This is a genomic window from uncultured Marinobacter sp. (assembly GCF_947488835.1).
Taxonomy (GTDB): domain Bacteria; phylum Pseudomonadota; class Gammaproteobacteria; order Pseudomonadales; family Oleiphilaceae; genus Marinobacter.
In genome coordinates, this window is sequence record NZ_CANLBK010000002.1 from 517875 (window position 1) to 575545 (window position 57671).

Here is a 57671-nt window from a genome sequence, read left to right on the forward strand (position 1 = left end):
CTGAACAGGCTCATCGCAACGCGGATTCACAAAGCGCTGAATAAGCATCAGGGGCTCAGTTTAAAGGAAATCTCCACTGAAGAGCTCACCCGCCAACTTGAGATTCCGAGTCAACTAACATCCTTGTTTCTAGGTGATGGTAAACGCCAGGACAATATGAGTAACGTTAACCTGGCCGAGGCGTTGGATAGCCTGTCTTTCCCAATGCTGGTCAGCATCGTATTGGCAGGGTCGACTTTGGTCTCCACCCGTGTGCTTTATCAGAACCGTGACCTCCTGAACCGGTTTGCCCGGGAACTTGGTAGAAATGAGCATTCCCGGCGAGCACTGCATCTCACTGATACTCTGTTCGACAAGAACGGAGTATCGACTTCGCTGAGCGGTAAACTGCAGGAAATCAAGCGCACGAACCTCCCGATCGATTATCTGATCTGCCACCCGCTAGCAGTGCCTGAGCCGCATCTGCATGTCGTGCAGCCTATTGCTGATATTGACCTGCGCCCCTTTGGTGAGCAAACCCTGCAGGTTCCGGATGTAATGGAAATTGCTCGAATTTTCTATGAAGGGGGCTACGATCGTATTGTCTGTTCTACTGAAGGGCCGATGGCACTTGTTGGCCTGTTCCTGCAACAGATGTTCAATGTGCCCAGCTACTTTTTCATGCACACGGACTGGGTCGACTTCATTGCTCACACCACCAGCCTGAACCAATACGAACGAGACCGGATTCGTCGCCTGATGCGTGCGCTTTATAGCCGGTTTGACGGCATCTTTGTGCTTAATCGTGAACACAAGGAATGGCTGACCGGCTATGAAATGCAGATGCCGGCAGAAAAAGTGTTCCTCACCGCCCATCACACTTCCCCGCGAGACCTTACAGTTCAACCAGTGCACAAGTCGGACTTGATTCCCGGCGCGAACGATAAAACGCCTGTGCTGCTTATTGCGTGTCGGCTGAGTCGTGAGAAAGGCATCTTTGATCTGCCGGAGATTGTATCGGAAGCGCGCTTACTGGTGCCGCATCTCAAAATCGTGATTGCCGGGTCCGGTCCTGCCAGCGCAGAGCTGCAAAGAGCAATGCCTGATGCGATCTTTATGGGCTGGCAAACCCGAGAGCAACTGGCGTCGCTGTATCTGGGATTGGATCTGTTTGTATTTCCCTCACGCTTCGATACGTTCGGCAATGTTGTGCTTGAGGCTTTGGCCCATGGTATGCCAGCAGTGGCCTATAGCTGCAAAGGGCCAAAAGACGTCATTGAGCACGAACAGAGTGGATACCTGGTTGAAGATATCGACGGCATGGTTGCGGCGATCGCGGATTTCTTCAACGAGCCGGAAGTTCGGGCTGGTATGGCTGAAAATGCCCGCAAACGAGCAGGCCGATTCCAGGCGGAGCCTATCATGAGGCAGTTTCTTTCGGATCTGGGGCTTGAATATCCAGAACGGGCATACGCTCAAGCCTCGGTGGCCTAGATAAGGTGAAGCCATGACTGAACTTTGCGACCTCACCCACGTCAAGGTGGTGCCGGAACAACAGAGCCAGCGTGATGGACAGCAGCGGCAGCAGTTGCGCCGACGATTACCTGAACTTATTGAGTTGGAGCGTATCCTCGCTGAATCACCGGAGCAGTTTTCAGTTCGGGTGAGTGCGAGCATTCCGGTGGACTCGTTTGAGCTGCCAATTTACCGTGTCGATATCGGCGATGCGCCAGCGGACCGTCCTGCATTGCTGTTACTGGGTGGCGTGCACGGGTTGGAACGCATTGGCACCCAGGTGGTTATGGCCTGGCTGGAAAACCTGGCCAACAGGCTACGCTGGGATGAGCATCTGGCTGAACTTCTGCAGCAGGTACGGTTGGTGGTTGTGCCCATGCTCAATCCCGGCGGTATGTATCTGAGCCGGCGCAGCAATCCTGCCGGTGTGGATCTTATGCGTAATGCGCCCATTTCGGCCCAGAGCCCGAGTACCTTTTTGGTGGGCGGGCAGCGACTATCACCGTTGCTGCCATGGTACAGAGGCAAGCTCGACCAGGGGATGGAGCCTGAGAACCTGGCTTTGCAGAGTATTATCGAAGAGGTGTTGCCCGGCCGGCCATTCAGCGTGTCGCTCGATTGCCACTCAGGCTTCGGCTGGCGTGACCAGATCTGGTTTCCCTACGCCTACCGGCGCCGTCCAATGCGTAACATCTCGTCTGTTATGGCGCTGAAGCTGCTTTGGGAACAGGCCTACCCCCATCACGACTATCAGTTCGAGCCGCAATCGGAGCATTACGTTACCCATGGTGATTTGTGGGACTACTTTTATAAACGCCATAATCGTGAGGCTAGCGCCCCTTGGCTTCCGCTGACGCTTGAGATGGGCTCGTGGCGCTGGTTGCGTAAGCGTCCCCGCCAGTTGTTCAGTCGGGAAGGGCTATTCAATCCTCTGGTGACTCATCGTCATCACCGGGTTCTTCGTAGCCATATGCTTTTGTTTGATTTCCTGCTCAATGCTAGTGCGAGTTACGACAACTGGCTGCCCACCCCGTCTGAAGGCGAGTGGCTGCGCGCCGCTGCCAGAGCACACTGGTACAGTAAGGGCGAGAACCTGTAATGGATTGGTTGTTAATTCGAGGGTTGGCAAGGGAAAGTGGTCACTGGGGCGACTGGCCTGACCAGCTTCGACGGGCACGCCCGGAGGATAGATTCCATACAGTTGACCTACCTGGCACCGGGCTAGCTCGGGATTTTCGCTCGCCCACCTCCATTGCGGAGGCTCGCCAGTTCGCTGATCGGGCGACTCGCCGGCTGCCACGTCCGCTAGGGCTGATTGGACTGTCTCTCGGAGGTATGGTGGCACTGGATTGGGCGCTCAATCGGCCTGAAGATTGCGCGAGTCTGGTGCTGATTTCCTCCAGCTCCAGACTTTGCTCTCCTTGGCGGCGAATGCGCCCCGCTCAATGGGTGCCTGTTATGCGTATGCTGACACAAGCCGACAGTGATGCGCGGGAACGCGCCATTCTGGCCCTTACGAGTAATCGCCCCATTCGTGGTGAGGTTGCACAGCAATGGCAGGCGATTCAGCGTGAGCGCCCGTTGCGGAGGGGCGACGTAATTCGCCAACTCTATGCAGCCTCCCGTTATAAACCACCACAAAAGCTTCCAGGCATGCCAACCCTTGTGTTGGCCAGCTATCGCGATCGCCTGACAGATTGGCGTTGCAGTCGTGATCTGGCTAAGTCGCTTGGGTGCCCCTTGGAGCTGCACTCTAGTGCTGGGCATGACCTGCCACTGGATGACTCCTCGTGGCTGATCGAGCAATTGAATACTTACTTTCCAGTCGATTAATCCGTTCAGGCGGGCACTGACTGAACTGTCATCGCTTCATCGTAAATTCTTCATCTGGTTGTAAAACTCAGGCTTCAATCTCGGTGTATATCGGCCTGCTGTAGGTCAGCGGTCTGCGAATCCGCCAGAGGAAGGGGTTAGAGAATGCAAGATCAGTCCAGAGTATCCAGTAGCAGCCGAAAGCTTACCTCCGGTATAGCAACGGAGCCGGCCCAGATTGTTGCGGCCCAGCAGCTAAGGTATGAGGTATTCACCAGCGAATATGACGCAGATATAGAGACGGATACCGGCATTGACGAGGACCGCTTTGACCCTTGGTGCGAACATTTCGTGGTAATGAACCAAAAGGGCGAGGTGGTGGCAACCTCGCGGCTTCTGCACGGTGAGGTAGCCGCAAAAATTGGTGGTTTCTATTCGGAAGATGAATTCGATCTCGATCGCCTGAAACAGAATTCCGGCGTGTTTGCGGAGCTTGGCCGAACCTGTATTCGCAGTGATTTCCGCTCGGGGGCGGCGTTAAGTATGCTGTGGTCAGAGGTGGCACAGTATCTGGTTCAGCAAGGCATCGACTACCTGCTGGGCTGCGCCAGCATCAGTATGCTCGACGGCGGTCACAAGGCCTGGCGAATCACCCAGCAAGTTCAACAGGAATACCTTGCCGCAGAGGAATTTCGAGTCACGCCTAAGCGCACCTTGCCCCACCTTGCCAACCAGTACACACAAACAGACAAAGTTGTTATTCCACCGCTGATCCGCAGTTATATGCGCTTGGGTGCCGAGGTGTGTGGTGATCCGTGCTGGGACCCTGCTTTCCGCTGTGCAGATCTGCTGGTGCTGTTGAGGGTGGATAACCTGGCCGCACGTTATGCGCGGCGCTACAACCTGGAGGCCAGGATCGCTTGAGCAAACTGGGGCGGATTGTCGAGAGTATTCGGTTCTTCACCCGCCTCAGTGCGTTTTTAGTCTTTTTGTTGCTCAGTATGGCAACCCTTGTATCGGTTCGAATCTTTGAATTTTGTAGCAGGCAACGAATCGATCGAGCCATGCTGGTGAAGGGTTACTCGGTTGTTCTGTGCCGCCTGCTGGGCATACGCATCCAGACTCATGGCTTGGCGATGGAGGGCTCGGCATTGCGTGTGTGCAATCATGTTTCTTGGACCGATATCCCCATTCTGGCCGCGGGCCTTCCTTTACGATTTCTAGCCAAGCGCGAGGTGGCTTCCTGGCCTCTCATTGGCTGGATTGCACGTGAAGTCGGTACGATTTTTGTGCAGAGGGGGGCGGGGGATTCCGCGAAGGTGCGACAGGCACTGTCTGCCACTCTGGAAGGCGGTGGTTCAGTCATGGTGTTTCCAGAAGGAACCACGACTACCGGTGAGAGCGTCAAGCGGTTTCACCCGAACATGCTTGGGGCGGCAATCGAAGCTAAGTGTCCGGTGCAGGCGATAACGATTGCTTACCACCGAGATGGGCAGCCCGACTGGTTGGTGCCATTTACGGGTGATGATGATTTTGTTGCGCACTTGTGCCGCCTGTTGAAAAAGCCTGCGGTGCGAGTGGATGTTTTGCTCCACCCACCTCTGGCAGTTTCCGCCAGTGAAAGTCCCGCCGCCTTAGCCCAATTGCTTCACCAGCAAGTCAGTGAAGGGCTAGTGATAGTGCGCGAAAAAAAGGGCGCATCCGATTGCCAAAGTTCACTTCATGGCAGTAACGAAAGTGGTACCGAACTCGGTTAGGTTAAGGTGTTTTGTAGCAAAACTGTCATCATTGCGGTCTAGGCTCGTCATGAACATTTTGAGAGGCAGTTCACGTTATGAGTCTTACCGTCCGTCAGCGATTGCTGGTGTTTTCCGGATTTTGTTTGATTGCGCTTTCTGGTCTGGCATGGCTTTCGGTGTCAGTGGTGGGAGAAGCCCAGGAGGCAACAGATAGCCTCGTACGGGAGCAAATGTCGGATGTTTGGCTGCTGACGGATCTTGATCGTAGCCATCGTCAATTCAAAGACCTGGCATACAAGATAAAAGCTCAGCTTTTGTTGTGGAATGAGATCAACGAACAGTTTGAGGAAGCTTCCGCCGCAATAAAAACGCAATGGCAGTCCGCGCTTGAGAACCCCCGCTTGCAGAACTGGGCAAAGGAGAACATGGGGGCACATCAGGTGGTTTTGGATCTTCTTGTAGCGCTGAAAGAACCCATTGATCAAGCGAGCTACTATTCCGCCGGGAAAGTTGTCGATTTTCAGTTGCATCAGGCGCTTGATCCCATGCTTGCAGAAATTGATGCCCAACGCTCGGTGGGCCGTCAGCAGGCTCATGCAGGGTCAGTATCCCTGATCGCATTCCTCGAACAGAAACAATACTTGTTGCTCGCAGGCTCGCTCTTCGTATTGCTGGGTGCCTTGCTTCTGACCTATTGGCTCCGCCGGACTGTGACTACCAGGCTTCAGTTGATCGCTGAACGCCTCAGGATTATGGAGGCGACATCGGATCTTTCCACACCACTGCCGATTTCAGGACGCGATGAAGTAACGGCCGTTGCATTGGCAATCAATGGATTGATTGCCAAGTTCACTGTGTTTGTAAAAGAGGTCACCGACGCCGCTACTGCCTTGCAGCAGCGTTCTGCCAATCTGGATGCACAGGCTGACGCAGTTCAGGCTTCATCACAGCAAAACAACCGGCAGATCCATGATGTAGTTTCATCGATGGGTGCCATTACTGAAAGCGCCAGCCAGATTGAAGGGTCTGCACAGTTTTCCCGCGCGCAGGTTACTGGTGCCGTCAAAGGCAATGATGATGTTCAGATTAAGTTGCGTGAGAGTGAGCAGGCCGCTGAACATGCGGTCGAGGTAATCAATCGTGTGGCGGAAGCAATTGAGGCGCTTCGAGGATCCAGCGAAAAAATCGAACAGGTCATCAGCGTGATTGCTGACATTGCCGAACAGACGAACTTGCTGGCTTTGAACGCAGCCATCGAAGCGGCTCGCGCTGGCGAGCAGGGGAGGGGCTTCGCTGTTGTTGCAGACGAAGTGCGAAACCTGTCTTGCCGAACAGGCGAATCTACCAGCCAGGTGCGTCAGTGGGTTGGTGAGTTGGTTGCTCAGGTTGATGGCGCTCATGGGCTACTTGGTGATACCCGGGAGGCGGGCAATTCCAATCGGGAAACGCTGGCATCGCTTAAAACTCATCTTGTGGCGCTCAACAAAACCTTTGACGACCTGAATCATTTTTCAAATGAGGTCGACGAAGCGATTGATGTTCAGCGTGATGAGATTGGCCGTGTGGGGCGGCGTGCGACTGCGCTGGGAGAAAGCGCTGAGTCACTCGAGCAACATATTGGCAGCACAAAGACGGTTAGTGAGCAACTACGTGAACAGTCCGAATCACTAAGAGCCCTGATTGCTCGTTTCCAGATCCACGGAGCCTAAGCCAGCATGACTTTGCACGGTCAGACCCAAGAGTTGCAGAGAATTATTGATCAGCAGCTAATCTCCACGTTGTTCCAACCAATTGTGGACTGCCAGGAAAAAAGTGTTCTTGGTTACGAGGTGCTTAGCCGGGGCCCATCTGATAGCCCACTTCACGCAGCGCCCGCATTGTTCCAGGCAGGAGAACAGTGCGATCAGGTTATTAGTTTGGAGCGAGCTTGCTTGAAACAAGCAGGGCACACATGTAATCGATACGGCGTCAGTCGCCTGGTTTTTGTGAATGTGTCGCCAGAACTGCTGTTACCGAATTCCTTTCCGGAGGATCGTTTACATGCTCTTCTAACAATGAATGACCTTAAGCCGGATCAGATCGTTATAGAGTTGTCTGAGCGTTATCCGGTCGACGATTCAGCGGTGCTCAAAACCCGGCTCATTGCGCTGAAGAAGCGCGGATTCCGAGTTGCGATAGACGATTTGGGGACAGGCTATTCAGGGCTAAAGCGTTGGTCTGAGATTCAGCCGGACTTTGTCAAAATTGATCGGCACTTCATTCGCGACGTTGATCGGGACTTGGTAAAGAAGGAGTTTGTTCGGTCGGTAATCAACCTTTGCGAACGCTTGGGATGCCGGCTGATTGCAGAAGGCGTTGAAACTCTAGCGGAACTGACATTACTTCGATCAATGGGTATTCATCTTATCCAAGGATTCTTGTTTGGGCGCCCCAACCCCTTTCCTGCAGCTGATTTGTCTACACTGGGTGACTCAATACCCGTAAGCGGAGATCCTATCGCCGCCGGTGCTGGGTATTTGGGGCGCTATATCGCCCCCCTCTCGCCAAATACTTCGCTTGGACATGCCTGGCAAATTCTGCAGTCGTCGCCATCAATATTTGCGTTGCCCGTAGTGGAAAACGATAGGCCTCTCGGTTTGCTCCATAAGTGGCGCGTAATGGAGGTTTTTAGCTCTACCTATGGGCGCTCGCTCAATGAGGCTAAGCCGGTAGATAGTTTGACAGCTCGTGACGCGCTTGTGGTAGAGCATGATGAGCCTCTGGAGGGCGTCAGTCAGTCGCTTTTGGAGGATGATCTTTACTATCTCAAGCAAAATTTTATTGTGACCAGAAATGGTCGATACATGGGCTTGGGTTCAACGCGTTCTCTACTTCGCATGATGACCCGGCGCCGGGTTGAGCAGGCCAAGCATGCCAATCCCCTTAGCCAATTGCCTGGGAATGTTCTTATTCAACAGGAAGCCATGCGCAGGCTTCAGAAAAACGAAGCTTTTACCTGCATTTACTTCGACATTGACCACTTCAAGCCATTCAATGATGTGGTGGGGTATGGCGAGGGTGATGAGGTTATTCTCTCGCTTGCACGACAGTTATGCGCGGTTTTTGATGGAGAAACAGACTGGGTTGGTCACATCGGTGGGGATGATTTTGTGGTGTATAGCGGCAAAATTGAGCCCCAAAAGCGCTGCGAGCAAGTGCAAAATCTTTTTAGGTCGGAGGCCCTGTCGCGGTACCCAGAAGCAATGCGCAAGGCCCGCTCAATGACTGCAGAAGATCGTGATGGCCAGCTAAAACGCTTTCCGCTTGTTGCCCTCTCGGCAGGCATCGTAATAGCAGAGAGTCGGTCATTTGGATCTGCTGCAGATTTGGCTGCTAACGCAGCGGACGCCAAGGCTAAAGCAAAGAAGTCTGCCGGCGGAATTCACATTGTCAGAAGTGAGCGTGTTGCGGAAGCGGAATTCTAGATGGTTTTGCCTGGAAAAATTGTGAGCTCATAAAAAAAGCGCTATACCGCTTGGAAATCCAGTGGCATAGCGCTTTTTTTCGGCTTGTGATTCACCCAAACCACACTTAAGTCGAGTGGCTTGGGCAACATCCGGCCTTTTAGCTTCTGGAGCAAACCTTACTTAGTGAAGCTCTCAAGCTATTGGGCAATGACTTAGAATTTCAAGCGCATACCTGCAAGGAAACCCATGTCAGTGTTATCCTTGTCTGTGTCAGCAATTTCTGCGAAGACACTGGCATTTTTCTGAGCCGGTGGTGCTTGTCACATCAACGGTGGCAGCTACGTTGTACAGGGGTGTATCTTTATTTGTGTTGCTATCATCGGTAACACTATGATCTGCCCCAAGCCCGAACTTACCAAAATCATAGCTAGCCCCGGTATAAATGTTTTCTCTCGCAAAACTAAACATCAACCCAAAGCCTTCCTGAAAACGATACTGGCAAGAATTTTTACTAGTAAGGTTCTCTGTAGCAGCCAACCTGATAGCTACCTCAAGCTTTGTAGTTCCAACTGTCAAAGCACTTGTTTCAAAACAATTGGGTATTAGTGACGTTTCGAAGGCGGAAGGCTTGATCTCATACTCACTCGGACGATAGGCAATCAAAGGAGAATCAGTGCCAGGCATGGCGTGAAAGGTTAAGGGACTAAGGGTAGTTTGATGATTGTTTCAGGGGTGGCTAATGCCCCGAGGGGGAGTAAAGCGGTTCTCAAATTTCAGGTCCAATAAAATCTGGAACTATCTCCGATGCTGCTATACAGGCATTCACATCCAGACCTTTAAGCGCACCATGGGCAGTTACTAGCATTGTGCTTATCCCTGAATTGCGACCCCCGAGGATATCTGTGTGCAAGGTATCCCCCACCATCAGCAATCTGGAAGTTGGAATTGGAGACAGCCTGCTTTTGGCTGCGTCAAAGGCATTGTTGAAGGGTTTTCCGAAAAACACCGTGTCGAGGCCGGTGGCGTCCATGAGGTGGTGGGCATAGTACCCCGGTTCCAGAGACAGGCCGTTCTCACGGGGAGCCACCAGATCGGGGTTCGCCACCCAGACTGGTCGAGGCCTGCGATTAAGGCTGTCGATCAGGCCTTGCTGCAGCTCTCGGGTCCATCCCTGGGCGCTCAACATCAATATGGCATCGGCGTTATCGAGTCTTTCGCGATTGGCTTTTGCCTCTAGATCACTAATGGTAAAACCGCGGCAGGGCAGGTGGTCAGCGTGCGCCGATGCAGGTGCCATAATGGCCCATCTTCGCTCCGGTTCGGATGCCAGCGCATCGCTCACCAGCATGCGGCTGGAAATCAGTTGGTCTGGTGTAATTGGAAAGCCAAGGTTGCGGTATTTCCGCACCAGCTCCTGTTGGGGAGCAGAGGCGGCATTTGAAAGTATCAAACAGTGCTTGCCCATCGACTGCAGATTGTGGAACCGCGCGACTGCCGTAGGTAAGGCATTATTGCCCGCATTGAGCACACCGAAGGCATCGAAAATAAAGCCGTCGAAACGATCGCTAATAGCCTCCAGAGATGGCACTTGTTTTGGTGTAGCAGTTTCTGTAACCAGCTCTGGAAGCCGAAAGCGAATGCGCTGATAAGCCTCAAAAGCCCAGCGCGGTGACGGTGTCATATGCTAATCCTACTGGCGATAGTGCCTTTCAGAGCACCGCCTGCCGAACTTTCGCAGATACCCATTCAGAAACGACCACCGTCGCGAGTATAACGAGAAATATTACCGTTACCTGGTTCCAGGCTAAGGTGCTTAAGGATGACTGGAGTTGCAAACCCAGGCCACCGGCACCTACCAACCCGAGAATGGTAGATTCGCGAATGTTGATGTCCCAGCGGAACACTGAAATGCCCCAGAATGCCGGCAGAACCTGCGGGATAATTGCATAGTCAATCACCTGGGTTCCAGAGGCACCTGTTGCGCGCACAGCTTCCACCTGACTTTCATCGATCTCTTCGATGGCCTCGTACAGCAACTTGGCGACGAAGCCAATGGAACGCAGACCGATCGCGACAATGCCTGCCAACAGTCCCGGGCCGATAATTGCCACCAGCAGCAAGGCCCAGATAAGCGAGTTGATCGAGCGTGAGGTCACGATGATCAGCAAGGCCAACGGGCGCACAAAGTGGCGACTCGGGGTTGTGTTCTCAGCGGCCAGGAAGGCAACGGGTATCGCAATGATCACTCCGATCAGCGTACCAAGGGTTGCGATGTTCAGCGTATCCCAGAGCGGCTGCCAGAGTTGATTGAGATAGCCCCAGCGCGGTGGGAGCATGCGGCCACCGATATCGGAAGCCTGTCGGGGTGCGTCTGCTACAAAAGCCCAGATGGTGTCTGCAGTCATCAGGTTCCAGCAGAATACTGTCAAAGCCACCAGCCAGAACCAGCCGGCCCATCGCAGCATGTATTGTTTTGGGGTGCGGAACTGCCATAGTTTTGTGTGTGTTCTGGCTGTCATTGGACCCACCGCCGAATGTAGGATGAGGAGTATTCCACCACTAATACAATAGCGATGATGATAATCAGGATGGCGCCAGCTGAGTCGTACTCATAGCGATCAATAGCTGTATTCAAAGTGGCTCCAACACCGCCGGCACCGACGATACCGATGACGGATGATTCCCGAAAATTTATGTCCAGCCGATACAGAGAAAGGCCGATCAGCCTTGGCATCACCTGAGATTGGACTGCATAGTTAACCACCTGCCACCAACTTGCACCGGTTGCGCGAATGGCTTCTATCTGAGAACTGTCACAGCCTTCAATGTCTTCCGCCAGCAGCTTGGAAAGGAACCCGATGGAAGCAAACGTCAATGTAAGGAACCCGGCAAAGGGCCCGAATCCGAACATGGCGACCAGCAGAATCGCAATGATAATTTCCTGGAATGAGCGGGACAGCGTAATAATGCTCCGACAGATCGTATACACCGGCAACGGCGCCAGATTGCGGGCAGCGCCAAGACCGATGGGCACCGAGATCAATACACCGGCCACGGTGGAAGTCAGAGTCATGGTCAGGCTTTCGATCAGCCCGGCCTGGATGTCCCGCCAGCGGGAGTTGAAATCCGGCGATAGAAACCCTTGAATGAACTTCCAGCCGCGCTCAAGACCTTCATAAACCCGAAACCAATTGACCTCCACTGAGCTGATCGCCAGAACCAGGTAGATCGCACTCCCTAACAAAATGGTCCAGCGCCATCGAGGGTCTTTCAGTAGTACCGGAGGCCGCTTCCAGGTCCTTAAAGAGGTGATTGCGCCGATCATGTTAGCTCCAGCACTTTGGCGCTGCTGAACAGAAACTCGTCGTTTTGTGACTCACTGCTCTGTTGCACCTGGTCCCAATCCTCTGCTCCGTAGATGCGGGTCAGTGCCTCATGGGACAAGGCTGATGGTGGGCCGTCAAATACCACCTGGCCAGCCCGCAACCCGATGATCCGGTCAGCAAAATTTTGTGCCAACACCACATCGTGAATATTGATGATGGCGGGAAGGTTCATTTCCCGGCAGACGCCCTGAATCAGACGCATGATCTGGCGGGAGGTTTTCGGGTCGAGTGACGCCGTGGGCTCGTCGGCCAGCAATAGTTCCGGGTTTTGCTCTAATGCCCGGGCAATACCTACACGTTGGCGCTGACCGCCAGAGAGTTCATCTGCCCGTTTGTTGTAGTGATCATCCAGCCCGACCCGCTCCAGCAAGCTGAAGGCCTGATCTATGTCGGTCTTCGGGTACCGACGCAGGAAAGAACGCCAGCTGGAGACATAACCCAGACGGCCCGATAGCACGTTCTCCATCACTGTAAGGCGTTCAACCAGCGCATATTCCTGAAAAATCATACCGATACGCCGGCGAGCTTGGCGTAAAGCCCGGCCGCTGAGCTTGGTCAGTTCAGTGTCGCCGAGGTAAATGCTGCCGGAGCTGGGTTCAACCAGACGGTTGATACACCGGATCAGGCTCGACTTGCCGGCGCCAGAGGGGCCAATAAGGCCTACAACCTGGCCTGCAGGCACCGAGAAGCTGATGTCGGTCAGTGCCCGGTCGCCGGTTTTGTAGGTTTTTGATAAGGCTTTCAGTTCAAGCACAATTTTCTGCCATTGCTGATAATAGAAGAGTCAACGGGTTGGCCACATCTCGCGACATGTTCAACCCGCTGAAAGCGGTTTGCGGTTTGAGTCTTTAGCGGCAGTTGTAAACCACGCCGTTGGCATCATCGATCTTACGAATAACTTCCCAGTGCTCCTGAAAAGTGATCGGGATGAACTGAGCTTCACCTGACTTGGAGAACTCCTCTTCCAGGGAAGTGCCAGCCCATTCAAAGGAGAAAAACGCCTGCTGGATTTTGTCTTGTAGTTCTGGTGTCAGGTTGTGAGCAACGCCATACCCTGTAGTGGGGAAGGTCTGAGACTTGTACAGGGATACAATTTGATCTTCGTTTACAACGCCCCGGTTCAGCATCCGCGCCATAACGGAGTTAGCAACTGCGGCGGCGTCATAGTCCTTGTTGGCAACACCCAGTACAGAGTTGTCGTGCTTGCCGGAAAACACCGGCGTGAAATCTCTGTTTGGCACAAGATCATAATCGGCTTTCAGTATTGCAGAGGGCGCTTTGAAACCTGAGTTTGAGGTTTCGGAGGTAAAGGCCAGTTCACGACCTTGCAGTCCGTCTACATCGGTAATGCCAGAGTCAGGATGGGTGATGATTTCCATCTCGTAGCCGAATGAACCATCAGCGGATGCCATAATGGTGAAAGGGCGGAAGCCGCCACAGGCAACGGCTATCGGATTGGATCCGGTATTGAAACCGGCAATGTGGAGGCGACCCGCGCGCATGGCTTCAATTTGCGCTGCGTTAGATTGAACCGGGAAGAACTGGACTTTTTTGCCGGTTTTCTCAGACAGATGGTCGAGAAAATCGGACCAGGCCTCAGCGTAAACTGACGGGTCTTCTACCGGAGTGTAAGCAAAAATCAGAGTGGAGGGATCGATCTGCTCAGACTTGGCAGGAATGTCAGCAATCAGATCGCCGTCATTATCGCTGTATCGGGAGTCCAGTTTAAATGCGCCCTGCGCGAGCATAGGAGTCATCAGAGCAGCACATGTAAGAGACATCAACTTATTCATATTTACATCCTTAGGTTATGAAGCATCATCGGCCTGATACTAACGAGGGATTGTTATGGTTCTGTGACAAAGACAGGATGTTGGAAGGGTCTATAGATCAGGTGAGTAGGGGCTTTAAAGGTGAGGCCAGCGAAAAAAGCCAGCGGATGACGGCACCCGCTGGCTCTGGTATTGCAATTACGAACGTTCGACTATTGGAACCCTAAAGCCCCATACAATTGGCGTAGTGGGTTGTGGTTGCGGGCCAGTCTGAAAAAATGCCGATAACACCCACTTCCTGAGCTAACACATCAATCACTGTATAAATGTCGCCATCATTGTTAATGGCGTCGTTGATGCTTTGGTAATACCAGCCACCGCCTTCAGCGAGCGGCCCACTGCGTTCAAGAGACCAGCCAATCAAATCAAGGCCGGCAGCCTTGGCATTGAGTGCGTATTCTGACGGAACAATCTCCTGGTGGCTGTTAAGAGTGAGCATTTTCCAGAGTGCAGGTGCCAGAATGGGAACGCCTTTTTGGGTGAGGCTTTCCATATACGCCATGGATACGTTTTCCGGGTCGTTACTTTTCTCATCCAGGAATACGGCTTGGCGGCCGAACTCAGGTATTTGATTAACCCAGAACACGACATCGTCCAGGAGGAACGATTGCGGCCATACATCCTCGGGCTTTACGCCAGCGGCGATGTATTCGTTAATCATCTGTCGGGCATAATCCTCTTGGGTGTAATCACCCTCGAAAGGCATATCAACCACCGGCGTTTTCAGTTCAGGTGTGAACTTAAGACCCAGCCCTTTAATCAGTTCGATGCTTTCGCGGTGGCTTAACAGAGTGCCTTCTGTGGCATAAAGATCCGTTCGCCAATCAGCAGTGCCGCCCAGGTATTCCTCGGGCGTGGTGGCGTTCTCGTCAAAGGCATCCATTTTACCCCGGAGCGATTTGAACTCTGCCAGCGTGATATCGCTGGTGCGGCACTCGGCCTCAGCCTTTGTGCCAGCGCCTGGGTTAGCTGGCACAAAAGGCTTGGTACATTTGGCGTTCAGTTCGGGTACGGCCACGATGTTGGTGGTAGTGTGCAGGTCGTTCTGAGCGTGGCGGCAAACTAACTGCCGATCCTTGGTAAAGGCAACATCACACTCAACGATTCCTGCTCCCATTTTGGCCGCTGCAACATAGGATTCGCGGGTATGTTCAGGAAACTGCAAGGGCGCACCCCGGTGGGCAATGGAGAAGGTGCTTGAGGCTGGAGGCAAAGACTCACAAGCCTGCAGCGCACTCTTCAGTTCACCGTCATCCATGTCGTTAACCAGAAAGTAAGGTCTGGGCCCAAGCTGAACCAGTGGTTGGCTTGTTTCCGCAGGTGTTACTTCGGGCGCGTTCGAGTTGTTATCGCTGTCGTTGCAGCCGGATAGCAGGGTGAGAGCCCCTATAGCCAGGGGCAATACGAATAAAATCTTCATAACAGAGTCCTTCTGTTGAATCTTTTGGGCTTTGTCCCAGCATCGCTTCAGTTCGCGAAAATGGGGCGGCTAATGAATCTCAGGCTTTACAGGCGCTAATGTTGCCCGCACTTGATGAACGCCTGATGACAGTCTGCCCCCGCTCCCATTGGTTTCAGCCAGCCCCACCTCTATTCACTTCCTGCCACTTTTTAGGAGACATACCACTGCCCCTTAAAAAGAAATGGTTAAACGAACTCTGCTCCCTGAACCCCAGCAGCTGGCTGATTTGCAGAATGCTTAAATTTGAATACTTTAGATAATCCTGAGCATGGTGTAAGCGAACATCGGCCAACAGTTGTTGATAGCTCGTTCCTTGCTGCTTTAGCTGTCGCTGCAAGCTGCGTCCGCTTTGCCCGAGAATGGCGGAAATCTGGGGGAGCTTAGGACTGTTTAGCAGATTCTTTCCAATATGACTTTTCACCAGATCAACAACTTGCCCAACAGCGGAGTCGGCAACGGAAGGGCGGGCGATGTTTTTTAAAGGCCAGGCCAGTACGTCTGCGGCGATCGTAATGCTGTTATCGCTCTGGCTGAAACGGCACTGGGCTCTAAATCCCTGCTGGTACTCTGCTTCGTGATAATCGACCGGCCTCGGGTGAACAAAGCACACCTCCATTACGGGTATCAATCGCCCCGTCAGTTGTTCCGCCAGATGAATTATTCCCGCGAGTACACTTTCGCACACTAACCGGGCGGCCTTGTGCTGTTGGAAGTGAGCCCTCCAGATTAGCCGTATGTTTCCGCCGACTGATTCTATGCGAGAGGTGCCCAACCGGTGCACCAGCCGCTCAAGAGTCATCACCTGATGCAGTGCGTGGCCCAGTGTCAGAGATTTTGCGCGTAAATTGGCCAGAGCTTCGCCCAGCACATCAAAGTTTTCCAAGCCTGCGCTTTGGCCCGCCTTTATGCCGAGCAGGGGATCATGAAGAAGGTCACTTGCACTGAGAAATAGCCGGAAGTAGTCCTCTACGGCGATTATTTCCGGAGGATTGATCATCCACAAGTCGTTAACAGCCGCAGCATCAGAAAGAGGGGAGAGACGGCCGCCTTGTTGTAGGTAAGCGACGAGAATGGGCTGAATGTACGCTCCAACCACAAAGTTAAGAGGGTGGCTTCGCGAGGTGTCCCGCTTTGGCTTGCTGATCAATATTGCCGCCTTATAGTAATTTTTATTCGTGATCCAACAATTAAGTCAGGTTAAAGCAGGCTAGGATGCTTTTCAATTAGCGCGACAAAAACACCAATACAATTATAAGCGGGCGGCACATGGGCAGTATTCTGAAAGGCAGCACTATTGAAGGCAGCATCATCAAGCCGATCAGGCACTTTGAAGAGGCCCGCAAGTGCCATACCGCGCACTACCGGCTGGAAGCGATGCGGAAAGCGGCGGTCGGTTTCCGCGATGACATGCCGGCAAAACCTCAAGCCAGATTTTATCAAAGCATGGGGTTAATCCGTGTGCCTTACCCCACCAAGTACGCATTTCTGAACTGCAATGTGGTTCCTGATGCCCCCACAGATTCCTGGCTTGAAAAAATACGCCCAGCAAACCGGCATGGAAGTGATTCTGAACGGCAATACCCTTGAGGGCGGGCTGGATCAATATATTTCTATGGTGGTTGAGAAAACCATTGCCGGTAACCATCCGCTGTATACAGATTTCCCTAACATGGCTAACTCATCCGAGCTAACCAGTTACTGGGGCTTTCCAGGATATCGGCCAACGGTTACCTATGGTGACCTGAGCTTTGGCGCTGTGCATAAAAAGAAGTAACCCTGATTTGTGATATGGGTATTTTGATCATGGGTTCAGGTGGCTTGGAGTCGGGATGAATATATTTGGATTATGGGACGGGTTCTATAACGACCCCTGGTTCTGGCAGTTTCCTATGGCCACTCTGGCCATCAGCATGGCGGCATTTTTGCTCGTTGCAACGCCTTGGACAATCGTTGCCTGGCTGGACCCGGTCTCGCTGAGAAAATACAAAATTCAGCAGAAACCGTTTGAGGTTAAAAAGTTCCTGCTGCCGTCCCTTGGGCGCATTCTTATTAACAATATTATCCTCGCATCGTTGCTGGTGCTGAGCTGGCCGTTGCTAAAACATACGGGCGTGCACCAAAACGAGTTGCCTGCCTGGTATGTGATCTTGGCGCAGTTGCTGTTTTTCGTGTTACTGGATGATTTTCTGTATTACTGGATGCACCGGTACATGCATGAGAACAAGTGGCTGCTAAGAAATGTGCACAGTGTGCACCACCGGGTCCGCAACACCTGTGGGATCAACGGTAACTACATGCATTGGCTGGAATATACGCTAACCGCAACGCTCACTCTGATAGGCCCTATTCTTTTGGGCGCACATATCTATGTTATGTGGCTTTGGGTGGTTATTCGGCAAATTGAGGGTGCGGATGGTCACATTGGCTATGACATTCCCTGGAACCCGGTGCACCTGTTACCTGTGTACGAAGGCCCTGTTTATCACGATTTTCACCACGCGAAGTTCAAAGGTAACTACGCGGGCTTTCTGCCGTATCTTGATAAGTACATGGGTAAAACCTACATACCAGCGTACCTGAGCTACCTGAAGGCGAAGAAGCGCGGGTTAACGGCTGCAGAGATTGATCAGCAAAATAAGGCGATTTAGCAGGCGGGCACGAGGGAAATGTTCTGGCAGAGGCAGCTGGAATCCGAAAATGAAGTCTGCAATATGTGTATGTTTGAAGTATGTGTGTATATTGTTCGAAAACCTGACTTTCTGGCACTCTGTTGACAAAGGCACCACGCCGCAGAGTAGCCTGGGAAAGTTTTGCTCCTATTTTCAAATATGACTCCAATCTAATGACCTCCTATTTTATTCAGGCATTCATCTATCTACTGGCGGCTGTGATTGCGGTGCCCTTGGCAAAGCGCCTTGGTCTTGGCTCTGTACTCGGTTACCTGGTTGCAGGTGTTGTGATAGGGCCTGTACTGGGGCTCGTCGGCCAAGAAACTACCACGATTCAGCATTTTGCCGAGTTTGGTGTGGTGATGATGCTGTTCCTGATAGGCATGGAGATCGACCCAAAAGCACTTTGGGCAATGAAGGTTCGTTTGTTAGGGCTTGGCGGATTGCAGGTGGCTCTGACGGCCGCTGCCGGTATGGCGGTAGCCTGGTGGCTGGGCGTTGTTTGGCAGACTGCGCTCACCATTGGTCTTATTTTCGCGCTGTCGTCGACGGCGATTGTGTTGCAGACCCTGGATGAAAAGGGACTGTCGAAAACGGAGGGTGGTCGTAACACGTTTTCGGTTCTGTTGTTTCAGGATATAGCCGTCATACCCATGCTTGCTCTTATCCCGCTACTGGTACTGCCCGGCCTTAGGGAAAGCGCGAGCTCTGCGTCGCATTCTGAATCGGGGCTGAGTCTCGTTGCCCACCTGCCTGGTTGGGGGCATGCATTGGTTGTGGTGGGGGCTGTTGCGGTTGTTATTGTCGGCGGCTACTACCTGAGCCGGCCCTTGTTTCGTTATGTGGTGAAGTCAGGGCTGCGTGAGGTGTTTACGGCCACAGCACTGATGTTGGTGATTGGCATCGCGGCACTCATGAGTGTGGTAAACCTGTCGCCCGCCCTAGGGGCTTTTCTCGCCGGGGTGGTGTTGGCCAACAGTGAATTTCGACATGAGTTGGAGGCCAATATTGAGCCGTTTAAGGGATTATTGCTGGGCCTGTTTTTTATCACCGTTGGCGCCGGTATCAATTTCGATGTGTTGGCAGCCGAGTGGGGCACAGTCGTATCCTTAGGTTTAGCTGTTATTGCCGGCAAGGCATTGGTGCTGCTTGCGCTTGCGCAGTTGTTCGGGATTCGCAGCAGCAACGGTTGGTTGTTTACCCTTGGGCTGGCGCAAGCAGGCGAATTTGGCTTTGTGCTGCTCACCTACAGTGTGCAGAGCCATGTAATTCCTCTGGAAACGTCCCAGATATTGTCGCTGGTTGTTGCGCTTTCCATGTTCCTGACCCCTTTGTTGTTCATCGTATACGACTACATTGTGTTGCCACGTTACCGGCGCTCCAAAAGTGATGAGCGGGAAGCCGATACGATTGATGAAGAAGCGCCCGTTATCGTGGCGGGAGTGGGGCGTTTTGGCCAAATTGTATGCCGCTTACTGCGAGCCAATAACGTACCTATTGTAGTGCTTGATCACGAGCTTGAGCAGATTGAAAACGTACGACAGATCAATATCAAGAGTTTCTTTGGGGATGCCAGTCGGCCCGATTTGTTGGAGAAATCCGGCATCGCCAAAGCTCGCTTGTTGGTGGTGGCGATTGATGACAGGGAGCGCACCGTGGCCATGGTGGAACATGTAAAGCAGTTCTTCCCCGGAGTATGGGTGTTGGCACGGGCGTTCGATCGCGGCCATGGCTATCAATTACGGGCGGCCGGTGCAGATGATGTTGTCAGCGAAACCTATTACTCAGCCCTGGAGCTTGGCAGTCATGCCCTCACCGCCATGGGTGTACATCCGTTGCGGGCAAGGCAGATGACGTGGACCTTTGTTGATAACGAGCGGGCGCATGAAGATGAATTGTTCGAAGCCTGGAAGGAAATTGAAGAAGGCATTCATTTCAGCCCGCAGTATGGCGAGCTGTTTATGAAGCTGGAAAGCGCTCTGAGCAATGCGATGCATGGCGAATGGGAAGAGCCGAAACCCGAGGATGTTCCAGTTTGGACGCCACCTGAACCGCGATAGGTGCTCTGCACTGTTTGAAGGCAAAGATGAGCGGAGCTCAATCCCAGTAGGGCGGGTCGCCGAAATACCCATCGATAAAATCAACAAAACTCCGAACCTTACTGGCCAGCAACTGCCGATGGGCATACATTGCGTAAAGCCCCATGGGTTCAGGTTCATAATCCTGCAGTATGACCTGCAGCTTGCCTTCCTTGATCGCCGGGCCAGAGATAAACGTGGGCTGTAAGGCGATACCCGCTCCTGCAATAGCCGACTCCACCAGCACATCCCCGTTGTTGCTGGTCATACCATTGCTGTCGTTTTGACCGTTATTTTGCAGCCACCGGTGTAGAGGCTGGCTGGAATCCAGTTCTATGTAGCTGTAGCGCAAATAGCGGTGACCCTGCAGATCCTCCAGTTGCTTGGGGGTGCCATTCTGTTTCAGATAATCCGGGGACGCACACACGGCCATTCTGATCGGAGCAATGCGCTTGGCAATCAGGGAGGAGCTTTTCAGGTGTCCGATCCGCAGTACTACATCGAACCCTTCTTCAACCAGGTCGACCTTTCGGTCATTCAGCTGCAAATCGATGCCTACGCCGGGGTGGGCTTTCTGGAACTCGCTCAATAACGGTGCCATATGGCGAATGGCGAAAGAGACAGGCGCACTGATTCTTAGCATGCCACGAGCTTCGGTTTGCAGGTCTCCAACCAGGCACTCCATATCTTCAATGTCATGCAGCACCTGGAGTGCTCGCTGGTGATAGCTCGCTCCAGCCTCTGTTAGGTGAAGGCGTCGGGTGGTTCGGTTCAGTAGGCGTACGCCAAGGTGCTCCTCCAGCTGGGATACATATTTGCTGACCAGCTGAGGAGACATGTCCAGCTTTTCGGCGGCGCGGGTGAAGGCTCCTTCACCAACTACCGTAACGAAAGCGCGCATGGCGTCGAGGCGATCCATAGGTTCATCCTGCTTCGTGGCTTTTGATCATTATCAACGCAGTGTTGATAGTGATGCAACAAATACCCACTTATTCTAACTATTAGGTGATAGTAAAGTGGTCTCATCATCTGGAGCGACGCTTCAGGGGGCAAATCAACAGACTACTATTTGAGGAATCATCATGAGCTCCAAACTTACTCAAGCATTGTTCAGTTCCAACGGCGGTTTTGCTTCGCTGGTATTGCGGGTTCCGGTTGGATTGACCCTGGCGGCACACGGTGCGCAGAAGCTCTTTGGCTGGTTTGGCGGCTATGGTCTTGAAGGAACTGGTCAGTGGATGGCCAGCATTGGTTTGGAGCCTGGTTATCTGATGGCTCTGATGGCTGGTGGTGCTGAGTTCTTCGGAGGCTTGGCTTTGGTATTGGGTCTGCTGACGCGCCCAGCTGCAGTAGTCATTGCGTTTGCCATGTTGGTTGCCATTTTCGCCGTGCACATTGGTAACGGCTTGTTTATGGCCAACAATGGTTACGAGTTCGGCCTGACCTTGTTCGTAGTGGCGCTGGCTCTTGCTATCCAGGGCGGTGGTCGGTTTGCAGTGGATAACCTGCTGCTGGAACGGTTTGGTGGCACCCGCCGATAAGGCACAACTTTAAATTTTGTTGTCGAGGTCGATTATGCAAGCTCTACAGTTTTCAGCAACCGGCTCACTCGATTCGCTGCAAGTAATTGATCTGCCCAAGCCGGTAGCTGGTACCGGTGAGGTTCTGGTTGAGGTTCGGGCTGCTGGCCTGAACCCCAGCGATCTGAAAAACGTTCTCGGTCGCTTTCCTTACACCGCAACGCCGCGTATTCCCGGTAGGGACTTCTCAGGTGTTGTTGTGGAGGGGCCAGAAGAGCTTCTGGGTAAAGCGGTTTGGGGTGGCACCGGGAAAGGTTTCAGTTTCACCCAAGACGGTTGTCATGCTCAGTATGTGGTTGTGCCGGTGAATGCAGTAGCGCCAAAGCCGGAATCACTGAGCTTTGCTCAGGCGGCAACCTTCGGTGTTCCATACATTACGGCGTGGGATGCCCTGGAGCGTAGCCAGGTTAAAGCGGGCACCCGGTTCCTGATCATTGGTGCCGGAGCCGTAGCAAAGGCAGCGCAAGCGCTGGCTAAGGCAAGAGGTGCTGAAGTGGTGATGGCCGCGCGCCGAGCCGATGCCGTACAAGAACTGAGAGCGAAAGGTGTTGAGGCTTTTCAGTTGCCGGAGGCGGAGCAGTTACCAGAGCAGGCACAGATGCATTTCCAGCAGCAGGCGCCTGAGGTGATTTTCGATACCACAGGCTACTGGTTGCCAGCGGCGGTGAATACCCTGGCTGCATTCGGGCGTATCGCGGTTATCGCAGCGCCAGTGGACGGGCTGATTAGCATGCCTATCCTTGACCTGTACCGCCGGGGTGGTTCGGTCATCGGTATCAACTCGCTGCTATACAGCCTGGAAGAGTGCGCCACCATGTTTGAGCAGATTAGTGCAGCATTTGAAGGTGCGTTACCAATACCGGAAGACTTTACCGAGTTGCCGCTCTCGGAAGCTGTTGCGGCTTACCACAAGGTAAATGAGGGTGGGGCTGAAAAAATTGTCCTGATCCCTTAAGGCGAAAATGTTAACCGTCACGAATGACACGAAGCAGGAGATCTTACAATGATTGAACTTAGACCCCACAGTGAACTCGGCGGTGCCCATCATGGTTGGTTGGATACTCGCCACCACTTTTCATTCGCCGAATACTACGATCCCAATCGCATGCACTGGGGAAACCTCAGGGTATGGAATGATGACACCATTGCCCCGCGCTCTGGCTTTCCACGCCATCCGCACCGGGATATGGAAATCATCACCTACGTCCGTGAAGGTGCCATTACGCACCAGGACAGCCTTGGCAACAAGGGCCGTACAGAGGCTGGTGATGTGCAGGTGATGAGTGCAGGAACAGGCATCGCCCACAGTGAGATGAATGAAGAAGACGTGGCAACCCAGCTCTTCCAGATCTGGATTATGCCCAACGAGGTAGGTTTACCACCCACTTGGGGCACCAAGCCTTTCCCCAAGGGTGAGCGCAGCGGTTCGTTTGTAACCCTGGCGAGCGGTATGCCCGGTGACGATGAAGCTCTGCCAATTCGTACGGATGCTCGCATGGCGGCAGCAACACTGGCATCAGGCGAGGCTACTGAATATCACATCGCCCCAGGGCGTAAGGTGTATTTGGTACCGGCTACCGGCAAGATTGAAGTGAATGGAGTGGTAGCGTCTGCCGGTGATGGCGTTGCGGTTAGCGATGAAGAATTGCTGAACGTGAAGGCGTTGGAAGATAGCGAAATCGTTCTGGTAGATGTGGCCTAAGCAAGCAGGCCAGTTTGTTGGATGCGGGCAGGGCAACTACATTTAGTGAGTTCTTGCCCGCTCCTCGCTTTCTCTGAGAGCAGAAGTGTATACATAAGCCAAACAGCAAAAGGAAATAGAGATGACAAAAATCCTGGTTCTTTATTATTCAATGTATGGCCATATCGAAACCATGGCAAAAGCGGTTGCAGAAGGCGCTCGTGGCGTTTCAGGAGCGGAAGTGACAGTAAAGCGTGTTCCGGAAACCATGGATGCAGAAGCCTTCAAAGCGGCTGGCGGCAAGGTTGATCAGGAAGCTGCAGTTGCAACTCCAGCAGAATTGGCAGATTACGACGCCATCATCGTCGGCACGCCCACCCGCTTTGGCAACATGGCTGGTCAGGTGCGTACCTTCTTCGACCAGACCGGTGGTCTTTGGGCCAAGGGAGCACTGGCAGGCAAGGTAGCCAGTGTGTTCACATCAACCGGCACCGGTGGTGGTCAGGAAATGACAATCACATCTACCTGGACCACTCTGGCACACCACGGCATGGTTATCGTGCCAATCGGCTACACCACGCCAGCGTTGTTTGATGTCTCACAAGTGGGTGGTGGTACTCCTTACGGCGCCTCAACGATTGCCGGTGGCGATGGCTCGCGCCAGCCAGACGAGCGTGAGTTGGGTATCGCTCGCCATCAAGGTGAGCATGTGGCAAAAATTGCCGCCAAGCTTAAAGGCTGATAACCCCCTGCCAGAGCCGTTGGGTAGATAAGTTATGCCCAGCGGCGCTGAGTGATGTTTGAACCAGCTCCATAGCTTTGTCCGGAAACTATTCCCTGTATACTGCGGGTATCAAGAACGACCTGCCGTTACGGGGAAATCAGTTTGTCTGGTGAGACTGTTAGCTACGGATTAGAAAGCATCATCCTGCATCACTCCTTCAAACAAGTGAAGGGGCGAACCATCAAAATCGACTGCCGCGAACGAACCCATCTGGGTGGCGTGAACGGGGCCGGTAAAACCTCTGTCTTGGCGCTTATACCAGCGTTTTTTGGCGAAGAGCCTGAGCGCATTGTTACCAAGGCATCGGGCAAGCTGTCCTTTCTGGACTACTATCTGCCCACTTTCCAAAGCCTCATTATTTTTGAGTACCGGCGAAGCACGGGCCTCCACTGTGCCGTTATGTATCGCCATGCACAGGGAAAACCCTGCTATCGGTTTGTGGCCGGGTCCGCCGAGGACACCTTTTTCTCGCCAGAGGTGAAGGAGTTGCTTCAAGCAGGAGCCAGTGCAGACGACGTGTTTGCAGCGCTCCGTAGCCGGGGTATTAACCCTTCGAAAATGATCGATACGATCACCAGTTACCGGGCGATTATTCAGCGTAATCAAAAGCTGCTGAAACGGTTGCCTTCGGATGCACGAGCGCTCCGCGCTCTGGCGGCCGAGCATGGCCTGGGTGACAGCGACACCCAGATGACCAACATTGAGCGCTTGACCCATGTGGTGTTGAACAAGCACCGGCTGCTTAGCAGTTTCAAGACCATGATCTGCGAAACCCAGTTTGAGAATATCCACCAACACGCCAAGCCTCGAGCCATTGATCGCAAAGACCTGATAGCGGATATACAGAGCCTTTCTGCCTTTTCGGGTGAGGAAGCAAAAATTCGTGAATGTCTGAGAAAGGACGCAGAGCGTAGGGCGATACTTGAACAGGCGGATAAAACCGTTGCCAACTTACATGCGTCTGTCGATGAAGCCCGAGAGAAAACCAGTGAACTAGGTGAGCAGAAGGAGCGGTTTGAGGTAGAGAGAAGTCATCGAAGAGCAGAGTTTGAAGATAACGATCGCCAACTTGCCCGCCAGGTTACTGATCACAATGCCGAGTTTGACTCCCTGGATGGGCAAGTTGCAGCCTTACACAAGCAGAATGACCGGTACGAAGCGGATGGTCTCTCAGAACTGGCTCAGAGTTTCGATAATCTCGCCGACTACCGGCAGCGCCTGGCTACAGCGCAAGCAGATTACGACAGCCTGACGGGTAAAGCCTCTGCGATTGAGGGCGAGTACGAGCAGGAAAAGCAGAGCATCCAGCGCGAGCATGAGAAGCAGCAGACCCAGCGCCAGCAACGTTTAAGGGAAGCCGCTGATGCACTTACCTCAGCAAAGCATGCGTATGACCTGAAACTGAATTCCATCAAAACAAGCCAGATTACTGATGTATCTGAGTACAAGGGCAGCCGTTCAGAGGAGCGCTCGGAACTAACGAGTGAGCAGGCACGTTTGTTAGCACTGAGGGAAAATCCGGGGCAAACGGAAACGGAGCAGCAGGACACTGCAGTTGCGGAGCAGGCCGCAGAAGACGCATCGGAGCAGGTGTCACTGGCCCACGAAAATCGGTTAGAAGCTGGGCGTAAAAGAGATCAGGCAGACCGGGACTGGAAAACAGCTCAGGAACAGGTTCAGCACATGGATGATAAAGTCCAGGCGCTGGAAGGCATGTTTAACGAACTGCAACGGCAGATCGCCCCTGAAGACGGTACCTGGTTATCGCATCTACGCGCTCAGGACCCTGAGTGGGGCAACCACTTGGCGAAGGTCGTTAATCCAGATCTACTGCACAGAAAAGACCTTGCGCCTACCCGCGATCATGAGGCGAACAGCACAGCGGTAATGGGCTGGCAGCTTGCACTGGATTCCTTGCCAATTCCGGATTTTGCAGCCTCCGAAGAAGCCTTGCAGGAAAGCAGCAGAAGCATAGATGCGGAACGCCAGACTGCAATCAAACAGCGGGCGGAAACCGAACGCGAGGCTCAGCGCAGGCATGAGACCTACAAGGAACGTGCCGCAGCTGCCGATCGGCTGGAAACCGAGTTTTCACTTTTCAAACGTGCTCGTGATAACGCGCAGAACAAACTAGCTAACGTACGTCAGCGTGTTAAAGAAGCACAGGCTGCCCGGATAGCAAAGGTCACCAAAGAGCTTGATGCTGTGCAGAGCAAGCTTCAGGCCTTCGATGAGCAAACGGGTGAAGGCGTGCGAGAGATTGAGTCGGGCTTTCAGCAGCAAGTGCTGGATATGCGTGCTCATTGGGCGGAGAAAGAGTCTGAGCTGCAATCCAGCATAGATCACCAAAGCGAGCTCATAGCTTCGGCAGAATCCGACCACAAAGCACGGCTCAAGAGTAAACGGCAGGTATACGATCAGCGCCTTTCAGAAGAGGGCATTGACCCGAAGGAAGTTCAACGGGCGCGGGAGGCGTTAGCCAAGCTCAAAGAAACTGTCGAAAACATTGTGGCGTCTGAGGATCTTGTACGCGGCTATCGCAAATGGCGCGAGCAGGAGTGGTGCAAGGTTGAGGTGCTCACTGAGCAAGCCAATCAGGCCAAGGCAAAGTGTGAGGCTGCCGCCCGTACCCGGGAGCAAGCGGAGCGCTCATGGAAAGAGCAGGACAGCAAGCTGAAGGTGTCTATTGCTGAGCATCTAGCGGCAATCAAAAATCTGCGAGATCAAACGGAAGCGGCAGATGCGGTGCTCAAGCACTTCCAAAGCAATACGTTCTCCGAAGGCTTTCCGGGCAATATGGCCGATCTTACCCAGGAGCTTCAGGGTGCTTACCAAAATCTGGAGCAATTACGCAGAGAAGTGGTGGGCACTTTCGATCAGGCTACGGCAATCCTGAACCGCTACGACAACACCCAAATCCAGCAGGCATGGCAGAAGCTGTCAGCCTATCGGCGCGGACAGATGACGGGGGAGGTGCTGGATCATGAGGAAAGCTTCAAGCTGGCGCGGGTTCCGGATCTACGAGAGCTATTGGATACCGATATACCCCAGCTCCGGGATGCACTGATTGATCAGTTTGTGTCTGAAGCCGGCAGTTTGGTGAAGTATTTCGACAGCCTGGAAGTCATGGCCAGAGAAGTGAAGGCGGTTTCCGGTCTTTTGAAAAGGAAGATTAATACCGACCAGCAAATTGAAAGCCTGAGCGATATACAGGTTGTGCTCGAACCCAGAATCTACGAAGACGAAACCTGGCAGCCGTTGAAAGAGTTTGTGGATCAATGGCAAAGCTGGATTCAAATGAATCGGCGCTCTCTGCCGAGCGATGCCATTCTGCGGCGCTTTAAATTGGTTACTGACACACTCAGTGACGCCAAGGTAAAAGACAGTGTCGAGTCGATGATCGACATGCGTTTGGAAATGAAAGAAAACGATCGTCAGGTAGTGATCCGTACCGATGCTGATTTCCTGTCGGCCAGTTCAACCGGCCTGACCTATCTGGCGATAATGACCGTGTTCATGGGACTCACCCGTTACCTGTGCCCAGATTTAAGCACGCGAATTACATGGCCCATTGATGAATTGGGCACGCTCAGCCCCAACAACATCTCTCATCTGGCGGATATGTTAGAGGCCAACAATCTGACTATGATTTCTGCCTGCCCGAAGTTGGACAGAAGTTTGAGGAAGTTCTTTGAGAATAAGATCTCCCTCAAGCAGGGACGGATTCACACCTATGAATCCTCCGGGATTGAAGGAAAACACGCGGAGATGTTCTCCAGTGTGAGCCAGGATGAGAAAGCAACAGAAGAGGTGGCAAGCCATGAGTAGTCCGTTGTTCGAGCGAACCGTAACGGCCTTGCTTCAGGAGCGGGTTATCTGTGAAGTCAGTGATGATGAGCTGTACAACTACCTGCTTATGCCCGCCAATCAGGACTCTGTGAATCGTTTCTTGGCACAGATAAACCGTACGCTTCGTCAGACCAGCGCTCACGACGCCTTCGTTTGCGCATATTTGGACACCTCCGATTCTGACACCAAAGATGCGATTCGCCACCAGTTCCGGGATGTTGCCAACAACCTTGAAGCCTTTGTGCAGTTTCTGCGGCTTGTGATGATGCTGGAGGCAAACGACCGCCCGATTTTACCCGGCGACAAGCTGTCTGAAGGCGCCATATTGGATCGTATTGCGGCTGCGCCTGCATTGGAATCGAAACTGAGATCGCTGGCTGAGAAAAAAGTGTTTCACACCAAGCGCGCAGACTCGGCCGGCCAGATTCGTGCTGTGCTCTCCAGCCTGGAGAAGATGGGGTACCTGAAGTCGGTAGGTACCAGCGGCAGCCTTTTCAGAGCCACTGGCCGTTGGAGCTGGCTGTATGATGCCATGACATTTATACAGACCCACGAAGGCATTCACGGATCGGATGACACGGATTCCGAGCAAATGAGGCTGCACTGATGGCTCGCGCTCATGATGCCCACGGGACGCTTCGCGCACTGGCAAAGTATGGTGAGGCCATTCTTGAGGCGCACCTGCGAAACGGCAACCGGGTGCCCGATTCCGATGACAACCTTGGCCTGATCGAAACACTTGAGCACCACCGCCTGGTTTGGCGGATTGGTGACAACGAAGATCTGCAGTTGAAGAAGGTGCTGGTTCAGTTTCTTGATCACATCACCGAGTCTGAGCGGCGCCGTTACGCCAATGTCCAGGTGGATATTCTTTGGCAGCAACTCAGTGAGCTGTTTCTGGAATACAAAGAAGCAAAGAAGCGATCTGCCCTGAGTGATATTGATCGGCTGGAAGGTGAGATCAAGGAATGCCTTTCGGATGTAATTGAGGACATCCGAAACGCTACGGAGGCCTTCGCCACCTACATCAATACCGGCTTCGCTTACATCACTGATCTGCAATTGCGCATTCGTGAAAACGAGCGGGTAATCGAGCGTGCTGGTCGCCTCATTACCTTGTTTGAAAGCTTTCGTATTCGGGAGCTGGCGGAGCAAGCAGGTTCTGATGCCTTCTTGAAGCGACTGTTGTTGCGGCATTTGCCGGCCACCTTGGAATCCTCACAGAAGAACCTTTCCTATGCCCTTAACCAGCTGCGCAAAATGCTGGTGCGCATGCGCGAGGATCAACGGCTAAGCCGAATGGTGGGAGCCTTCGAAGCGCACTTTATTAACAACCGCGGATTCGAACCCTCCATAGACCATCTGGACTTGAGGTATGTCCCAGAGTTTCTAAATACGGTGAAGCCGTTTCAGATAAAGGGCTTTGGCGATATTTATGATTCGGCTGACGATCTGGAGCTGATAGAGATTGCAGCAAAGGCCCGTACAATCCCTGTTGAGATAGAAGATAAGCCAGTCCCCGATGGTGTGGCTACAGTCAACTTTGACGTGGCAGGTGAAGTCGAAGTTGAGGAAGACGACCCGGTAGAAGAAGCCATTGAGGAATTGATTCAGTTGGTGGTCGATGGCGCTCTGGGCGAACGGAGTATTCTTGCTTCTGAGGCGCTTGCCAGCACCGGTCTGGAGATAGACAAAGCCGATTGGCTGCAAGCCATTGTTTCAGAAGTCGAATCCTTGTCTGACGGGGATCAGCAGTATATTGAGGTGATCTACCATCAGATGCCACACCGCATCTATCCCGACAATGTGATGGTTTCTGATCTCACCCTAAGGCATAACAATGCTGGCTGAAATCGCAGCGATTGAGCGCCTGCTAAGGACTGGAAAAGCCAACGTTAGACGCGGCAAAGTCTGGGATCAGATATGCGCAGAGACGGGTGTAGGGCAGGTTGTTGGCAAGGAAATTCACTTCACCCCGGAAGAGCGGCAGAGGTTACGAGAATACGCCAAAGCCGAGCATGGGTTAGACCCGCAATATGACTCCCGCGCTGGCGGCCGCATGGCGATGGCCCACCACGACGCCAGCGAAAAGCTCAGCCCGGATTCGGTCTTCGGTGAGCTGCTTGTATTGGCGACCGCCGGTGCTGCAATTGTAAAGGTGAACGGCAAAAATGCCTCAACTCCTTCGGGAAGTGTGCTCAGCGTGCGACCGGACTGCCTGGACCTTGAACACCTTCAAACCCAGAATTTGGTCATCATCGAAAATGGTGGTTTGATGCCTTACTGGGCGGATATCAAGCTGCCGGATTCCCTTGCCAACGCAATCATTCTGTACCGTGGGCATCGGGAAAATGTTCGCTCTGTTGCGGAGATAGTCAGCCATCAGCCCGCAGACAAACTGGCGTGGTTTTTCGATTTCGACCCATCCGGCCAGTCCCTCGCACTCGATCAGGGCAAAGGCAGCACGCTTGTGCCCGCCGACTGGCGTGAGCTTGGCAGGCACACACCATTTAACCAACCAAAAGTGCATCGTAATCAGTCCGTCGCACTGAAAAGGCTGAAAGGCCGTGCAACCGGGGAGCTTCTGGCCATAGCAGAACATATGGCGAGCGAAGAACTGGCGGTGATGCAGGAGCATCTGGTGCGGCGGAATCTACCGCTTTCAAAGTTGCCCTTGGCCTGACGGCCGACTCCTTTAAGTGTCTATAAAAACGACGCTGGCTCAGAAGCCCGGGCCTGCGTCATTTCTGCCATGCACGATACTTTTTGGCGTTGCTACAGTTTGGCGCCGACCGGGATAGATGAATTGTCTCGCAGTGGTTGGGCTGGATCAAACCAACAACTACAAAAAGGGACTGAATCGTGAGACCAATCAGAGTTTCTCTCTTACTAGTCATTACGCTGTCATTCAATGTGCTTGCCGGGACTGAAGGCAATGCACGTGAGGCAGTATTTGTCGGCAACAACTGGGAGGGCATGATCGATGTTATTGATGCCGAAACCTATGAAAGAATCGGCCGTATAAATGGCATTCCTGATCGAAGAAAGCGGCTGCGGGAAATAATCTGGCGCCCGGATAAGCTGTTTTTCTTCCAGGTTGTGCGTCATCTGATCGGTGAAGGTAACGATCAGTATGTGGACGATATGTACAGCACCCGTGACGGAAAATTGCTTATCGTCTCCCGCCCCAGCTTTGCGGATGTGGTTGCCATAGATATCGCAACCAACAGGATTGTCTGGCGCTTTGAAGTTGAAGGGTATCGTTCGGATCACATGGCCTTGTCGCCTGATGGGACTGAAGTTGCAGTATCTGCTTCCACTGGCAAAGTTGTACATATACTGGACGTTCTTACCGGCAAAGAGCGGGGGCGGTTTCCTACAGGAGATTCACCCCACGAAAACGTTTACTCCAAGGATGGCAAGAAAATCTATCACGCCAGCATTGGCCACGTATTCACACTGGCCGACAGGGGTGCGCTCAGGGATATCAAAGGAAATCGCATCTTCAAGGTTGTTAACGCCGACACGCTTGAAGAGATTAAAAGCTTCGATATCAGCGATAAGCTGGCAGAAGCCGGTTACCCCGGCATGAGCCCGGCAATTCGCCCGATGGCACACACCGAAGATGAAAAGTTCTTCTACTTTCAGCTTTCCTTCCTCCATGGTTTCGTGGAATACGATATGGAGAACGACCAGATTACTCGCGTGGCCGAGTTGCCTAATCTGGTGCCCAACCTTCCCGTTGAACGCTACGTAAATGATTCGGCACACCATGGCATTTCTATGGGCGGCAACGATGAAAAGCTATGCGTAGCTGGGACCATGAGCGATTACGTGGCTATTGTTGACCGTGAAACCTTCGAGTTTGAGCTTCTTGAGGGGCTTGGGGAGAAACCTTACTGGATCACCCGGGACAAATCGGGAGAAAATTGCTTCGTATCCTGGAGTGGTACTGATCAGATGTCTGTAATCAACATCGAGCGCGCTGAAGAAGTTGCTCGCGTTGATGTCGGCGACCATCCTCAGAGAATCCGCGAAGGTGCAGTACCGCAGGGTTGGAGCACCGGCTACTGATCCTGTGACAAGGGCCCCGTCGGGGCCCTTGTCTGGCACTCTCCTCACACTATCCACGCCCCTACCTTCAAGTCTTTTTTATACCCGAATTCAACCCCCAATTATCAGTTAATATTTCTCCCCCCCCTGTGAAACCTTCTATTCAACGTATCGAGCAAAAGATCGCCTGGGCAATCAAGGGCGCTCGGCAACTTGATCGTATCCTCACGATTTTGTGACGGAATATTGACGAATTTAATACTGCGGGAGTGATAAGTTTCTCATCGATAATCGTCCGCGTTTTGTACAATTTAACAAACACGACGATATATTGGTGGTAAAGAGATATGAAACGCGTCATTAAAATGTCACAGGCATGGATCGCCGCGTTTTCTGTAGGAGTTTTGCTTGTTGGGTGTGGTGGTGGTGAGTCTTCGGGGTCAGGATCCGTAGGTTCCGGCAATGAGCCTGCCTCTCCAGGAATTGAGAAGGCCGCAGTGTTGAGCTGGAGCGCCCCCGATAGTCGCGTGAACGGGGAAGGTATCAAAATGGCCGAGCTAGACAAGTACATTATTCAGTATGGCCAAAATGCAGACGCTCTGGATCATGAAATTGTTATTGCGGATGCCCAGGTGGATGCGCACATGACGCACAAGGTGAGTGGACTAGGCACAGGCGTCTGGTACTTCACGATTCTGGTTCAGGACAGTAATGGGTTGTTGAGTGCACCTTCTGCACTTGTTAACAAGGAAATCAAATCCTGAAGAAAAGGGGTGATCGGATGGCTGCTCATAGGCCCTGGCTCACAGGGCTTATAACAAGGGATCGGCAATGGGTAGTTTTAGCGTGAAAGCTGAGCCTTCCCCGGGGCTGGACACAACGTATATCTCGCCACGGTGTTTTTCTACCACGGTTTTTACAAACGAAAGCCCCAGACCGGTTCCGTGGATGCCTGCCAGTTCGCTGCTTTTTTGGCGCCGGTAGCGGTCAAACAAGAAGGGCAGCTCTTCAGGATCGATACCAGCGCCTTCGTCAGCAATGGTCAGGCAGGCCTCATGCCCGGCTCTAAATACCTGAAGGCTGACTGCTGAGCCATTCGGGCTGTATTGCACGGCGTTGGTTAGCAGGTTAATAACAGCCCTTTCAAGCAGTTCTGCATTGCCTCTCAGCCATAGATCCTCTGTCCCTTGCAGTTGCAGTGAAATTCGTTTTTCTACAGCCTGCTCGCTGACACTGTCGCGGGCGTTTTCTACTATGGCCAGAAACTCGCATTCATAAAATCGGGTTTCGGTAAGTTGTTCGGCACGTGCCAGTTGAACAAACTCTTCAGCCAAGTGGTAACTTCGCCTTGCAAGGCGGCCTAATTGCTCTAGCTGGCTTTGATCAATATGAGTCGGGTCGCGCTTCAGTTGCTCGATAAGAGCCAGTTGCGACACAAGGGGCGAGCGTACATCGTGGGATATAAAGTCGATGGCTTCTCTGTGTTGGCGCTGCTGTTCCCGCAATTCGGATATGTCGGATATGTTGGCAATGATCCCGTATTGCACGCTATCGGGAAGCGCAAAGGGTGCGAAGTGGATCAGAAAGTTTTTCCCATGGATTTTGAGTTCCACGGTCCGGCTTTGAAGTAGCGTCAGCGTTTCGGAAACGGTCTCATGCCACGGTGGTGTTTCACGCGGATCGTGGCCTTCAAGAAGCCGTGTCAGAGGTAGTCCACCCAAGCTTGGCATGGGCTCTCTGAACCACTTTTCAATGTGGCCGTTGGCAAACCGGATTATGCCAAGTTCGTCGGTTACGATGATGCCATCGGGCATGTGCTCGAAGCTGCGCCTGATGAATTCTTGAATGCGGTTCAGGCGATCGGTCGCTACTTTAACGCGCTCAATGCGGGCTGATATGTTTTCACTGGGTTTTGGCTTTATTACGGCTGGGGCCATGTCGGAGAGCTTTAGGCGGCGCAGATAGCGCTGTATCACCTCACGACTCAGGTCGTTGGGGAGTGTGAATCCTAACGTGTAGTAATTGTTGCCACGGTAAAGCTGTATCCAGCTTTGATTGCCATTGTGGTGCCAAAGTCCTGACTCCAGGTTTTCAGGAACGTCGGACGGCTTCAGGTTTTGCAGAGAGATAATATTGTGGGCTTCCATTAGCAGCCAGCTCTGGGGTTGGAACAGCGCCTGGAAGTGCTCAAGAAGCTGGGTTGCCGGGCGTTTCGACGGCTCCGGTAAGGCGACCCTGGGGCTGCGCACCAGTTCATCAAGTTGCCGGTTCAGAAACTGGTTGGCCATGGCCAGTCGCAAGCCGCTGGCTATCGGAAACGCAAATAGAGGAATGATCAACGCCTGAGCAACTAACAGCCTGACCTGGAATACGCTAAGCATGACCAGATAGATGCCAATAACTGCACCGCTGGCCATGAGGCATGCGGGCAGCGTGCGCGCAGGGCGAATTCGGGGTAATAGCAAGGCCAAGGTTGTAAGTGTGATTATCGCCAGAGCAAGGCCAACCCATTTCGGGGCTGTAATAATCAGCAAGCGCTGATTGATAGCAGAAAATGTGTTTGCATGAAACTCCACGCCTGACATCGGCTGGCTTAAACCGGAGAAGGGTGTCGGTAAAATGTCTCCCAGGCCTGCTGCCGTGGCTCCGACAAAGACCGTTTTGCCACGGAATGCATCGGTTGCGGGAGGATTACTAAGTACGTCGCTGTAGGAGTATGTAGGTAAGGTGCCGGCTCCACCTGCAAGGGGAACGATTCGATAGTCGTCCCGCACGTTTACAAATGCAGGTAGTCCTTGGGTGTCAGGTTGTCGGGGAGCGACACCTGACGCTGCGAGTGCGAGGCTGGGCCAGAGTTGTCGCCCCATGCCATTAAACAGGTAGAGGCCTCTGGCAATGCCATCGTGGTCCAGTTCTACATGGGCATGGCCAAGGCTAGCCGCCGCAGAGATCAGGTTGCCAGGAGGAAGCTGTTCGCTGAGTAAAAGACGAGAACTCGAAGGTGCCAGATGAATCGGCAGTATTACCTTGCCATGGGCCTGCATGGCACTGCCTAGGTCCCCATCGTCTGGGGAGGGCTCTATGAACAGTACGTCGAACACAATGGTGTTTGCGCCGGCTTGGTGAAGCTTCCTTATAAGGTCGGCGTGGGTGTCTCTTGGCCAAGGCCAGCGGCCTTGTTGGGCAAGGCTGTGGTCGTCAATGGCGACAATAGCTATGTCTGGGGAAATAGAAGCAGGGCTGGCGAGAAGGGCAGAGTCCAGGAGCCAGTAATCAATGCGTTGGGGCAACTCCGTTGTTTCGGCGAACAAAAACAGGAGCAGGAGTGACAGGCCGAGCGTCCATGGAGTCGTCTTAATTGGCAACCAATCCCGGTTCATGAGTCCTGCTTTGCATGTTAAATGTTTGGATTTATTCCAGGTACAGTTCCCTCCCTGGTCCCCAGCGGCTCTGTAGTGGGCCATCAGAAAGTGCTTTCAGGCGCACAAAATACCGCCTTCCGGGAATAAGACGCAAGGCTGCTGTAGTGTCTGGTAGTGTAGCTTCTTTAATTATGTCGTTAAAACCGGGCTCTTCTGCCAGCTGTAAGCGGTAATTGGCCGCCGTATCGACCTTTTCCCAGAACACGCGCACCTGGCTGTCGATGTAATTTATGCTGATGATTCGCACCGGTGGGAGCGTGCCGTTTACGATTAGTTTTCTGGGTTGGGTGGTTGCTACTGAGTTTCCGCCGGCCTCTGTTACTACGCGCCAATAATACTGGCCGGGGCTTAATGGGCGGGAGGGCAACGCAGCGGTTCCTGGTGCCCATTCGCTGCTTGCGACCAGGTTGCGGAACGCGTCATCCTCAGCGATTTCAACCCGTGCCACCTCGTTCTCACCGTTTAGTGCCCAGCGGAACTCCGGCATGTCATCGTTCACACTGCCGCCGTTTTCAGGCGTGATCAGACTGGCGGTGCGAGCTTGCAAATCGACCTCTAAGGGGACGATTCCGGGCATGCCGGCCATGCCTTGCGGATCAAGTGCCGCTAAATGCACAACATACTGACCGTTATCCAGGCGGCTGATGTCGAAACGGTTTCCGCCGACTTCACGGCTTTCGACCCAGCGTCCGCTTTCTGTTTCGAATATATCCAGGCGATACTTGGCAGTTTGGCCTGATTTCCAGGTCATTTCAGCCGGGAGTTGTTTGAGTACCAATGGGAGCGGGTTAATTTCGGGGGCTGCTGGCATCCTCCGTATGTTCAGTTTGCTACTGCTATTGCTGGCAACCGTTGCGCTGTAGCCTGCAGGAATTTGATGAGACCGGTTAGGGGCCCCAAATTCAACAACGCCCTCGGTAACCTGCAAACGGGTGCCTTCCGGCCCGGTTTGTAGCGAAAATGCGGTACCGCGTACGGCCGCTACGGCAGAAGGCGTTTCGATTTCGAAGCGAGCACCACCTTCAATGACGGGCTTTACCCGAGTGTGCACTTCTCCATGGTTCAATCTAAGCCGTGTATCAACCATGCCGGATTTACCGTACTGGGTTAACTGGTTGAAAATCAGCCTGGAATCCGGGGAGATGCGCACTTCTGAGCCATCTGCCAGTGCAATGGTTGCAGCACCAGCGGCGGAAAGCACTTCATCGCCTACCCGTATTAGAGCGTCTTCTATCAGCGGCTTTTTACGGCCATCAATGCCCGATATCAGCTGAACGCTGCCAGAAACCGAGGTGACACGAGCGGGATTGGGTTGTCTTTTTAGCCAGGATAAGGGAATGCGAATGCGGTCGCCTTCTCCAAGCATGGCGGCATTTTCGATAGCGTTGTACTGAAGCAGTCGACCTGCACTGTGGCTTTTAATCAGAAGATCGCTGGCGACTTCTGTAAAACTCTCGCCTGCCTTCAGAGTATAAAGCCACTCAGGCCCGGTTTGGCTGGAGGAATTCGCGATGGTTGTTGCTGAGCCACGAGTGAGTGAAAGTTCTGCGCTCACAGGGGCGCCTAATGCCAGTAAAGCCAGCACCAGAAATGCTTTAGTGAGAAAAGGCACAGGGTATTCAATCATTCTTCAATGGTTGCCTCAGCTTTCATAGCTTCAAGGCGATAACCGCGTTGGTAAATTGTTTTGATGCGGAACCCGTTTTCCGGATTCAAACCCAACCTGCGCCTTAGACGGCTCATGTGAGTGTCTACCGTTCGCGTATTGATGTCTCGCGCCAAGCCCCAAACTCGCTCCAGAAGAACTTCACGGGTGAGCAGGCGGCCCTGGTTCTGAAAAAGGAATAATGTCAGGTCGAAATCTTTGTCGGTCAAAGTCAGCTCTTCACCATGAAGGGCAATGGTTCTGTGCTGCGTATTGACTTCAAAAGGCCCATATACCAGCACTTCTTTTTCACTGTATGGATTGGCGCGGCGTGCTAAGGCGTTAATGCGAGCCACTAATTCCGCAGCCCGTGCGGGCTTTGCAATAAAATCGTCTGCGCCAGCATCCAGAGCTTCAACAATATCGGCTTCGCTGTCGCGCTGGGTGAGAAACACCACGGGAATTGGCCAGTTAATCTGTGCTCTTACGCTCTTGAGCACGTCGATGCCGGTCATGTCGGGAATCTGCCAGTCCAGAATCATCAGGTCATAGCTGCGGTGCAGCGCTGCGCTGATAAAGCTTTGGCCTGTAGGAAAGCTGTCGCAGTCGTGCCCGTGCTCAAACAAAATTGACTGTATGTGCTGCGCCTGTTCTTGTTGGTCTTCAAGCAGAGCGATGCGCATTACGCTTCTCCCGGGATAAGTGGTGTTGTATCAGTCGATTATCACAAATTGCAGCAATGTATTCAGTGTCGTTATGTAGCCTTGCGTAAAGGAATTGCAGGCTTTCCGTTGTCGTCGTCTACCGTTTGTCGGCAGGCAGGAAAATTACTGCAGCCCCAGAACCAGCCTTTTTTCCCTTTTCTTCTGACCAGGGGGGAAAAGCAGTGCGGGCAGGGTATGGGTTTCTGCCCGGTACCGTCTTGCGGAGTCGCATCTTCAATCGGGCGTGTGCCTCGGCAGTCCGGGTAACGAGTGCAGGCAAAGAAACGACCAAATTTTCCATCTCTCTCGGCCATTGGCGTGCGACATTTTGGGCAGTTGGGTGCTTTGGATTTGGAGTCTGAACCTGGCGCATCCACCGTGGTGCCAATGAAGCGGCGTATCTCGGCCTTCAGCGTGTCCAGGAACTTTCGGGGGTCGTCCTCGCCCCTGCGGATACTTTCCAGTGTTGCTTCCCAGACAGCAGTTCTGTCCGGTGTGCTGACCGTTTGTGGCAGTGCGCTGATCAGCGTTTTACCTTTGTCGGTGGCGCGAATATGTCGGCTATCCCGATACAGGTAGTCCCGTTTGAACAGAGTGTCGATTATGTTCGCTCGAGTTGCTTCAGTGCCCAATCCGTCAGTTTCTCGCAGGGTTTTGCGAAGTTCGGGGTCGGTTACAAATCGAGCAATGTTCGTCATCGCCGAGAGCAACGTGGCATCGGTAAAGTACTGGGGTGGCTTGGTCTTCCGCTGGAGTACGGTGCTGTCTTCGCAGAATACGGGTTCGCCTTGGCTCAGGCGTGGCAGTGGTGCTTTAGCGGGTTCCTTTTTATTTTCCCGGAGTTTTAGCTCCAGAACTTTCCAGCCGGGTTCAAGCACGGCTGTTTCTGATGCGCGGAATCGGTGTTCTGATACCCGCACAGTAAGTTGGCCTTCGCGGTGTATGGTATCGGCAAAGAACTGCATCAAATAGTAGCGGCTGATAAGCCCATAGATCTTCTGTTCGCCGTCACCAAGCTTGCCGTTGGATGCCGTGCGACTGGTTGGAATGATGGCGTGGTGGGCATCGACCTTTTTGTCGTTCCACGCGGCTGTTTTGCGGCTGAAGTCGGCTTTGGTACAGGCATCTGCAAGATCAGGCGAGATTCGGGTAATGGCACCGGTGACTTGCTCACGCTGGGCAAAGTGGCCTTCCGGCAGGTATCGGGAGTCTGATCGGGGGTAGGTGATCAACTGGTGCCGCTCGTAAAGACTCTGCGCTGTGTCCAGCACGTCTTTGGCCCCCATGCGGAACAGGCGCCCCGCCTCAATTTGAAGAGCCGAGAGAGATAAGGGCAGGGGCGGTGTTTCTGAACGGTCGCGGAAGCGGGATTCCAATATGGAGCCTGGCCGGTTGTGAATACTGGCGGCAATCTGCTCGGCGGTGGCGCGATCCAGCAGGCGGTTTTCTTCGTCCAGATGATCCTGGAATTGTTCGTCCGGCAGCCATTTGGCGGTGAAGGGCCGTTGGTCAGCCTCTTCTTCCTGGGCTGTGAATCGAGCCTCAATGGGGAAGTAGGGCTTGGGTTCGAAGTTCTCGATGGTGTTATCGCGCTCCACCACCAGGCCCAGCACCGGAGTTTGTACCCGGCCCACGGAGTAGACGCCTTTTTGGCCCTGCTGCTGGTAGTTCAGGGTGTAAAAACGGGTAAGGTTGATGCCGTAGAGCCAGTCGGCTCGCTGCCGGGCGAGGGCAGAGTGGGACAGCCTGCGAAATTCCAGGTTGTCTCTGGGGCGCTGTATGGCTTTGGCCACTGCTGCAGGTGTCAGATCATTGATGAGTATGCGTTTTACGGGGGCCTGGGTTCCGAAATAGCGTATTACCTCATCAACCAGCAGTTGGCCTTCTCTGTCCGGGTCTCCGGCATGGACGATTGTCTTTGCTTGCCGAATCAGTGACTCCAGTGCGTTTAGTTGGTGGCGCACGCTGTCTTTTGGGGTTAGCTGCCATTTGTCCGGGAACATGGGGAGGTCGTGCTGACGCCATGTTTTCCACGCCGGGTTGTAGCTAGCCGGCTCGGCGGGCTCCAACAGGTGGCCAATGCACCAGCTTACAGTTGCAGCCTCACTGCCGTTGCCACAGCGTATCCAGCCCTGGCCTTTTTGGTAGGGGCCGGGGAGGGCGGCGGCAATGGCTCTGCCAAGGCTGGGTTTTTCAGCTATGTAGAGAAGCATGTTTGGGTATGGTTTTGTCTGGATTTGGGGTGGTGGGGAATGTGGCGGTTTGGGTGTTGGGTGTCAAGGTTCGGGCGCCTCGTCTTCTGTAGTAGACTGTTTCGTTTGGAGACGGCGGTTAAAGATATTGACCGATTTGTGGGAGTTGAACGGTTATGAAAATGCAGAATGCTATTGAAACCAAACTGAGCGAGGCATTTAATGCCAGCATTCTTCAGGTGGAGAACGAGAGTCACAAGCACAGCGTGCCGCCTAATTCGGAGACGCACTTCAAGGTGACCATGGTGTCGCCAACGTTTGCAGGGCAGATGAAGGTTAAGCGGCATCAGGCTATTTATCAGCTGCTTTCTGAAGAGTTGGAAATGGCCGGTGGCGTGCATGCGCTGGCGTTGCATCTATACTCTCCTGAAGAGTGGGATGCATCCGGGCAGGTTGCACCCAGTTCGCCAAATTGTATGGGCGGTTCCAAGGCGGATTCTTAATCGGCGGCTTCAGGCGCTAAATATCACAATGGAGGGCTTTCATGAGCCAGTTTTTTCAGATTCATCCGGAAAATCCTCAAAAGCGGTTGATCAAGCAGGCGGTTGAGATTCTTCGAGGTGGGGGTGTGATTGTGTACCCTACCGACTCCGGGTATGCCCTTGGGTGCCATTTGGGTGAGAAACCGGCGGCAGACAAGATAAAGCGCATTCGAAAGCTGGACGATAAGCATAACTTCACATTGGTGTGCCGGGATCTGTCGGATATCGGTGTGTATGCCAAGGTGGATAACACCCAGTACCGGTTGCTGAAAACCTTCACGCCCGGTCCTTATACCTTTATTTTGGATGCAACCAGTGAAGTGCCAAGGCGCCTGCTGAACCCGAAGCGTCGCACGATTGGTGTGCGGGTTCCTGATAATGCGATTGTCCGGGATCTGTTGGGTGAGCTTGGCGAGCCTATTATGAGCAGCACGTTGATTTTACCGGGTGAGTCTGACCCCATGACAGACCCCTACGATATACGGGATACGCTGCAGCACGAGCTTGATTTGATTATCGATGGCGGCTTCTGTGGCATGGAGCCAACCACCGTGGTGAACTTTACCGGTGAAGTGCCGGAGGTTACCCGGGTGGGCAAGGGCGATCCGGCACCGTTTGAACAGTAGGGCTCAGGCTCGGGTGTTCAGGTTGAAGGCGTAAGCGCCCCGGTTGGCTGCAACGTTAAATTGGTCAGTCGGAGCGGAGCGCCGCAGGGTGTCGTAGCGGTGCACGAGATCCTGCAGGCCGTTGAACTGCTGGTTTTCGCTGATCAGCGTATCCAGCAGTGAATTATTAACGCCGTAGGCCTGGTTGAGCTTCAAAGCATTGTCCATAAAGTGCAGCGTCGGCTCGTTTACGCTAAGCCGGCTGAAGGCATCCGCAAAGTTTTTGTTAACGTTCAAATCCTTCTCAATTTGGCTGCGGGTTTCCTCTGTCAGGTTTCCGCCTACCTCAATTTTACCGCTATCGTTTTTGTTAACGCTGATTGCCAAAGACGGATTCAAGTTGTATTCGGCAAGTTTGTGCCGCAGGGTTTCCCTGACGAAGGCAAGATCCTGCCCTACTGTCTGCTTGTAGTCCGATAGTGGCAGCTTCTGTGACTTAAGCTTGCCCGCATCAGCCAATAGGTCTCCTGAAGGCGTGAAACGGTCGTCCCCAGGGCCGGAAGGTTGTAATGCCTCAGCGCTGGCTGCGCCCTTGGCCTTCTGTTCAGCGGCCCCGTTTGCCGCAGGGCGGTTTTCCAGTGTTTGCTGAAAGCGGGTGCTTGCCTGGATAAGTGATGTCAGCAGTGACATGGCATCTATTCCTCCACTGGCTCGCACAAGCGCGCCAGAAAATTATCGTCTGTTTTATATCGGATGCACATTTCGGGCCAGCCAATGAAAAATGAGCGATTCTGATCTGAGTCAGTAACTATTTGACGTATATCTATAAAGTTAACCGTCCTTTAGCCGTCAACCACATAGAATGTTTGAAAACGCCAGATAAAGCCTGGTGTTCATTGTTCTTTCGATCGGGTCACTATGAAAAACCAATATTCCATTCGATTTCTGCTGCTCGCTGCGCTGGCAGCCGCTTTTTCACTTATCCTCGTTTTTACTCTGTTCTATAGCGCCAATGCCCAGCGCGACCATATGGAAGAGTTCAGTCACAAATATGTGGATGGCCTTGCCAAGTCCTATTTTGACGGACTGAACACCATGATGGTGACTGGCACGATCAGCAACCGCGAGGTGCTTCGGGACAAAGTGATGGCGCCCGAGGATGTGCTGGACGTGAGGGTGATTCGAAGTGACCAACTCAACCGGATGTTCGGTAAGGGTACTCAGGCCGAGCAGAAGCGTGACCTCGATGACAGAAAAGCCCTGGCTGGCCAGCGGATTGAGGCCTACTCAACCAATGAAAACGGGCGTGTTTACACACTAATTGATCCGGTGATTGCGCAGTCAGACTACCAGGGTGTGGACTGCCTGGGTTGTCATCAGGCCCAAGAAGGCGATGTGCTGGGTGCGATTCGTGTGGATTATTCTCTTGCTGAGAGCGACGACAGTTTGCGACAGCAGTTGCTCACCAGTGGTGGCATGCAGGTTGTGATCTTTGTTGTCGTGTTTTTCCTGACCGGGCTGGCATTGAATCGAATGGTCTTCTCGCGCCTGCGCCGACTTCAGATGAGTATGGATGAGATTTCCCGAAATTCCGATCTCACCATTGCACTTGATGTATCACGAAATGATGAAATCGGGACGGTCTCCCTTGCGTTTAATCGCATGATGGCAAAAATCCGTGAAAGCATGAATACGGTTATGGATAACGCCGAGCAGGTTGAGCAGGCAGCGCGACGCATTGCTGAAAAAGCACAAACTACGGGCCGTGAAGTCACAGCTCAAAAAGACAATACGGATCAGGTTGCCAGCGCAACCACCGAGATGGCTTCATCTGCTGTTCAGGTGCGGGAAAATGCCAACCATACAGCTCGAAAGTCGGCAGAAACGGCTGAGTCTGCGAACAGCGGTGAGCAGCTCGCGCGCACTGCGGTAGAAGGCATTGAGGCGTTGAATACGGAAGTCCAGAGTGGTGCAAAACGAATCGGGGACCTGAATCAGCGTACCAGCCAGATGGCGAAGATGCTGGAAGAGATCTCCAACATAGCTGAGCAGACCAACCTGCTGGCGCTGAATGCCGCCATTGAAGCTGCCAGAGCCGGTGAGCAGGGCCGGGGTTTCTCAGTGGTTGCAGATGAGGTTCGGGCGCTTGCCTCACGGACCCAGGTTTCCACAGAGGAAATTCGCAAAACGATTCATTCTCTGCAAAGCGAAGTGACGGAATGCGTGGCTACCATGAGCGATGCCTCGGATATGGCAGGGCATCAGGTGGATGCGATTCTGAAGGTGGAATCTGAGCTGCAAAGCATTGCGTCGGCGGTTCGTGAAATTACGTCACTTAATCAGGAAATGGAAAGTGCGGCGAACGAGCAGAGTGATGTATCAGAAATTATCAACCAGAACGTGATTGAAATTAGTCGTTCCGCCGAGCAGGCAGCAACCGATGTTCAGGAAACCGCAGGTATTGCAGGTGATTTGCTGGTGATGGCAGAAGCGCTCAGACAAACCATTGAGCAGTTCCGGTTGGTGAGGAAAGACAGCTAACGGGGCGAGCTTTTCAGGACGCCCCCACATACGGTTACCCGGCGATTAGCCCTCTCGGGTAACCTCAATGATCTTAAGATGAATGTTGTTGCGACCCCGGATTGGCCACTCGATGGAATCGCCCACAGCAAGTCCAAGCAAAGCTGAGCCAGCCGGTGCCAGTATAGAGATCTTGCCTTCTCCAGTGCCTACTTCGTGAGGGTAGACCAGCGTCAGTTCCTGCTCCTGCCCGCTATCTGCATTCTGAAAACGCACCCTTGAATTCATGGTCACCACGTGAGCGGGCATGTCTGCCAGCGGCACCAGTGTGGCGCGGCTCAGCTCATCATCCAGACCATCTGCGACATCTGAGTCGCCCTGTTTTTCGATCAAGGTGGTCAAGCGGTTGAAATCTTCTTCAGCAACCAGAACTTCCGGCATGTCAGCCATAGTTATCTCCAAAAAAATAATTAGTAATTCAAAATTTCAGGATTCAGGCGCCGAACCCGGCGTTTCTAAAGCGGATTCAGCGAGAAAAGAGAAAAGCGGGCAACACACCAGCAGTGCCAACCTGACGGCGGACGCTTAAATGGTAGGGAGGAATGATCTCTGAGAATAATGATCTCACAGGCTCACCAAGTGTGTTGTCTGTATAAATAAAGAAAAAGCGGGAACTTGGCCGCTTTGGTCAATTTATAAGCTTTTGTCGGGTTCCACAAGTAGGCTTGCAGAAAACGTAAGAAATAAAGCGCATAACGCCAAATTTGTTAGACTCATACCATAGACGATTCATTCACAAACTGCATCAGGCAAGGAACCCAGGCCCCATGTCCAAATTGTTTCCTTCTATCGACCCCGACGGGCTGTTGGAATACTCCGTGGTGTTCAATGATCGCTCACTGAACCACATGTCTGCGCCATTCCAGCAAGCAATGCGGGAAATTTCCTCCACTCTGCGGCACGTGTATAACGCCAAAGGTGCTGTAATTGTGCCTGGTGGCGGTAGCTTTGGTATGGAAGCCGTGGCTCGCCAGTTTGCCAATGGCGAGCGCTGCCTGGTAATTCGCAATGGCTGGTTCAGCTATCGATGGACGCAAATACTGGAAGCAGGCCGAATCACTGATCGCGTTACCGTACTTAAAGCAAAGCCGTTGGACGATGCGCCCCAGGCTGCGTACGCTCCGGTCCCCGCCGAGGAAGTTGCTGAGCGCATCAGGGCGGAAAAACCCGCCGTTGTGTTTGTGCCTCACGTGGAGACCGCAGCGGGAATTGTGCTGCCCGACGACTACCTGACCATCATTGGTGAAGCCGTAAAAGAGGTTAACGGGCTGTTTGTACTGGATTGCGTAGCCTCCGGTGCCCTATGGGTTGATACCACGGCCTGTGGCGTGGATGTGCTCATCACTGCACCTCAAAAAGGCTGGAGCGCTTCACCCTGCGCCGCGTTGATTACGTTGAGCGAACGCGCCATTGCCCGAATGGAAGAAACCACCAGCAGCAGTTTTGCGGGGGATTTGCACAAATGGTCGCAGATTATGCAGGCCTATGAATCCGGTAATCATGCATATCATGCCACCATGCCCACAGACACCCTGGTTGTTCTCCGCGATGCCATGCTCGAAACACTGAAAACCGGTCCTGAGTTGCTTTACCAGCGACAGGAAGAACTTGGCAGGCAGGTGCGCGAACTGTTTTACAGTGCGGGCTTCAAAAGCGTTGCGGCTCCAGGCTTTGAATCGCCCAGTGTGGTGGTTCTGCATACCGACAACCTCAATATCCACAACACTAGCTTGTTCCGTGAACAGGGCCTGCAGATTGCAGCCGGTGTGCCAATGATGTGTGGCGAACCCGAGAGCTTCCGTACCTTCCGTATGGGCTTGTTTGGGTTGGAAAAGCTGAACAATGTAGATCGATCAGTAGAAAACCTGAGAATGGCTTTGGCGGCCATTCAAGGCTGAGTGTGCAAACGTTTTAAAACTCAATGAACTTTGGGCTGCCTATTACGGCCCAGTGAACAAGGGGAATGCCTGTGTCTTTGCCAATAATCAGAAAACATCGAGTAAAGCATCTGCGTAGTGCACTGGTTCCAAACAGAAGGTGCCGTGGAATATCACAATCCATAGTGAGTTGCCTTGCGCTTGCCTTGGTGTTTGTGACGGGCGCGGTTTCCGCACAAGAGCCGGTGGTGGTGTCGTCGAAAATCGACACAGAAGGCAGCGTTCTCGGCCAGATGATCTTGCAGCGCCTGGAGAGTGCGAACATTGCGGTAGAGAATCGTCTACAACTTGGCAGCACCAGTATTGTGCGTAGTGCAATCAAGGCCGGAGAGATTGATCTATATCCTGAGTACACAGGCAACGCCGCGTTCTTCTACGGCAAGGCGGATAGCCCGGTGTGGAAAGATGCAGCAAAGGCTTACAGCACGGCAGCGGAGCTCGATCTCGAAGCGGAAGACATTGTCTGGCTCACGCCTGCAAACGCCAACAATACCTGGGCTATGAGCGTGCGCGGTGATCTGGCAGAAAAACACAATCTGAACACCCTGGAGGATCTGGCGGATTATATTAACGCCGGTAAGCCCTTTAAATTTGCGGCCAGCGCTGAGTTTGTCGAGTCAGCTAGCGCATTGCCAGCGTTTCAGGAAGCTTACGGTTTTAACCTGACGTCTGATCAGCTTTTGATTCTGTCTGGCGGAAACACCGCGGCAACGCTACGAGCAGCGGCAATCGATTCCAACGATGTTAATGGGGCCATGGCCTATGGCACAGATGGCGGGCTCAATGCGCTGGGTTTGAAAGTGATGGAAGACACCAAAGGCGTGCAGCCGGTTTATCAGCCGTCGCCCATCATCCGTGGGAGCGTGTTGAAGGAATACCCGCAAATACGCCCGCTGCTAAAACCGGTGTTTGAATCCCTCAATCTGGAAACGTTGCAAGCGTTGAATGCGAAAGTGGCCGTTGAAGGAGCCCCTGCAGCTGCGGTGGCCCGGGACTATCTCGAGAGCCTTGATCTGGACTGATTCGTGCCCGTATCAACAAAGCCACCAACCCGCGTTTTACCCGCGTTAGCACTGGCTGCTTTTGCATGTGTGTGGCTGCTTGATCTTGGCGTGGTGCAGCCCAATCGCATTGTGTCTGGCACCGGCTACGGCCTTTATGCCGCCACCGGTTGGTTTGGGGCGGTGGTTGTGTCGTTCCTGCTGGCGGTTGTCATCGTGCTCGCAACAAGGCTTACCCCGAAGCGTTTCGGGGCGCTGATATTATTGCTCACCACTGCACTGATGGCCCAGCCGCTGCTGCTTGAGGTGTTTGCGCTGCGCAAGCTTCCGGAGGATTCTGCCTATGCCCGTATTGGCATAGGTGCAGGGTTCTGGTGCCTGGCATTTTTTCTGGCGCTGATGCTGCTGGAAACACTGGGACGATACAAGGCTTCCCGCCGGCTGCAGTTTTCAGTGGTGCTTCTGGTTGTCGTAAGTTGGTGGTTCTGCGCCAGCCGCGAAGGGTTGTCCAGCCTATCGCTTATCCGTGAATACGCCAATCGTGCTGACCAGTTTTCCCAGGCTCTGACCACGCATCTATCACTGTCTCTCGGGGCCGTTGCCATCAGTGCGGTGCTCGCGTTTGGTCTGGCTTTGGCCATGGTGAGGCGAGAGCGGTTACGCAGACCTCTGCTGGGGCTGGTCAGTTTTATGCAAACCATTCCTAGCCTCGCGCTGTTTGGGCTGTTAATCGCACCTTTGGGCGCTTTATCAGCCGCATATCCCTTTCTTCAAACACTCGGCATACGGGGCATTGGCTGGGCGCCTGCGATGCTGGCGCTCATTGCTTACAGCCTGTTGCCGATGGTGCGCAATACCTACGTCGCTTTGATGGAAGTGCCCGAGCCTGTGGTCGATGCCGGGCGTGGCATGGGAATGAATGAACGGCAGATATTTTTCAAGGTGAAGCTGCCCCTGGCTTTGCCGGTCATTATTGAGGGTGTTCGGATAACCACAATACAAGCCATTGGCCTGACCGCGGTTGCCGCGCTGATCGGTGCTGGTGGCTTTGGCACCTTCATTTTTCAAGGCTTGGGCCAGGCGGCTATGGATTTGGTATTGCTTGGGGCCTTGCCCACAGTGTTTCTGGCCCTGGCGGCCGATGCCATTTTGTCCGCATTAAAATTCCAGAGGGCTCCCAGATGATTGAGCTGAAAGGCGTCACTCGACGGTTCGGCGACGCCGTGGCGGTGGATAATATCAATTTGACCATAGAAACGGGTGAAGTCTGCGTACTGGTAGGCAGCTCCGGTTGCGGAAAATCCACCACACTGCGGATGATCAATCGCTTGCTACCTCGCACCAGCGGCGAAATTCTTGTGGACGGTGAAGACATCAACAACGCCGACCCCGAGGCACTGCGTCTGAATATGGGCTATGCCATACAGAGCACCGGGTTGTTTCCCCATTGGACGGTCGCTCGCAATATCGGCGTGGTTCCCGACTTGCTTAAATGGCCAGCCCGCAAACGTGATGAGCGGGTCAGTGAATTATTAACCTTGCTGGGGCTGGACCCGGCAACCGACGCCATCAAATACCCTCATCAGCTCTCCGGTGGCCAAGCGCAAAGAGTAGGAGTGGCGCGGGCGCTGGCAGGCGACCCCAATATTCTTCTGATGGATGAGCCGTTCGGCGCACTGGACGCCATCACTCGGGAAAACCTGCAGCAGGAAATGCTGCGCATCCAGAGGCACCTCAATAAGACCACTGTGTTCGTGACCCATGATATTGACGAAGCCCTGAAGCTGGCCACCCGTATTGCTGTGATGGACCAGGGACGGATTATTCAGCACGATACGCCAGAGGCGATTCTTCGGCGGCCCGCATCGGCCTTTGTGGAAAACCTGATAGGCAAGGGGGATCGCGGCCTCAAGCTCCTGGGTTTACGAACTGTGGGTGACGTGATGGCACGCCACCTCCTGCCCAGTCAGTCAGAGCCTTTAGTCGAGGTCCTGAAGGAAACGGACAGCCTGCGCGTTGCTTTATCCATTATGGTTTGGCAAAACTCTGATGAACTTCCAGTGTTCAGTGAGGCTGGCGAAGCGGTTGGCAAAGTAACGCGCGAACAACTTCTACAGGGAGGGGCCTGATGCAAATGCGCTCGTGGATTACTCCGGTTGCCTGGGTTGCTTTGCTGTGCGCTCTGGCTGCATTACTACCCACGATGGCACCGCTGTTTTCGTGGGTGGAGCCGGGAACCGACAATCTTGTTTACACCAGAGACAGCTTCTGGTTTCTGTTGCAGAGCCATATCTGGCTTGTTCTGGTGTCTGCCACCATTGGTTCGCTGGTAGCGGTCTCAGCCGGCATCTTTGTAACCCGCCCAGCAGGCCGCGACTTTTTGCCGTTGGTAAGCCAGATAGCCTCCATCGGCCAGACCGTGCCGCCTGTCGCTGTGCTGGCGCTGGCCGTTCCGGTTATGGGGTTTGGCGAGAAGCCCACGTTCCTTGCACTGGTGCTTTATGGCTTGCTTCCAATCTTGAGAAATACCCTGGCAGGGCTGGGCGGCATTAACCCGACGGTGCTGGAATCTGCTAAAGGGATGGGAATGTCTTCCGCACAAGTGCTGTTCAAAGTGGAGCTTCCTCTCGCCGGGAGAGTGATACTGGCGGGTATACGTACATCCGTTACCATCAACATTGCCACCGCAGCGATTGGCTCAACCATTGGCGCCCGCACATTAGGTGACCCGGTGATTGCGGGGCTGGTGAATGGTAATACCGCCTACGTCTTGCAAGGCGCTATCCTGATCGGCCTGCTGGCTTTGGCTACTGACAGTCTGTTTGAGGCGATAGAGCGGGCTTGGGGCCGGGCATTTTCAATCTGATTCTGTTGCGCTGCGCTGCGTTCCAGCCGCTTCTGTTCATTTTCCAGCATCTGCCTGAGCGACTTCAGCTCCGCAATCTTTTCATCTACAACCGCGCGCTTCTGTGCCATCAGCAAGGCGCCTTGCGCGCAGTCCAGTGTGTCCTTGCGAAGTGCATCCAGAACATCACCGATTTCCTTGAGAGAAAACCCCAGGTCTTTTAACTGCCGCACCATGTGGACGCGCTGAACTGCCTGTTCGGGGTAGTCCCTGTAATTGTTGTCGCGCCGGCTCACTTCCTGCAACAACCCCTGTTTTTCGTAGTAACGCAAAGTATGGCGGCTTACGCCGGTATGCAGTTCCAGCTCGGAAATTTTCATATTAAGTCGTCCAGGCTATTGACCTTAGAGTTCACTCTATACCTTAGGGTTATCACGAACTCAACCAAAAGGATCTTTCTATGAACCTGTTAATTACCGGTGCCACTGGCTTTATTGGACGCCATTTATGTGCCTGCTTAACCGCCCGGAATTACACCGTTGTCGCTCTGATGCGTCGGCCCGATGATCTCCCGGAGCTACGGGCGAGGGTCGACAGGTTGGGGGGAAGCGGCGATTTGATACAAGCTCTACCCGGCGATCTGTCTGCACCCGGATTGGGCATTTCCGAGTCGCTACCTCCTGTGGATGCGGTGATTCACCTTGGTGCCCGTTTTGCCTGGCAGCTGACGCGCAAAGACGTCTACATGGCTAACGTCGAAGGCAGTCTGTCTGTTGCAGAACTGGCCCGAAGACTGAATTGCCGGTTGGTGTTCATCAGTGGGTTTATGCTTGAAAATCTGCAACACCTGAATCAACTGGGTATTGCCCCGGCTAGCCCAGAACAAACCAACTGGCAAAAGGTGTATCGGCGAGCGGGCGCCTACGAAGCCAGCAAATTGGAAGCTGCGCTCAAGGTCAGGTTGTTCGCTGAACAAACCTCACTGGATATGGTGGAAGTCCAGCCGGCAACCGTTGCGGGCCAAAGCCAAACAGGCGAACTGGATGCCGCGCAGCCTTTATATCAATTGCTGGATAATCTGTCCCGGGGGCGCCTTGCACTGGTACCTGGAACGCCTGAACACTGGCTTCCGCTCACGACGGTAGATCACCTGGCTGCTGTGATCGCTGCGGCGGCAATTGCGCAAAATGTGCCGGAGCGATTGTTGTGCCTGGATCCGGACACTCCGACACTTCAGCAAATGCTTGCCATGGCCAGTGGTTCGCTAGGCATTAAAGCACCACGCCGATTCATTCCCTTACCGGTACTGCGCGCAATTCTGTCCATTCCGGGGGTGCCCAAACTGGTGAATACCTACCCGGAAGCTCTGCACTTCATTCAGGCAAAGCGCTTCGACACGGCCAATACGGAGCGGTTTCTTGAGTGCCAGGGGCTATTTCGTCCGAATATAGCTTCGGCGATAGAGGCCAGCGTTTATTGGTATCAGAAGCAGCGAATATCAAACGCTCCAGCCCCCGGCCCTTATGCCGGGCATACATCTGCAACCCCTCCTCCTCACTCAAACGAGGGATAGAAGGTTGTTAATTCAACCGATAATCTTGTTGTGAAGCATAGGAATAGCCCGGCGTTCGCTGTTTTTGCCGAATTTAACTGCAGATGTGCGAACGTCAACACAACGAGGTGTTGATATGAAAAAGCGTTTATTGGCGAGTCTTGCTGTACCGTTTTCTGTCGCTTTGATTGCCGGCTGCGGAGGCAGCAGCAGTGGTGGAGGCGGAGGTGGCAATGGTGGCGGTGGCAATGGCCCCAGTGTTATTGAGGGAACGGCTGCGACAGGTGCGCCCTACACGGGCAGTGATACCATCCACATTATCTGTAAGGGAACCAACGATATTCCCATGATTGTGGATGCGGACGCACAAGGCGAGTTTTACTTGCCGCAGGAGACATTCGATGCACATGGGGCCCAATTTCCCTGCACGGTCGATTTGCAGAGCGGCAATTTGCGGAGTTACACCAACCAGCCCGGAAGAGTTAACCTGACGCCTTTTACTACCTTGGCTTTCCATAGAGCGATGATGGACCACACAGGCCAGACCGCACTGATGGGACTGGATGTGGATACGGTCGACCCTGCAGCTTTTGGCTCTGAGCTAAGCATGGCTACCGGAAATGTGAAGGTTGCGTTAAAAGCAGCGTCCGGTGGCAGTGATGTTCCTTTCGATATCTTTACGGAAGTCTTCAAGGCGGATCACAACAGTGAGTATGATCGCTGGCTCGACGGGTTCGGAGATGCCGTGATAGCGGATTATTCGCTACCAGGCTCAAGTTTTATGAATGCGTTTTTGAGCTTTCCGCTGAAGTATGCCACGTCAGCGGACCCGGCTTCATTTGCGGAGTCAGCGGTAACCCCGCCGTTTACAATGACGGTGCCTCAGTAGATAAGGTGTTTTATTTCAAAAGTGTGGTGGCAGGCAGCAACCACACATTGAAATTCAGCTTCACCCGTGCCGGCACTCGCCGGCATATCTCGTTTTTCGTGCCGGAAAATCGATAACCTGATTAATATAAAACCCTCGCACCCCTCCATGAAGTACTGGGTTATTCCTTGTTTTCACCTGCTTTCTGCCGGGCTTGGAAAGCATCACTGAATGCAGCCGCAAGTATACCTGTTGGCATAGCAACAATACCGATACCTGAAATGGCTGTTAGGCTGGCAAAAAACTTACCGGCAGCAGTGATCGGCGTGACGTCTCCATACCCTACTGTTGTCAATGTGGCCACGCTCCACCATAGAGCCCTGGGGATGCTTCCGAAATCCTCTGGCTGCAGATCAGCCTCGAACAGATAAAGAAAGGCGCTGGAAATTAGCAACAGAATAAAGGCGATCATTGCGCTCATGAGCAGCTCGAACTTGCGTCTCGCTGTAGCTTCCCAGAGAAGGTCCCAAGCCTGTGTGAAACGTCCGAGACGGGATACCCGAAGTATCCTGAATATTCGCGTTAGCCTGATATAGAAAGCCAGGGAGTTGGAGACGAAAGGTGCCATGAACGATAGAAGTGCCAGCAAATCAAAAATGGCCCATCCGGATTTCATGTAACGGAGTCGACCGAATGTACCGGAGTACTTTGGATTCTCCGGAGCGACATACACCCGAAGACCGTATTCAATGACAAACAAAATGAACAGAATCCGCTCAGTTATCAAGAAGACGGACGGGTAGGCCTCCCTGATGGGGCGCTCGGTCTCAATGACCGCCAGCAAAACCGAGACAATGATCAGGGCGCAAATTGCGAAGTTGAAGGAGGATAGCCCCTTTTGGTTCCACGCAGTGGCGTCAACATACCTGTAGAGAAGTCGGCGCATTGTTGTATTTTCCGGAAGTGCCAGTCGCTTTTCAGCCAAAGGTCTTGGGCAAAAGGGATGGCTGGAATGCAATGTTCAAATGGAGGTTACCGGAGCAGTTGGTAAGGGGCAAATGGCCTGAGTTGGGCCGGGCTGAGTGACTCGATAAGAACGGAGGCTTTTATGCCCTGATTGAGATCTGCTTTCACTCAATCGAGGGTCCAGCAGAGCGGTTCAGGAAGTGTTATCAAAAACGAAAAAAACCGGACCGTGAGGTCGCGAATTCTGAGTGGACTTTATAGCCATTCGTGAGGAAGAGTTGGTACCGTGGAGAGGACTCTCCAAGTCAAAGTTTATTATATTTTAAATCAATGGCTTGCTGTCTCTGTTTGGTGGCTTGTGTGCTAGGTGTGGACACAAGCTAATTCCGCATAGCCTATGCTAAATTGCTGGTTGCCTCCAATAGGGTGCCGTATCTGCGAAAAAGGCTTATGGCGCTCAATTCGAATGCAGCTATATTGACAAAATGTGTCGTTACCTTATGGTGAGTATGCAGTTTAAATATACATGAAAAGGACTTTTTTTGAGTATGAATAAGAGAATTTTTTTGGCAGCAGTGGCTGCTTCCGTTATGGCTTCTGGGCAGGCATACGCGCAGTCAGGAGGGCAGGGTGTTGGTGCTAGCAACTTTGCCTACAGTTCGATCGGGGTTAGTCTGGGAAAAGCAACATTGGACGACTCGATTATCCTCGGGGGTGAAGTGTACGAAGACCTTGGTCTTTTTGCATTCGGTGGCAGTCTTCAGGTATTAGACAATCTAGTCTTACTTGCGGGCGTCGACGCAATTGCAAACGATGGACGTAATTCAGAGGTATCGCAAACATCTGTGTCATTTGGACTTAGTGTTCCAATTCCTCTGGGTGATCGCGTAGACCTGGTCCCAAGTCTTGGGTTCTCTCGTGCGGAATTTGAGATTTGCGAATATAACTATTGTGTGTCTGATGACGACTCTTTTGCGGTCTATGGCGTTGGTATTAGGGCATGGGTAGTGCCAAGTCAATTTGAGATCAGTGCTGGTGTTGCTAGCTCCAATCAGGAAGACTCTGATTCAGTTGTCTCACTGGGAGCTCATGGATGGCTTAAAGAGCATCACCGGATAGGGTTGGACTATCAGGATACGGACGGAATATCCTTGCTTTCACTGGGTTATCGATACGTTTTCTAGTAGAGCTATTGGCTTTAATGCAAGAAGGCCCCAGTAGGGGCTTTTTTGTTAGTTATTAACGAACGCTCAGTGTGTGGAAGGTTTCTGTCAGCAAAAAAACTGTGTGCCATATAGATAGGCTGTAGGGTCAATCGGTTTCCGGTTTTGGTTCAAAGAGGGAGAGCTGCGTCGATCTCAAACAGTTTTCCTGTCGGAGTGCGACGGGCAGTGTGTATTTATCAGTCCTGCCGTGACCTCAAACGTCGTTAGCGCAATGCCTGTTGAGAAAATTGTAGAGTTAACCTGGGAACGGAATCGATCTACCGATGTGGTTGAGTTCATGCTTAATGACGAACAGGAGATCGTTGGCCGCTGCGTGCATCCGGTTGATAGCCTGCATTGGCGAGAGTTCGTCTACTGTGCTCATGTGCTGGCGGTGGAGAGTGATCGGCTGGAATACTTGGTTTGCGAGAAAGATCAGTTTTGATCCAACATGCTCCATGGTTAGACGGTGAAAGACCTGCGAACGCATTGAGGTAAGACATTGTATGTCGCTTCGTTGTGTATTCTATTGGTGTGAGCCTGCGCAGCTAAAGCCAAGCCTGCATAATTTAATTTCAACTCACAAAATGCAATGTAAATCTTAAAGTCGTGGTATGCTCCTGTAACCAGATTTTTTAGTCAGAGGCACAGCCATGATCCGCTGCCATCTCGCCCGCATGATGGGCGAGCACAAGATGCGTATTGCCGACGTTGCCAGAGAAACGGGGCTAAGCCGGGCCACGGTGACTCTGCTCTATAAAGAAACCGCGCAGAAAGTGGATCTGGAAGCCATTGAACAGATCTGCGTACTATTCGATTGCAGTGTAGGTGACCTGCTGGAGTTGGTGCCAAACCCAAATGACCAAGGAGCGGCCTGATGGCATCTGAAGCAGATACCCGAGCAAACTATATCGATCCAGCCTTAAGGGCAGCAGACTGGCAACCGAGCAACATCATTCGGGAGCATTACTTCACCGACGGTAGAAAAATGGCCGGAGGTGTACGAGGGCGACGTTGCTTTGTGGATTACCTACTTCACAAAGATAACCGCTATCTGGCCGTAGTAGAAGCCAAAAAAGAGTCCGAGCATCCAACTAAAGGCCTGCAACAGGCAATTGACTATGCGAACAAGCTTTGCGTTCGTTTCGTCTATTCCAGTAACGGCAAACAAACCTACGAATTCGATCTGGAAAAAGGCAAAGGCGACTACATTGAGTTTTACCCAACGCCTGCTGAGCTAGAAAAGCGCTATGTCGGAGAAACCACCGATTTAAGCCAAGAGTTAAGAAACATCCCTTTCCATTTAGAAGGGGCCATGCAGCCACGTTATTACCAAGAGCTGGCAGTTCATGCGGCAACAGACGCTATCGGCCAAGGCAAATCCCGCATTTTGCTCACGCTGGCCACCGGTACCGGTAAAACTTTCATCGCCTTTCAAATTGTTCATAAGGTATTTCAGGCACGCTGGAACCGAGATAATCCCGGTTCACGCAGGCCACGCGTTCTGTTTCTGGCCGACCGTAATATCTTGGCCGACCAAGCCATTAACACCTTCAACCCCTATGAAAAAGACCTGATCAAAATCAACGGGGAAGAAGTGCGTAAACGCAATGGTGTGGTGCCAACCAACGCACACATATTTTTCGCGATCTATCAGGCGATTGCGGAGCGAGAAAACATTGATGGCTACTACAAAGCCTATCCCAAGGATTTTTTTGATCTGGTGTTGATTGATGAGTGTCACCGAGGTGCTGCTAATGACACAGGCTCTTGGCGAGCTATTCTCGACCACTTCAGCAGTGCCGTGCATTTGGGTTTAACCGCCACTCCGAAACGAACAGACAACGTGGACACCTATGAATACTTTGGCCAACCCGCATATGTCTATTCACTGAAAGACGGAATCAATGATGGCTTCTTGACTCCCTACCGAGTTAAGCGAGTTAGAACCAATCTGGATGAATTGGTGCTCACCAAAGATGACGTGATCGTCGAAGGTGAATCTGGCCAGGATTTGTATCAAGTCGAAGACTACGACCGCAAAATTATTGTAGATGAACGCACAGAACTCGTCGCCAAAGCCATCTTACAAAACATCAACCCGCTGGAAAAAACTATCGTCTTTTGTGAGAACCAAAACCACGCGCTGACCATGCGCGACATGATTAATAAATACAAAGCCGTAAAAGACCCGCATTACTGTGTACGGGTCACCAGCGACGAAGGCAAGGTTGGCCGCGAACTGCTGGAAAAATTCCAGGACAACGACAAAGACATCCCAACCATTATTACCTCATCACAAATGCTCACTACCGGTGTCGATGCTCGCAATGTCCGCAACGTGATACTGGATCGAACCATCGGCTCGATGGTGGAGTTCAAGCAGATTGTGGGTCGCGGTACCCGAGTTTTTGATGGTAAGGACTACTTCACCATCGTGGATTTTCGGGGTGCGACCAATAACTTTTATGATGAGGAATGGGATGGCGAGCCCGAAGCGCCAGAGCCAGGCGGAACCCGAGAACCGACACCGCCACCCTACACGCCAGAGCCGCCTGAAGGCGGCGACGGGCCGGAACCAGAGCCAGGTGAGCCGCGCCCGAGGTTAAAGGTAAAACTTGGCAAGCACCGTGAGCTTAAGGTCATCGATATTGAAACCCGTTATATCGACGAAAATGGCAAGCCTCTCACTATTCAGGAGTTTGTTGAACGCTTAATTCAACAACTGCCAGGTTTGTTCACAAGCGTTGATGAGCTTCGGGATATCTGGTCAGATCCAGACCTTCGCGAACAACTCTTGGCCAAATTGGTACAGGCTGGCTTTGATAAAGAACAGCTCTCGACACTGCGCCGGATGTTCGAAGCCGACGACTGCGACATGTTCGATTTGCTGGCGTTTTTAGCCTTTGAACAACCCATGGCTACGCGTAAATCACGAGCGGAAGTAGTGCGAGCGAATAACGCCTTCTTTGACCAGTACCAACAGGAAAAGGCCAAGCAATTCCTGCATTTTGTTCTGAACCGCTACGAGCAAACGGGCGTTACAGAACTGGCGCGTGAGCGCCTGCCAGCGTTGATTGAGCTATCCGGCCTCGGCACCACTAAAGATGCCTCCATGGCCTTTGGTGGCAAACCTGCTCAATTACTCTCTGCCTTCAAACAACTACAACACCAGCTGTACCACGTGAGCTAACCAATGGAACTGAACTTAGCCCCTAACCCATTGTATAGACAAGTGCAGACCTTGCGAGTTGATAAGGTCGCTACGCTGATCGGCGAGAATGGCTCAGGTAAATCCAGTATTTTGCAGTCGGTGTTTGAACAGCGATTAGCCGGGCGGGATCACGAACATCTTAAGGTCGTGTGCTTTTCATCTGGCCAGAACGAGAACTACTCAGAAAAATTCAGTAGCTATTTGAAAAGAGAAAGGCAAGCCGGGCGCGGCCTTAATCTTGACTGCTTCTATTTCGACAAATCATGGTCAAAGCTACTGATCTTTTTAGCAACAGCCATTAAGCGCAACGGCAAAGTTCGGGCTTTCTTGGCTGAACATGATTACGTGACAGAGTCACATCCAGATAAAGACGATCTTAGCACAACTTTCAGATGCGCCTTTAAAGTTGATAAAAACTACATAGCCCGTGTGCAAGATGCACTCAAGCGTGAAGAACGCGGCGAAGCCGATACTCTGCGCGCAACGCCATATTTTCGCTCGCTGGAAAGCTTTATTACCAACCTGATA

Annotated in this window: 53 protein-coding genes (2 of these 53 cut by a window edge); 36 read left to right on the forward strand and 17 right to left on the reverse strand. The window is 52.9% G+C overall.

Annotated features, from left to right (window positions below; genetic code table 11):
• The 7 genes from Q0824_RS11335 to Q0824_RS11365 all read left to right on the forward strand — a co-directional run.
• A protein-coding gene (locus tag Q0824_RS11335) for a glycosyltransferase (RefSeq protein WP_298450388.1) crosses the window boundary here: on the forward strand, positions 1 to 1473 show its 3' portion. It extends 1236 nt beyond the left edge of the window; 1473 of the gene's 2709 nt are visible here — the last part of the coding sequence; its start codon lies beyond the left edge, outside the window; its stop codon occupies positions 1471 to 1473.
• A 13-nt stretch (positions 1474 to 1486) separates the two neighbouring features.
• Positions 1487 to 2593 carry a M14 family zinc carboxypeptidase gene (locus tag Q0824_RS11340; protein WP_298450390.1) on the forward strand — a complete coding sequence of 369 codons (1107 nt, stop codon included), beginning with the start codon at positions 1487 to 1489 and terminating at the stop codon, positions 2591 to 2593.
• A complete protein-coding gene (locus Q0824_RS11345; protein ID WP_298450392.1) occupies positions 2593 to 3327 on the forward strand; it encodes an alpha/beta hydrolase in 735 nt (244 codons plus the stop codon). The genes Q0824_RS11340 and Q0824_RS11345 overlap by 1 nt, the downstream gene beginning before the upstream one ends.
• Before the next feature lie 144 nt (positions 3328 to 3471).
• A complete protein-coding gene (locus Q0824_RS11350; protein ID WP_298450394.1) occupies positions 3472 to 4230 on the forward strand; it encodes a GNAT family N-acyltransferase in 759 nt (252 codons plus the stop codon).
• Positions 4227 to 5063: a lysophospholipid acyltransferase family protein gene (locus tag Q0824_RS11355; RefSeq protein WP_298450396.1), complete on the forward strand. Its 837-nt coding sequence runs from the start codon at positions 4227 to 4229 to the stop codon at positions 5061 to 5063. Before Q0824_RS11350 ends, Q0824_RS11355 begins: the two co-directional genes overlap by 4 nt.
• 77 nt (positions 5064 to 5140) lie before the next feature.
• Positions 5141 to 6754, forward strand: coding sequence for a methyl-accepting chemotaxis protein (locus Q0824_RS11360; protein WP_298450398.1), 1614 nt, complete (start codon positions 5141 to 5143; stop codon positions 6752 to 6754).
• A 6-nt stretch (positions 6755 to 6760) separates the two neighbouring features.
• On the forward strand, positions 6761 to 8509 hold the full coding sequence (locus Q0824_RS11365) for a GGDEF domain-containing protein (protein ID WP_298450400.1): 1749 nt from the start codon (positions 6761 to 6763) through the stop codon (positions 8507 to 8509).
• A 252-nt stretch (positions 8510 to 8761) separates the two neighbouring features.
• Here the strand turns inward: Q0824_RS11365 and Q0824_RS11370 are convergent, their stop codons facing one another.
• The 8 genes from Q0824_RS11370 to Q0824_RS11405 all read right to left on the reverse strand — a co-directional run bounded on the left by Q0824_RS11370 (position 8762) and on the right by Q0824_RS11405 (position 16318).
• The gene (locus tag Q0824_RS11370) at positions 8762 to 9154 is read right to left on the reverse strand and encodes a hypothetical protein (protein WP_298450402.1); all 393 of its coding nucleotides are present in this window, start codon (positions 9152 to 9154) and stop codon (positions 8762 to 8764) included.
• A 103-nt stretch (positions 9155 to 9257) separates the two neighbouring features.
• Positions 9258 to 10172 carry a TIGR01459 family HAD-type hydrolase gene (locus Q0824_RS11375; RefSeq protein WP_298450404.1) on the reverse strand — a complete coding sequence of 305 codons (915 nt, stop codon included), beginning with the start codon at positions 10170 to 10172 and terminating at the stop codon, positions 9258 to 9260.
• Between the two features lie 28 nt (positions 10173 to 10200).
• The gene (gene phnE, locus Q0824_RS11380) at positions 10201 to 11010 is read right to left on the reverse strand and encodes a phosphonate ABC transporter, permease protein PhnE (RefSeq protein ID WP_298450405.1); all 810 of its coding nucleotides are present in this window, start codon (positions 11008 to 11010) and stop codon (positions 10201 to 10203) included.
• The gene (phnE, locus tag Q0824_RS11385) at positions 11007 to 11816 is read right to left on the reverse strand and encodes a phosphonate ABC transporter, permease protein PhnE (RefSeq protein ID WP_298450406.1); all 810 of its coding nucleotides are present in this window, start codon (positions 11814 to 11816) and stop codon (positions 11007 to 11009) included. The genes phnE (Q0824_RS11380) and phnE (Q0824_RS11385) overlap by 4 nt, the downstream gene beginning before the upstream one ends.
• Positions 11813 to 12631 carry a phosphonate ABC transporter ATP-binding protein gene (gene phnC / locus Q0824_RS11390; protein ID WP_298450408.1) on the reverse strand — a complete coding sequence of 273 codons (819 nt, stop codon included), beginning with the start codon at positions 12629 to 12631 and terminating at the stop codon, positions 11813 to 11815. The genes phnE (Q0824_RS11385) and phnC overlap by 4 nt, the downstream gene beginning before the upstream one ends.
• A gap of 94 nt (positions 12632 to 12725) precedes the next feature.
• Positions 12726 to 13670: a phosphate/phosphite/phosphonate ABC transporter substrate-binding protein gene (gene phnD, locus Q0824_RS11395; RefSeq protein WP_298450410.1), complete on the reverse strand. Its 945-nt coding sequence runs from the start codon at positions 13668 to 13670 to the stop codon at positions 12726 to 12728.
• A gap of 202 nt (positions 13671 to 13872) precedes the next feature.
• A complete protein-coding gene (locus Q0824_RS11400) occupies positions 13873 to 15129 on the reverse strand; it encodes a glycerophosphodiester phosphodiesterase family protein (RefSeq protein WP_298450411.1) in 1257 nt (418 codons plus the stop codon).
• A 154-nt stretch (positions 15130 to 15283) separates the two neighbouring features.
• Positions 15284 to 16318 carry an AraC family transcriptional regulator gene (locus Q0824_RS11405; RefSeq protein ID WP_298450413.1) on the reverse strand — a complete coding sequence of 345 codons (1035 nt, stop codon included), beginning with the start codon at positions 16316 to 16318 and terminating at the stop codon, positions 15284 to 15286.
• Between the two features lie 119 nt (positions 16319 to 16437).
• Between Q0824_RS11405 and Q0824_RS11410 the strand changes: the two genes are divergently transcribed.
• The 4 genes from Q0824_RS11410 (at position 16438) to Q0824_RS11425 (ending at position 19900) form a co-directional block, all read left to right on the forward strand.
• Positions 16438 to 16758, forward strand: a complete 321-nt coding sequence (locus Q0824_RS11410) for a hypothetical protein (protein ID WP_298450415.1) — start codon at positions 16438 to 16440, stop codon at positions 16756 to 16758.
• Positions 16727 to 16945 carry a hypothetical protein gene (locus tag Q0824_RS11415; protein ID WP_298450416.1) on the forward strand — a complete coding sequence of 73 codons (219 nt, stop codon included), beginning with the start codon at positions 16727 to 16729 and terminating at the stop codon, positions 16943 to 16945. Before Q0824_RS11410 ends, Q0824_RS11415 begins: the two co-directional genes overlap by 32 nt.
• Positions 16946 to 17000: 55 nt before the next feature.
• Entirely contained in the window at positions 17001 to 17819 is an 819-nt protein-coding gene (locus tag Q0824_RS11420; RefSeq protein ID WP_298450417.1) for a sterol desaturase family protein, read from the forward strand.
• A gap of 194 nt (positions 17820 to 18013) precedes the next feature.
• Positions 18014 to 19900, forward strand: a complete 1887-nt coding sequence (locus Q0824_RS11425) for a monovalent cation:proton antiporter-2 (CPA2) family protein (RefSeq protein ID WP_298450419.1) — start codon at positions 18014 to 18016, stop codon at positions 19898 to 19900.
• Between the two features lie 37 nt (positions 19901 to 19937).
• Here the strand turns inward: Q0824_RS11425 and Q0824_RS11430 are convergent, their stop codons facing one another.
• A complete protein-coding gene (locus Q0824_RS11430) occupies positions 19938 to 20837 on the reverse strand; it encodes a LysR family transcriptional regulator (protein ID WP_298450421.1) in 900 nt (299 codons plus the stop codon).
• A gap of 163 nt (positions 20838 to 21000) precedes the next feature.
• Between Q0824_RS11430 and Q0824_RS11435 the strand changes: the two genes are divergently transcribed.
• From Q0824_RS11435 to Q0824_RS11480, 10 genes are all read left to right on the forward strand, one after another.
• Complete coding sequence (locus Q0824_RS11435) at positions 21001 to 21459, forward strand: DoxX family protein (RefSeq protein ID WP_298450423.1); 459 nt, start codon at positions 21001 to 21003, stop codon at positions 21457 to 21459.
• A gap of 34 nt (positions 21460 to 21493) precedes the next feature.
• Positions 21494 to 22453, forward strand: coding sequence for a zinc-binding alcohol dehydrogenase family protein (locus Q0824_RS11440; RefSeq protein ID WP_298450425.1), 960 nt, complete (start codon positions 21494 to 21496; stop codon positions 22451 to 22453).
• A gap of 48 nt (positions 22454 to 22501) precedes the next feature.
• Positions 22502 to 23200, forward strand: coding sequence for a pirin family protein (locus Q0824_RS11445; RefSeq protein WP_298450427.1), 699 nt, complete (start codon positions 22502 to 22504; stop codon positions 23198 to 23200).
• 121 nt (positions 23201 to 23321) lie between these two features.
• Positions 23322 to 23921 (forward strand): NAD(P)H:quinone oxidoreductase, encoded by a 600-nt coding sequence (gene wrbA / locus Q0824_RS11450; protein WP_298450429.1) that lies wholly within the window; start codon positions 23322 to 23324, stop codon positions 23919 to 23921.
• Positions 23922 to 24065: 144 nt separating this feature from the next.
• The gene (locus Q0824_RS11455; protein ID WP_298450431.1) at positions 24066 to 27791 is read left to right on the forward strand and encodes an ATP-binding protein; all 3726 of its coding nucleotides are present in this window, start codon (positions 24066 to 24068) and stop codon (positions 27789 to 27791) included.
• Positions 27784 to 28419 carry a hypothetical protein gene (locus Q0824_RS11460; RefSeq protein WP_298450433.1) on the forward strand — a complete coding sequence of 212 codons (636 nt, stop codon included), beginning with the start codon at positions 27784 to 27786 and terminating at the stop codon, positions 28417 to 28419. Before Q0824_RS11455 ends, Q0824_RS11460 begins: the two co-directional genes overlap by 8 nt.
• Entirely contained in the window at positions 28419 to 29663 is a 1245-nt protein-coding gene (locus Q0824_RS11465) for a hypothetical protein (RefSeq protein WP_298450435.1), read from the forward strand. The genes Q0824_RS11460 and Q0824_RS11465 overlap by 1 nt, the downstream gene beginning before the upstream one ends.
• Positions 29653 to 30495, forward strand: coding sequence for a hypothetical protein (locus tag Q0824_RS11470; RefSeq protein WP_298450437.1), 843 nt, complete (start codon positions 29653 to 29655; stop codon positions 30493 to 30495). Before Q0824_RS11465 ends, Q0824_RS11470 begins: the two co-directional genes overlap by 11 nt.
• 179 nt (positions 30496 to 30674) lie before the next feature.
• Positions 30675 to 31886 carry a hypothetical protein gene (locus Q0824_RS11475; RefSeq protein WP_298450439.1) on the forward strand — a complete coding sequence of 404 codons (1212 nt, stop codon included), beginning with the start codon at positions 30675 to 30677 and terminating at the stop codon, positions 31884 to 31886.
• A 326-nt stretch (positions 31887 to 32212) separates the two neighbouring features.
• Positions 32213 to 32629 (forward strand): fibronectin type III domain-containing protein, encoded by a 417-nt coding sequence (locus tag Q0824_RS11480; RefSeq protein ID WP_298450441.1) that lies wholly within the window; start codon positions 32213 to 32215, stop codon positions 32627 to 32629.
• A gap of 48 nt (positions 32630 to 32677) precedes the next feature.
• Here the strand turns inward: Q0824_RS11480 and Q0824_RS11485 are convergent, their stop codons facing one another.
• From Q0824_RS11485 to Q0824_RS11500, 4 genes are all read right to left on the reverse strand, one after another.
• Complete coding sequence (locus tag Q0824_RS11485; RefSeq protein WP_298450443.1) at positions 32678 to 35245, reverse strand: CHASE2 domain-containing protein; 2568 nt, start codon at positions 35243 to 35245, stop codon at positions 32678 to 32680.
• Positions 35246 to 35276: 31 nt separating this feature from the next.
• On the reverse strand, positions 35277 to 36914 hold the full coding sequence (locus Q0824_RS11490) for a FecR family protein (protein ID WP_298450444.1): 1638 nt from the start codon (positions 36912 to 36914) through the stop codon (positions 35277 to 35279).
• Complete coding sequence (locus Q0824_RS11495; protein WP_298450445.1) at positions 36911 to 37615, reverse strand: response regulator transcription factor; 705 nt, start codon at positions 37613 to 37615, stop codon at positions 36911 to 36913. The genes Q0824_RS11490 and Q0824_RS11495 overlap by 4 nt, the downstream gene beginning before the upstream one ends.
• Positions 37616 to 37686: 71 nt before the next feature.
• Complete coding sequence (locus Q0824_RS11500) at positions 37687 to 39849, reverse strand: DNA topoisomerase III (protein WP_298450447.1); 2163 nt, start codon at positions 39847 to 39849, stop codon at positions 37687 to 37689.
• Between the two features lie 155 nt (positions 39850 to 40004).
• Between Q0824_RS11500 and Q0824_RS11505 the strand changes: the two genes are divergently transcribed.
• Positions 40005 to 40331: a BolA/IbaG family iron-sulfur metabolism protein gene (locus Q0824_RS11505; RefSeq protein ID WP_298450449.1), complete on the forward strand. Its 327-nt coding sequence runs from the start codon at positions 40005 to 40007 to the stop codon at positions 40329 to 40331.
• Between the two features lie 41 nt (positions 40332 to 40372).
• Entirely contained in the window at positions 40373 to 40996 is a 624-nt protein-coding gene (locus tag Q0824_RS11510; protein ID WP_298450451.1) for an L-threonylcarbamoyladenylate synthase, read from the forward strand.
• Between the two features lie 3 nt (positions 40997 to 40999).
• On the opposite strand, the gene Q0824_RS11515 is transcribed toward Q0824_RS11510, so the two are convergent.
• Positions 41000 to 41665, reverse strand: a complete 666-nt coding sequence (locus tag Q0824_RS11515) for a hypothetical protein (protein WP_298450454.1) — start codon at positions 41663 to 41665, stop codon at positions 41000 to 41002.
• 228 nt (positions 41666 to 41893) lie between these two features.
• Between Q0824_RS11515 and Q0824_RS11520 the strand changes: the two genes are divergently transcribed.
• Positions 41894 to 43516: a methyl-accepting chemotaxis protein gene (locus Q0824_RS11520; protein WP_298450456.1), complete on the forward strand. Its 1623-nt coding sequence runs from the start codon at positions 41894 to 41896 to the stop codon at positions 43514 to 43516.
• Positions 43517 to 43561: 45 nt separating this feature from the next.
• Here the strand turns inward: Q0824_RS11520 and rnk are convergent, their stop codons facing one another.
• Positions 43562 to 43945 carry a nucleoside diphosphate kinase regulator gene (gene rnk / locus Q0824_RS11525; protein WP_298450458.1) on the reverse strand — a complete coding sequence of 128 codons (384 nt, stop codon included), beginning with the start codon at positions 43943 to 43945 and terminating at the stop codon, positions 43562 to 43564.
• Positions 43946 to 44322: 377 nt separating this feature from the next.
• Here rnk and Q0824_RS11530 point away from each other — a divergent pair, with 377 nt between their 5' ends.
• From Q0824_RS11530 to Q0824_RS11550, 5 genes are all read left to right on the forward strand, one after another.
• Positions 44323 to 45453, forward strand: coding sequence for an aminotransferase class V-fold PLP-dependent enzyme (locus Q0824_RS11530; RefSeq protein ID WP_298450460.1), 1131 nt, complete (start codon positions 44323 to 44325; stop codon positions 45451 to 45453).
• 164 nt (positions 45454 to 45617) lie between these two features.
• Positions 45618 to 46514, forward strand: a complete 897-nt coding sequence (locus Q0824_RS11535; protein WP_298450462.1) for an ABC transporter substrate-binding protein — start codon at positions 45618 to 45620, stop codon at positions 46512 to 46514.
• Between the two features lie 3 nt (positions 46515 to 46517).
• Entirely contained in the window at positions 46518 to 47678 is a 1161-nt protein-coding gene (locus tag Q0824_RS11540) for an ABC transporter permease (protein WP_298450464.1), read from the forward strand.
• Complete coding sequence (locus Q0824_RS11545) at positions 47675 to 48622, forward strand: ABC transporter ATP-binding protein (RefSeq protein ID WP_298450466.1); 948 nt, start codon at positions 47675 to 47677, stop codon at positions 48620 to 48622. The genes Q0824_RS11540 and Q0824_RS11545 overlap by 4 nt, the downstream gene beginning before the upstream one ends.
• A 5-nt stretch (positions 48623 to 48627) precedes the next feature.
• A complete protein-coding gene (locus Q0824_RS11550) occupies positions 48628 to 49359 on the forward strand; it encodes an ABC transporter permease (RefSeq protein WP_298450527.1) in 732 nt (243 codons plus the stop codon).
• On the opposite strand, the gene Q0824_RS11555 is transcribed toward Q0824_RS11550, so the two are convergent.
• Entirely contained in the window at positions 49257 to 49718 is a 462-nt protein-coding gene (locus Q0824_RS11555) for a MerR family transcriptional regulator (protein ID WP_298450468.1), read from the reverse strand. The genes Q0824_RS11550 and Q0824_RS11555 overlap by 103 nt on opposite strands.
• An 80-nt stretch (positions 49719 to 49798) precedes the next feature.
• Between Q0824_RS11555 and Q0824_RS11560 the strand changes: the two genes are divergently transcribed.
• Together Q0824_RS11560 and Q0824_RS11565 are read left to right on the forward strand one after the other, a co-directional pair.
• Positions 49799 to 50911 carry an SDR family oxidoreductase gene (locus Q0824_RS11560; RefSeq protein ID WP_298450470.1) on the forward strand — a complete coding sequence of 371 codons (1113 nt, stop codon included), beginning with the start codon at positions 49799 to 49801 and terminating at the stop codon, positions 50909 to 50911.
• A 115-nt stretch (positions 50912 to 51026) separates the two neighbouring features.
• Complete coding sequence (locus Q0824_RS11565; protein WP_298450472.1) at positions 51027 to 51779, forward strand: hypothetical protein; 753 nt, start codon at positions 51027 to 51029, stop codon at positions 51777 to 51779.
• Between the two features lie 160 nt (positions 51780 to 51939).
• Here the strand turns inward: Q0824_RS11565 and Q0824_RS11570 are convergent, their stop codons facing one another.
• A complete protein-coding gene (locus Q0824_RS11570; protein ID WP_298450473.1) occupies positions 51940 to 52704 on the reverse strand; it encodes an ion transporter in 765 nt (254 codons plus the stop codon).
• A 568-nt stretch (positions 52705 to 53272) separates the two neighbouring features.
• On the opposite strand from Q0824_RS11570, the gene Q0824_RS11575 reads away from it, so the two are divergent.
• From Q0824_RS11575 to Q0824_RS11595, 5 genes are all read left to right on the forward strand, one after another.
• Positions 53273 to 53908, forward strand: a complete 636-nt coding sequence (locus Q0824_RS11575; RefSeq protein ID WP_298450475.1) for a hypothetical protein — start codon at positions 53273 to 53275, stop codon at positions 53906 to 53908.
• Positions 53909 to 54137: 229 nt separating this feature from the next.
• Positions 54138 to 54374: a hypothetical protein gene (locus Q0824_RS11580; RefSeq protein ID WP_298450477.1), complete on the forward strand. Its 237-nt coding sequence runs from the start codon at positions 54138 to 54140 to the stop codon at positions 54372 to 54374.
• A gap of 208 nt (positions 54375 to 54582) precedes the next feature.
• Positions 54583 to 54807 carry a helix-turn-helix transcriptional regulator gene (locus Q0824_RS11585; protein WP_298450479.1) on the forward strand — a complete coding sequence of 75 codons (225 nt, stop codon included), beginning with the start codon at positions 54583 to 54585 and terminating at the stop codon, positions 54805 to 54807.
• Positions 54807 to 57122: an EcoAI/FtnUII family type I restriction enzme subunit R gene (gene hsdR, locus Q0824_RS11590; protein ID WP_298450481.1), complete on the forward strand. Its 2316-nt coding sequence runs from the start codon at positions 54807 to 54809 to the stop codon at positions 57120 to 57122. Before Q0824_RS11585 ends, hsdR begins: the two co-directional genes overlap by 1 nt.
• A gap of 3 nt (positions 57123 to 57125) precedes the next feature.
• A protein-coding gene (locus tag Q0824_RS11595; RefSeq protein ID WP_298450483.1) for an AAA family ATPase crosses the window boundary here: on the forward strand, positions 57126 to 57671 show its beginning. It continues 1251 nt past the right edge of the window; only the first 546 of its 1797 coding nucleotides appear in the window; its start codon is at positions 57126 to 57128; its stop codon lies off the right edge, out of view.

What these genes read in the sequence shown, in the direction of transcription:
- Q0824_RS11340 (WP_298450390.1), top strand. Translation starts at nt 1,487, where the DNA reads ATGACTGAACTTTGCGACCTCACCCACGTCAAGGTGGTGCCGGAACAA.
- Q0824_RS11345 (WP_298450392.1), top strand. Translation starts at nt 2,593, where the DNA reads ATGGATTGGTTGTTAATTCGAGGGTTGGCAAGGGAAAGTGGTCACTGG.
- Q0824_RS11350 (WP_298450394.1), top strand. Translation starts at nt 3,472, where the DNA reads ATGCAAGATCAGTCCAGAGTATCCAGTAGCAGCCGAAAGCTTACCTCC.
- Q0824_RS11360 (WP_298450398.1), top strand. Translation starts at nt 5,141, where the DNA reads ATGAGTCTTACCGTCCGTCAGCGATTGCTGGTGTTTTCCGGATTTTGT.
- Q0824_RS11365 (WP_298450400.1), top strand. Translation starts at nt 6,761, where the DNA reads ATGACTTTGCACGGTCAGACCCAAGAGTTGCAGAGAATTATTGATCAG.
- Q0824_RS11375 (WP_298450404.1), bottom strand. Translation starts at nt 10,172, where the DNA reads ATGACACCGTCACCGCGCTGGGCTTTTGAGGCTTATCAGCGCATTCGC.
- phnE (WP_298450405.1), bottom strand. Translation starts at nt 11,010, where the DNA reads ATGACAGCCAGAACACACACAAAACTATGGCAGTTCCGCACCCCAAAA.
- phnE (WP_298450406.1), bottom strand. Translation starts at nt 11,816, where the DNA reads ATGATCGGCGCAATCACCTCTTTAAGGACCTGGAAGCGGCCTCCGGTA.
- phnD (WP_298450410.1), bottom strand. Translation starts at nt 13,670, where the DNA reads ATGAATAAGTTGATGTCTCTTACATGTGCTGCTCTGATGACTCCTATG.
- Q0824_RS11400 (WP_298450411.1), bottom strand. Translation starts at nt 15,129, where the DNA reads ATGAAGATTTTATTCGTATTGCCCCTGGCTATAGGGGCTCTCACCCTG.
- Q0824_RS11410 (WP_298450415.1), top strand. Translation starts at nt 16,438, where the DNA reads ATGGGCAGTATTCTGAAAGGCAGCACTATTGAAGGCAGCATCATCAAG.
- Q0824_RS11415 (WP_298450416.1), top strand. Translation starts at nt 16,727, where the DNA reads ATGGAAGTGATTCTGAACGGCAATACCCTTGAGGGCGGGCTGGATCAA.
- Q0824_RS11420 (WP_298450417.1), top strand. Translation starts at nt 17,001, where the DNA reads ATGAATATATTTGGATTATGGGACGGGTTCTATAACGACCCCTGGTTC.
- Q0824_RS11425 (WP_298450419.1), top strand. Translation starts at nt 18,014, where the DNA reads ATGACCTCCTATTTTATTCAGGCATTCATCTATCTACTGGCGGCTGTG.
- Q0824_RS11430 (WP_298450421.1), bottom strand. Translation starts at nt 20,837, where the DNA reads ATGGATCGCCTCGACGCCATGCGCGCTTTCGTTACGGTAGTTGGTGAA.
- Q0824_RS11435 (WP_298450423.1), top strand. Translation starts at nt 21,001, where the DNA reads ATGAGCTCCAAACTTACTCAAGCATTGTTCAGTTCCAACGGCGGTTTT.
- Q0824_RS11440 (WP_298450425.1), top strand. Translation starts at nt 21,494, where the DNA reads ATGCAAGCTCTACAGTTTTCAGCAACCGGCTCACTCGATTCGCTGCAA.
- Q0824_RS11445 (WP_298450427.1), top strand. Translation starts at nt 22,502, where the DNA reads ATGATTGAACTTAGACCCCACAGTGAACTCGGCGGTGCCCATCATGGT.
- wrbA (WP_298450429.1), top strand. Translation starts at nt 23,322, where the DNA reads ATGACAAAAATCCTGGTTCTTTATTATTCAATGTATGGCCATATCGAA.
- Q0824_RS11460 (WP_298450433.1), top strand. Translation starts at nt 27,784, where the DNA reads ATGAGTAGTCCGTTGTTCGAGCGAACCGTAACGGCCTTGCTTCAGGAG.
- Q0824_RS11465 (WP_298450435.1), top strand. Translation starts at nt 28,419, where the DNA reads ATGGCTCGCGCTCATGATGCCCACGGGACGCTTCGCGCACTGGCAAAG.
- Q0824_RS11470 (WP_298450437.1), top strand. Translation starts at nt 29,653, where the DNA reads ATGCTGGCTGAAATCGCAGCGATTGAGCGCCTGCTAAGGACTGGAAAA.
- Q0824_RS11480 (WP_298450441.1), top strand. Translation starts at nt 32,213, where the DNA reads ATGAAACGCGTCATTAAAATGTCACAGGCATGGATCGCCGCGTTTTCT.
- Q0824_RS11485 (WP_298450443.1), bottom strand. Translation starts at nt 35,245, where the DNA reads ATGAACCGGGATTGGTTGCCAATTAAGACGACTCCATGGACGCTCGGC.
- Q0824_RS11490 (WP_298450444.1), bottom strand. Translation starts at nt 36,914, where the DNA reads ATGATTGAATACCCTGTGCCTTTTCTCACTAAAGCATTTCTGGTGCTG.
- Q0824_RS11495 (WP_298450445.1), bottom strand. Translation starts at nt 37,615, where the DNA reads ATGCGCATCGCTCTGCTTGAAGACCAACAAGAACAGGCGCAGCACATA.
- Q0824_RS11500 (WP_298450447.1), bottom strand. Translation starts at nt 39,849, where the DNA reads ATGCTTCTCTACATAGCTGAAAAACCCAGCCTTGGCAGAGCCATTGCC.
- Q0824_RS11505 (WP_298450449.1), top strand. Translation starts at nt 40,005, where the DNA reads ATGAAAATGCAGAATGCTATTGAAACCAAACTGAGCGAGGCATTTAAT.
- Q0824_RS11510 (WP_298450451.1), top strand. Translation starts at nt 40,373, where the DNA reads ATGAGCCAGTTTTTTCAGATTCATCCGGAAAATCCTCAAAAGCGGTTG.
- Q0824_RS11515 (WP_298450454.1), bottom strand. Translation starts at nt 41,665, where the DNA reads ATGTCACTGCTGACATCACTTATCCAGGCAAGCACCCGCTTTCAGCAA.
- Q0824_RS11520 (WP_298450456.1), top strand. Translation starts at nt 41,894, where the DNA reads ATGAAAAACCAATATTCCATTCGATTTCTGCTGCTCGCTGCGCTGGCA.
- rnk (WP_298450458.1), bottom strand. Translation starts at nt 43,945, where the DNA reads ATGGCTGACATGCCGGAAGTTCTGGTTGCTGAAGAAGATTTCAACCGC.
- Q0824_RS11530 (WP_298450460.1), top strand. Translation starts at nt 44,323, where the DNA reads ATGTCCAAATTGTTTCCTTCTATCGACCCCGACGGGCTGTTGGAATAC.
- Q0824_RS11545 (WP_298450466.1), top strand. Translation starts at nt 47,675, where the DNA reads ATGATTGAGCTGAAAGGCGTCACTCGACGGTTCGGCGACGCCGTGGCG.
- Q0824_RS11550 (WP_298450527.1), top strand. Translation starts at nt 48,628, where the DNA reads ATGCGCTCGTGGATTACTCCGGTTGCCTGGGTTGCTTTGCTGTGCGCT.
- Q0824_RS11555 (WP_298450468.1), bottom strand. Translation starts at nt 49,718, where the DNA reads ATGAAAATTTCCGAGCTGGAACTGCATACCGGCGTAAGCCGCCATACT.
- Q0824_RS11560 (WP_298450470.1), top strand. Translation starts at nt 49,799, where the DNA reads ATGAACCTGTTAATTACCGGTGCCACTGGCTTTATTGGACGCCATTTA.
- Q0824_RS11565 (WP_298450472.1), top strand. Translation starts at nt 51,027, where the DNA reads ATGAAAAAGCGTTTATTGGCGAGTCTTGCTGTACCGTTTTCTGTCGCT.
- Q0824_RS11570 (WP_298450473.1), bottom strand. Translation starts at nt 52,704, where the DNA reads ATGCGCCGACTTCTCTACAGGTATGTTGACGCCACTGCGTGGAACCAA.
- Q0824_RS11575 (WP_298450475.1), top strand. Translation starts at nt 53,273, where the DNA reads ATGAATAAGAGAATTTTTTTGGCAGCAGTGGCTGCTTCCGTTATGGCT.
- Q0824_RS11585 (WP_298450479.1), top strand. Translation starts at nt 54,583, where the DNA reads ATGATCCGCTGCCATCTCGCCCGCATGATGGGCGAGCACAAGATGCGT.
- hsdR (WP_298450481.1), top strand. Translation starts at nt 54,807, where the DNA reads ATGGCATCTGAAGCAGATACCCGAGCAAACTATATCGATCCAGCCTTA.